The following is a 45,250-nucleotide window of genomic DNA, read 5'->3' as shown; positions in this document are numbered from 1 at the left end:
CAAGATCCTCGCCCACCTCAGGGTTCTCTTGGCCGCCATCCTCGCCAGCCTCAGCCAGGCCCACACCGCACAAGACCACTACCTGATCCTGCGCCAGCGAGCCTAAACAAGTTATTCAAGGCCGACTGAGTAAGCTGCTGCACGATCCGCAGCTCCTCGTGATCCGTCTCGGCGAGCAGGCTGGTCATCATTTCGTCGGACATCCCGTCCTCGGCGTGATGGACCAGAAGGCGCTCGCGGGCGGCGCGCAGGGCGGCAAGGCGGATCTGCAACCGGGCGCGCAGCTCGGCCTGCGGGCCGCCCGCGGCGACACCGCTGAAAATGCGTGCGATGTCCCGGAATTCGCCGACGAGGTCGCGCGCGATGGCGCCGTCCAGAGGGCTGTCCAGGCGGCCCTCAACCTCGGCCAGGGCGGCGTGGGCCATCAGGCGCCGGGCGGTCGCCTCGGCCGGGCTCATGCCCGTCCTCTCCGGTCGGGCCACGCGCAGCTGGATGATCAGCCATTCCAGCGTGGTCCCCTGCACCACCAGCGTCGCCAGAATCGCGACAAAGGCCAGAAAGATCAGCAGGTCGCGGTGCGGTACCTCCAGCGGCAGGGCCAGGGCGGTGGCGAGCGAGACGACGCCGCGCATCCCGGCCCAGCCAATGACGAGAGCCTGGCGGGGTTCCGGCAGGTCCCGGTCACGCGCGAAGGCCGGGAACAGGTAGGGCAGATAGGTCAGGGGCATCACCCAGCCGAGGCGCGAGACGATGAGCGTGCCCGACACCGCCGCTGCCGCGAGAGCCAGGAAGCCAGCGGGATACTCGCCCAGCCGCTCGACAATGCCGTTGAGCTGCAGGCCCACCAGGATGAAGACCAGGCTGGTGAGGATGAACTCCACGAAGCCCCAGGTGGCGAAGGCCTCCACCCGCGTGCGCGGGGTGAGCAGGGCGCGCTGGCGCTGGGCGATCAGGATCCCCGCCGTGACAACGGCGATGACGCCGGAGACATGCAGGTGCTCAGCGGCCATGAAGGCGCCATAGGCGGTCAGGAAGGTGAAGGCGATTTCCAGCGGTGTCTCGCCCAGCCGGGGCAGGATGCGGGCTGCGAGCCATGCCACGGCCCAGCCCACCGCCAGCCCGCCCAGGGCGACGCCGAGGAAAGTTAGCGCCGCCAAGGCCGGCGTGACGCTGCCGACAGCCAGCGCGCCGACTGCCAGGCGGAAGAGCACGAGGGCGGAGGCGTCGTTCATCAGGCTCTCGCCTTCCAGCACCGTCACGATGCGGCGGGGAAGCGGAAGGCGCTGCAGGACAGATGAGGCAGCAACGGCATCGGGCGGGGCAACCACGGCACCGAGCGCGATGGCCGCCGCCCAGGGCAGGTCGGGCAGGATCAGCTTGGCGACCACCGCAACGCAGGCCGCGGTGAAGAGCACGGCCCCGACGGCGAGCAACAGGATGGGGCGGAGATTGGCCCGGAAATCCTGCCAGTCCGTCCGCCAGGCGCTGGCCTGAAGCAGCGGTGGAAGGAAAGCGGCGAGGGCGACAGTGGGATCCATCTCCACCCGGGGCAGGCCGGGGATGAAGGCCAGCACCATGCCGCCAAGGATCAGGACCACGGCATAGGGCAGGCGGGTGCGGCGCGCCACGACGGCAAAGCCGAGGCAGACGGCCAGCAGCGCCAGTGTGATCTCGAGGAGAAGCATCGATGAAGTCTGCGGCAAGTGGGCCGCGGGCGAAAGCACGGGCGCCCTGCGAACTATCAGGGCTCCCCGCGCGACGCTTTCGAACAAGGTGAGCCGGAGATGCTGATCCCGGCCGGCGGGACCTCAGGTCCGCCCGTAAGTATCCTCGAAGCGGACGATGTCGTCCTCGCCGAGATAGGAGCCGGACTGGACCTCGATGAGGGTCAGCGGGATCATTCCGGGGTTTTCGAGGCGGTGGACGGAGCCGAGAGGCAGGTAGACGGACTCGTTCTCGCGCAGGAGAATCCGCTCGGCATCGCGCTCGACCACGGCGGTGCCGTTGACCACCACCCAGTGCTCGGCGCGGTGATAGTGCTTCTGCAGCGAGAGCTTCTCGCCGGGGCGAACCAGGATCTTCTTCACCTGGAAACGGTCGCCCTGGATGAGCCCTTCATAATGACCCCAGGGGCGATACATGCGGCGATGAGCCGCGGCCTGGGGTCGCTTGGCGGCCTTGAGCTGGTCGACCAGCTTCTTGACATCCTGGGCGCGGTCCCGGGGCAGGGCGAGCACGGCGTCCTCGGTCGAGACGACGATCACATCCTTCAGGCCAACAACCGTGGTCAGGATACCCTCGGAGCGGACATAGCAATTTTCGGTGCCAAGCAGCTCGACCGGGCCATGGGTGGCGTTGCCGGCCGCGTCCTTGGGCGAAACCTGCCAGAGCGCGTCCCAGGAGCCGACATCGGACCAGCCGAGATCCGCCGGCACGACGGCCGCATGGGCGGTCCTCTCCATCACCGCATAGTCGATGGAGATGGAGGGAGAATTGGTGAAGGCCGGCCCGAGACGGACGAAATCGAGGTCGCGGCTGGCGCCTTCAACGGCGGCGCGGACCGCGGCCACCAGATCGGGCTGAAGGCGTTCCAACTCGGCCAGCAGGGTGGCGGCGCGGGCCACGAACATGCCGGCATTCCATAGATGCCGGCCGCCCTCGACGAAGGAGCGGGCGCGGTCGAGATCGGGCTTCTCGACAAAGGAGGCGATGGCGGAGACGCCCTCCAGCCCGGGCAGAGGGTCGCCGGTTTCGATATAGCCGAAGCCGGTCTCCGGGAAGGTCGGCTTCATGCCGAAGGTCACGATATGGCCGGCGCGGGCTGCAGCCGAGGCGCGATCCAGCGCGGCGTGCAAGGCGGGCAGGTCACTGATCGCGGCATCAGCGGCCATCAGCCAGAGAAGGGCGTGCGGGTTCTCCTCGGCGGCCAGGATGGCGGCCGCGGCAATCGCCGGAGCGGAGTTGCGAGCGGCCGGCTCAAGCACGATGCGGGCCCCGGCCACTCCGGCCTCACGCATCTGCTCGGCCACCAGGAAGCGGTGCGCCTCGGCGCAGAGGATCATCGGGGGCGCAAAGCCTGGCCCGGTGGCCCGGGCCACCGTCTCCTGCAGCATGGTCGCCTCGCCGACCAGGGACCAGAACTGCTTGGGGAAGCCCTCCCGCGAAAGCGGCCACAGCCGGGTGCCAACGCCGCCAGACAGGATGACGGGGACGATACGGTCCTGGGGCATGGGTCTTCTCAAAACTCGGGAGGCCTCGAGCATGTTCCGTTCACAGGTGCTTACGCAAACGCTCTGGGCTGTTGTCAGAAGAGCAGTTCCACGTCCGGGCGCCTACGCCCGGGCAGCCTGCTCGAGTGAGCGAGGCGTGGTAATGGAGAGTGGCGCAAAAGAAAAGCCGCCCCGGAGCCCCGGGGCGGCTTCTTGTTGCTCGGGCCGAAGGAGTTACTCGGCCAGGGCCTTGTCCTTTCCGGCGCGAATGCTGGGCAGAAGCATGGCGCCCAGCGTCAGGGCGGCAACGGCCAGCAGCGTCGCGCTGATCGGCCGCTCGACGAAGACCACCGGGTCGCCACGGGAGAGCAGCATGGCGCGCCGCAGGTGCTCCTCCATCATCGGGCCAAGCACGAAGCCGATGAGAAGGGGCGCCGCCTCCATCCGGAGCTTGGAGAAGATGTAGCCCAGGATGCCGAAGAACAGGGTCTGGTAGACGTCGAAGACCGAGTTGTTCAGCGAGTACACGCCGATGGCGCAGAAGGTGAGGATCGCCGGGTAGAGGAACTTGTAGGGCACCTGCAGCAGCTTCACCCACATGCCGATCATCGGCAGGTTGATGACGAGCAGCATCAGGTTGCCGACCCACATGGAGCAGATCAGGCCCCAGAACAGGTCCGGCTGGGCCTCCACCATGCGGGGGCCGGGCTGGATGCCCTGGATGATCAGCGCGCCGACCATCAGCGCCATCACGGCATTGGCCGGGATGCCCAGCGTCAGCAGCGGGATGAAGGAGGTCTGGGCGGCCGCGTTGTTCGCGGACTCCGGACCCGCCACGCCCTCGATGGCGCCGGTGCCGAACTCATGGCCGTACTTCGAGAGCTTCCGCTCCATCATGTAGGAGCCGAAGGCCGCAAGAGAGGCGCCGCCACCGGGCAGGATGCCCAGCACCGAGCCGATCAGCGTCCCACGCAGCACGGAGGGAACCGAACGGCGGAACTCCTCACGGGTCAGCCACAGGCTGCCGACCTTGCCGGACATGACCGAGCGGGCCTCGGGGCGTTCCAGGTTGAGGATGATCTCGCCGATGCCGAAGATGCCCATCGCGATCGACACGAAGCCGAGGCCGTCCGACAGCTCCGGCACGCCGAAGGTGAAGCGCTGCTGGCCGGTCTGCACGTCCGTGCCGACGAGGCCGAGGGCGACGCCGAGCACCACCATCGCGATGGCCTTCACCACCGAGCCCTGCGCCAACACGGCCGAGATGATGAGGCCGAGCAGCATGAGCGAGAAGTAGTCCGCCGGGCCGAAGGACAGCGCCACCTGTGTCAGCAGCGGGCCGGAGGCCGCGACCACGAGGGTGGCCACGGTGCCGGCGAAGAAGGAGCCGCAGGCCGCGATGGTCAGCGCGGCACCAGCTCGGCCCTTGCGAGCCATCTTGTAGCCGTCCAGCGCGGTGACGACGGACGAGACCTCACCTGGCAGGTTCAGCAGGATGGCCGTGGTGGAGCCACCATACTGCGCGCCGTAATAGATGCCGGCGAGCATGATGATGGCGGTGGTCGCGGGCTGGCCGAAGGTGATCGGCAGCAGCAGCGAGATGGTGGCGACCGGCCCGATGCCGGGCAGCACGCCGATGGCGGTTCCGATCAGCGCGCCGAGCAGCGCGAAGAGCAGGTTGTCCAGCGACAGCGCGACGCCGAAGCCGTGCGCCAGATTTGCGAACAGATCCATGGTTCGTCTTGACCTTTCCTAACCCTGTCGCGTCAGTAGCTGTTCGGCCACAGGGGCACCCGGATGTCGAGTTCGTAGATGAAGACGAACCAGCAGAGGATGCAGAGGAACACCGTCATCGCGGCGACGCCGAGCGGGCTGCGGACATGCTCGCGATCTGCCAGGGCGCTGATGATGCAAAGCGCTGCGATGGAGAGCATCAGGCCGAGCGGCTCAAGCAGCAGGGCGAAGATCGCGAAGGACGCGAGCACCAAGCCCAATGGCCGCCAGGACGGCGACACGGACAGCGCCATCAGGGCAACGAAGCAGGCGACGCCGACCTGGATGTAGTTGTTGTTCAACGCCATCCCTTCCATCACCCGCCAGATGATGAGGCCGACGGCAACGCTGATGGCGAGTGTGACGAAGTCGAGCTTCGTCCACTTCTCGAGCGATTCGGGCCCGTTGGTGAACCCTGCGATGACCACGATGATGCCGAGAGCGAGCTGCAGCCAGAAGACCAGCATGGGCATGTAACCCGGTCCCATGCGCCGCGCCGAGCCAAGCGTGTGTTGCTCGAGCCCAAAGCCTAGCAGGCCGCCATTTATGTACAGGCCAAGCAACGCGAGGAAGATTAGCAATCCTCCGGCCCAAAGATCTTTTGCGTTGATCTTCATGAACTCTCCACCCCTAGTCCCTCATGATACCGATCCGGGGGGGCCTATCCGCCGGATCGGGCTAAAGCGGCGCCGGCCGCGTGCCCCGGTCGGGGGATCGCGGCCGGCGGGCGCGGTGCCCTGCCCCGGATCAGGACAGGCCTCCCAATACAAAGAGGTGCGGCAACCTATGGGGCCTCGCGAAAGGCCACAAGCTTGAGATTGGTCCACGGCTTGTCATGGATGCTTCTTCACCTACGATGCGGCGCAACATCCTTGCGAGATCCGATGCCATGACGAGCCCCTATGTCACGGGAATCAATGATCCAGCCCGGCGGATCGCCGAGGTGGCGGAGGCGCTGGCACCGGGTCTTTCTGCGATCCGGCGTGACATCCATGCCCACCCCGAACTGGCTTTCGAGGAGGTGCGGACTGCGGGAATCGTCTCAGCGGAGTTGTCACGTCTCGGCATACCGCACCGCACAAAAATTGGCCGCACGGGCGTTCTGGGTGTCATTGAGGGCGGGCGGCAGGGCCCGACGCTGGCGATCCGTGCCGATATGGATGCATTGCCTATCCATGAGGAAACGGGCTTGCCCTTCGCCAGCACGGTGGATGGGAAGATGCATGCCTGCGGGCACGACATCCACACGGCGACACTGCTGGGCGTGGCTGCGGTGTTGAAGGACATGGCGCCGATGCTCGCAGGGCGTGTGGCACTGGTGTTTCAGCCCGCCGAGGAGACGCTGGAGGGCGCGGCCGCGATGATCGCCGATGGCGCGGCTGAGGGCTTCGACTTGGCGCTGGGCTTTCACAACCACCCGGACATGCCGGTGGGGGAAACGGGTTTTGTGCGTGGCGGATGCCTGGCCGCGTCAGATCGGTTCGATCTGGTACTTCGCGGAAAATCGGGCCATGCGGCACATCCGGAATCAGCAGTGGACCCGATCGTGGCGGCATCGCAATTCGTCACGCAGGTTCAGACGGTGGTGAGCCGCGAGGTCGATCCGATACGGCCGGCGGTCGTAACGATCGGCGCCTTCTCGGGCGGAACCACCTACAACATCATTCCGGAGCGCGTGCATCTGAAGGGCACGGTCCGGACGCTGGACGCGGCCACGCGCGACATTGCGGAAGCGGCTATCCGCCGGCTGGTTGCCGGGCTGGAGGCTGGGTTCCGCGTTCAGGGCGCGCTGGACTACCAGCGCAAGGTGCCACCCCTGGTGAATGACGATGCGGTGCTGGACCGGATGCTGGCGGCGATCTCTGCCCAGCTCGGCCAGGCGCCGAAAGAAGGTGTGCCTAGCATGGGATCGGAGGATTTCGCGGAGTTCGCGGCGCTGGTGCCCTCCGCCCACCTCCGTATCGGCTCCGGTGCGCCGGGGCGTGCCGACAAGCTGCACAATGCCGGCTACCAGCCCGATGAGGCCTGCATCGCTATCGGTGTGCAGGCGCTGTCACGCGCGGCGCTGGACATGCTGGCATGAAGGTCTGCGTCTTCGGCGCAGGGGCGATTGGCGGGCATCTGGCGGGGCGGCTGGCCCGCGGCGGGGCAGCGGTAAGCGTGGTGGCGCGGGGCGCCTACCTGGACGCGATCCGGGAGAAGGGGCTTACGGTCGAGGCGCGGGACGCGACCTTCCACGCCGATGTGACGGCGAGCGACGACCCGGCCGCACTCGGGCCGCAGGATGCGGTGATCGTGACCGTGAAGGGCCATGCGCTGCCAAGCGTGGCGGCGGCCATCGCGCCACTGCTCGGCCCCGAAACCGCGGTGGCCTTCGTCATGAACGGCGTCCCCTGGTGGTATTTCGACCGGCATGGCGGCCCGCTGGACGGAACACCGCTGCCGGCGCTGGACCCGGGCGCCGCCATACGGCGTGCCGTTGGGGTGGAGCGGACCATTGGTGGCGTCGTCTATTCCGCCTGCACCGTGACAAAGCCCGGAACCGTCCATGTGGAGAACGCCGGCAATCGGGTGTTGCTGGGTGAGCTGGACGGACGGATCAGCGAACGAGCCCAGGTGCTGTCCGCGGCGCTGGAAGCCGGGGGCATGCCCACGCCCGTGGTGCCGGATATCCGGAAGGAAGTCTGGCAGAAGCTGATTTCCAACCTCTACAGCGGCGCGCTGTGCCTGCTGGCGCGGCAGTCGTTGGGCGCAATTGTTAATGACCCGGTGATCCGCAGCGCTGCCCGCAACTGCATGGAGGAGGGCATGGCGATCGCGAGGGGCCTGGGCATCGAGCTCTCCTTCGACCCGGAGGAGCGGCTCCGGCAGTTCGGTGCCTCGAACCACAAGCCTTCCATTTTGCAGGACTTGGAAGCGGGCAAGCCGATCGAGATGGAGGCGATGCTGATTCAGCCGCTCGCCCTCGCGCGGATGGCGGGGGTGGCGACGCCGCTGCTGGACCTGACGGTAGCCCTGGCGCGCAAGGCGGCCGAGGCATCGGGGCAGTATAGTCCGGCGGGCTGAAGGGCTGCGATCCAGATAAAGGAAAGGCCGGGCAAGCGGACTTGCCCGGCCTTTCGCATGGGAAGAAACCGCTGAAGCGGCCTCAGTAGGGGCGGTAGACCACCGCCGGCGGGGCGTAATAGGCGACGGGCGGGGGCGGCGCGTAATACACGGGCGGCGGCGCATAAGCGACCGGCGGCGCGTAGTACACGCGTGGCGGCGGCGGCGGGGCTGCGAGGGCCGCGCCAGCGATGGCCCCCAGGGCCAGACCACCGACGAGGCCGCCAACAATCGCACCGGGACCCGGGCCGCGGCGGTGCCAGCCGGCTTCTGCGGGGGCCGCGGCGGCCATCAGCGTGACCGCGGCGATGCCACCCAGGGCGAGACTGCGAAACCTGTTCATCGAGCGGGCCCCTCCCAGGGCTACTGACGAAGAGAATATGACCGCCATCTGGTGCGAGATTATGGCAGAGGCTGGGTCACTTCGTGGCCCGGATATCCCGCCATCTGGCACCGCCAAGGCACGGACATCGGCTCGGGGCCGGCCATTGGATCGGCTGTGTCCCGCTTCGACGTTCATCCAGGAATATGGGATCGGCGCGCTCTGGGGGCAAGCGCGGCGCGCGGGAGGGCGGTCTGGCCGAGAACCCAGCCTTCCCAGCGCAGGATCCAGGGATCGTCCGGAACGAAGTCCGGCCGCGCGCCGTCGAGCACCGAGATGAGGCAGAGCAGGCCGAGCAGGCTGTCGAAACGGTCCTCCCCGGCGGCATCGGCGCCGAAGCCATCCGCGATCGTGTTCCGCAGCGGCGCATCCGGGGTGACGCGCAGGCGCTCCAAAGCGGCCTCAATGGAAGGCGCGACGGCGCGGCGGGCCTCCCGGGCGCGCTTGCTGCCGGGCAGCCGGATGCCGAGTTGGCGCATCGCCTCCGCGGGATAGGTCTCGGCAAGGGTGGCGGTGCCGGGGGCGAGAAGGGCATGCAGCCCGCCTTCGAAAGGCCAGAGGCGAAGGGGCGCGTCGGCTGACAGGGAAGGGATGAGCCAGTCGCGCCAGGCCGCGATGGCCGCCTTGCCGGTCTGGTTAGCGCCCAGTGTCCAGAAAAGCGGTGCGCCAGCGGGGCGCTCGGCTGTGGCGCGGTCGCAGAGGCGGGACAGTTGCTCGGGCGCGGCGAGGCCGAGGGCGGCGGCATGGGCGGCGCGGGTCATGCCGCGCAGCCCGCGTGCCGGGTAGAAGGGGCGGCGCGGGGAGACCGTCTCCAGCGTTTCGCTGACGCGCAGGAAATCCGGATCGTCGGACAGGCTGCGAAGGAAGGTCGGGAAGTCCGGTTCCCGGCGTCCGGCAGCCCATGCGCGGGGGAGCCCGAGCGGCAGATCGAGGCCCAGGGCCAGGGGCGGACCTTCCGTCAGCAGCGAGGCGGTGAGGGCGGCAGGATCGCCGACCGGACGGGCGGCGGCAGCAGTCCAGCTATCTCCATTCCGGCGAGCGATGGTGATCCAGCGCTTTGCCGGATGGGCGGACCAGTCGGCATGGGCGGCGATCAGCCGCCCCTCGCCGTAGGCTGTCAGCGGGAGGGCTTGAGAGGCTGCTGGGCGCGCTCAAGCAGGCGGCGGAAAAGGCTGGGTTTCTTCGGGGGCGCGACCTCGGCGGCGCGACGGGCCACGTCCTGCGTGGCGGCACGGCGCTCCTCCTCGCGCTCCTTCTCCTTGGCAGCCAGCCACTTCTCCAGGCTCATGCCGGCCTTGGCGGCGCGGCGGGCCTCATAGGCGCGCTGAGCTTCGGTCATGCGGGGCGGCGTGCCCGGCTTGCTGGTCTTCTGGGCCTCGTCACGCGGCTTCTGGGCGGCCATGTCAGTGATTCCAGGGAGTGGGGTTGGCCCTTGTAACGCAGAGGCGGAACGGGGGACGGCGAGGGAATGACGCGGCCCGGGCCGGGCATCAAGCCCCCTTCGCGCGCAGGCCGCCGCATGGCACGGGGTGGGGCGGATTGCCTCGGGAGTTCAGGTCGTGGAAGCGCGGGTGAAGGCAGGGCTATGGGTGTCCATGGCCTTGCGGATGGCGGATTTGGCTGGCCGCCCGGGGGCGGTGCTGCGGAAGGGGGATGCCGACAGCGGCGGCATCCTTTGCGTGCTGCGCGGGCGGGAAGGGCTGATGGTCCTGGCCCAGACGCGGGACGCGATGGGCCGGCCGGCCTGGGTGCGCGGAACCGGCGATGCGCCCGTCGACGATGCGGGAGCCGACGCTTATGTGGCGCGTCAGGTGAAGCGCGATCCCGATCTCTGGGTCGTCGAGTTCGAGGCGCCGGACCTGAAGCCGCCCTTCGAGGCCGTGATCGTCTGAGTCTTCGCCCCCGGGCTGCTCAGCGATCCGTCAGCCGCAGCTCGATCCTCCGGTTCCGGGCGCGGGCCTGGGGCGTGTCTGCCGTATCGATCGGCTGGAACTCACCGAAGGCTGTGGCGGCGACACGGTTCGCGGGCAGGCCGTCCTGGATCATCAGCTGGGCTACCGCGATGGCACGTGCGGAGGAGAGCTCCCAGTTGCTGGCGAAGCGGGAGCCCGGGCGGATGGGCGAGTTGTCGGCATGGCCGTCGACGCGGAGAAGCCAGTTCACGCCCTCGGGGATACGCTGGGAGATGTCGAGCAGCTGGCGTGTGACATTGCCGATCTGCTCGCGGCCGGCCTCGGAAAGTTCGGCGCTGCCGACTGGGAACAGCACCTCCGACTGGAAGACGAAGCGGTCGCCGGCGATGCGGACTTCCGGGCGGTTGCCCAGCACCTCCCGCAGGCGGCCGAAGAAGTCGGAGCGGTAGCGCTGCAGCTCCTCCACCCGGGCGGCCAGGGCGGCGTTCAGGCGCTGGCCGAGGGCGGTGATCTGGCTGTCCTTCTCGCGATCCTGTGCTTCCTGCGCGTCCAGCGCAGCGGCCACACGCCGCAGCTCGGCCCGTAACGCATCGAGCTGCTGGGTCAGGAGCGCGGCCTGGGCGCGGGCGCTCTCGGCCAGGCGTCCATATTCGCCGGACTGGGCCTCGGCGGCCTGGCGGGCAGTCTGCGCCTGCTCGGCCGCGGCCTGGGCAGCGTTGCGGGCCGTGACGGCTTCCGTCGTGGCGGCCTCCGCCGTGCGGCGGCGGCGCTCCTCGTCATCCGCGCGGGCGATGGCCTCCTGCGCCTGCTTCTCCGCCTGATCGCGCAAGGCGGTCAGGGCACGAATTTCATCGTTCAGGCGGGTGATGTCGGCCAGCCGGGCCTCGAGCGTGGCCCGGTCCGCGACGGTCTGTTGGCCCAGGCGATCCGCTTCCGCACGAAGGGCCGCCAGATCACGCTGGGCGGCCTCCAGGGCCGTGCGGGTTTCGGCCAGGCTGCGCTCCGCGCTCTGCCGGGCGGCCTGTTCAGTGGCCAGCGCCCGGCGAGCTTCAGTCTGGCCGCGCACGGCATTGGCAGTGTCGGCGCCTGCGGCCTCGGCGCCGGATAGCGCCTCCGCCAGGCGTGCTTCGAGACTGGCGATGCGCTCTGCATTGCCGCGGCTGGCGAGCTCGGCATCGGCCAGACGGGCGGCGAGGCGGTCGCGCTCGTCGCGCAGGGCGTCGCGGGCGGTGGAAGCCTGGGCTGCTTCGCCACGCAGCGCCGTCAGGTCACGGCGGGCGGTATCACGGTCAGCGGCTGCGGCGCGGGCCTCCTCCTGCGCGCGGCCGAGGGCGGCGCGCTGTTCCTGTGCACTGCCGCGTTCGAGGGCGAGGAGCTCGGACAGTTCCGCCACCTGACGGTTTAGCCGGTCCAGCGCACGGTCGCGGGAGGAGAGGGTGACGGACAGGAAGCCCTGGGCCAGGACAAAAACCAGCAAGACGAAGATGATGATGATGAGCAGCGTGGCCAGGGCGTCGACATAGCCCGGCCAGGCATTCAGGCCCTCACGCTGGCCCCGGCGGGAGGAGCCTAGTGCCATGGGACGGCCCTCGGTGGCGACTGCCGGCCTGGCTTGGCGAGCACGCCGCCACCGGCGAGCATGAGCACCCCGGGCAGGCCGGCACTCGCTGCCGTGCAACGGAATTGGAGGTGTACAGAATGGCGGAAGAGCCCACCAATCGCCTTCGGGCCATCTGCCTGGCGCTGCCGGAGGCGACGGAGAAAGAGGCCTGGGGTGATCCGACCTTCCGGATCCGGGACAAGATCTTTGCGATGGAGAAGCGCGGGGATGGCCGCATCTCCCTGTGGTGCAAGGCCCCAGCGGGGGTGCAGGCGATCCTGGTTGGCGCTGACCCCGTGCGCTTCTACGTGCCGCCCTATGTCGGGCCGAAGGGCTGGATCGGCGTGCGCCTGGACCACCGCCCGGATTGGAAGGAAGTGACAATGCTGGTGCGGCGCAGCTACTGCCTGATCGCGCCGAAGCGGCTGGCCGGCCTGGTCGGCAGCGCCGATCGGGTCAATGCCTGATCCAGCCGTCGCGGCAGGGCGGCAGGGCGCGCTCATGCCTGCGGCGGCGCCTCGGCCAGGGCGGCGATGGTGCGGGCCAGGACCTTGATCTCGGAACGGATCTCCTGGGTGGACTGCGCGCGGCCTTGCGCCGACTCCTCAAGCAGGCGGGCCAGGTAGAGTTCCATGTTGCGGAGATGGCCGCGCGCGGCGGCATCGTGGTCGCCGATCTCGCCCAGGCGCTGCAGGGCGGGGGCGAGGCCGGCCTGGCTTTCGGCCACCCGCTGCATCAGCACCTGATTGGCGCGCATCTGGTCCGTCAGGACAGAAAGGCGCTCGGTGAGCGTCTCAAGCGCGCGGCTGACACCAGCACTGCGCTCCTCCCCGCGGGTGAGGATACGCTGGAGACCCTCAAGGTTCTCGGCAGTCTGCTCCAGCAGGGCCTGTACATAGGCGGGGACGGAGCCACCCTCCGTGCCACCTTCGCCGAGGATGCCCGATGAAAGGCGGGTGACGCCGGCAAGCCATTCCTCCAACTCGTTGTAGAAACGGGTCTGCGCCTGGCCGGCGGTGAGGTCGAGGAAACCCAGGACCAGGGCGCTGGCGAGGCCGAGCATGGAGGAGGAGAAGGCCACGCCCATGCCGTTCAGCGGCTGGGCCAGGCCGCTCTTGAGCTGGTTGAACAGGGTGGTCACGTCACCGCTGCCGACGGACATGTTCTGGATGACGTCGGAGACGGAACCGATGGTCATGATCAGGCCCCAGAAGGTGCCGAGCAGGCCGAGGAAGATCAGCAGCCCCGTCATGTAGCGCGACAGTTCGCGCTGTTCGTCGAGGCGGGAGGCGATGCCATCCAGCACGCTGCGCATGGCGCCGGTGGAGAGGGAGAGGCGGTCGGAGCGGCGGCTGGCGAGCATGGAAGCCATCGGCCCGAGCAGGCGTGGTGGCGCCTGCTCGGGCAGGCCCTGCTGCGGGGCACGGAAGGCTTCGAGCCAGTTCACCTCCGTCTTCAGGAGCACCACCTGGCGGATGCACCAGCCCGTGCCGAGGACGAGAACCGCCAGGATGAGCGAGTTCAGCACGGGGTTCACCGCGAAGGCGTGCTGGAGCTCGCCAAAGAGGAGCCCGGCGACCAGCGCCACGATCACGAGGAAGAGCACCATCCTGAGGAGATAGCGGGTGGGGTTCGTCATGGCGGCCTATCCGCCTCTCGGCGATGAGGAGGGGCGCGACGGCGCTGTGTTTGGCGCCGGGCTCGGGGAAGGGCTTTGGGCGGTGCCCGACGCGGCCGGGGTCGCGGCCGCCGCCTCGCGGGGGCGGGCGGCGGGCGGCGCGATGATGTCGATGGCGTCCACTTCCTCCTCCGTGCGGCCCATCGGGCGGATGTCGATCCGGGTGCCGGGAAGGCCACCGCGGACGAGCGAGGCCTTGACGCTGATGGCACGGGCTAGGCTCGCGCGGCGGGCGACCGGTGGGTCGTCGGTAGGGGCGGAGGTCTGGGCGATCACCGTGATCCGGCCCGTGGTCTGCTCGGCAAGGTAGCGGCCGATGGTCTCCATGGACTGGCGGGAGGCGGGGTCGGCCTGGCCTTCGGCCGCGCGGCCGGTGATTCGCCAGCCGCCGGCCGGGATACGGGCGAAGCCGGGGGCAAGGGAAAGGTCGGCGACATCGGCCGGCAGGGCTGGGCGAGGGGCGGCGGACAGGTCGGCGGGGGCCGGCGGATCCGGGATGCGCTCGGAAGGGGCCGCCGGGTTGAAAGCCTCGGCGGCGGGGACGTCGGTGTCCGGGGTATTGTGGGGCACGTCATCCTGGGCCGCGGCGACGCGCGCGGCAAGCAGGACGGCGAGGGCGAGGGCGGCGCCAGGGCTGCGGGTGGTCACGCGCGCAGGCTAACCCATGATGGGGCGGGCGCGAAGCGATGGCGACGCCATGAAGGTGGCGGATTCATTGCGGCGGGGTCGTGCGGAGCGGAAGGGCCTGCTCCGCACCGGTTGTTCAGCCTGCCGCGGCTTCGCCGCCGCTGCCACCGCCGCGCCGCTCCGCAACATAGGCCATGCCCTCCACCACCGCTTCACGGAGCTTGCCGTGGAGCAGGGTGTTGCCGGCAACAATGTTACCGGTGGCATAGGGGTCCTCGTCGCCGGGAGCGGTGACGTAGCCGCCAGCCTCACGCACCATGATGATGCCGGCCGCGCAATCCCAGGGCTTCAGGCCCAGTTCCCAGTAGCCCTCATACCGGCCTGCCGCGACCCAGGCGAGGTCGAGCGCGGCCGAGCCGAAGCGGCGGATGCCCGCGACCTGTGGCATCAGCCGGGCGAGGGTGGTGCTGAACTCCGCGCGGTGCGGCACCTTGGCGAAGGGGATGCCCGTCGCGAAGAGGGCGGCGTTCATATCCCGCCGGCCGGAGACGCGCAGGCGCCGGTCGTTTAGGAAGGCGCCGCGGCCCTTCTCGGCCCAGAACAGCTCATCGGTGGCGGGATTGTAGATGACCCCCGCCATGATCTCGGAGCTGGTTGGCGAGATGCGCTTCTCGATGCCGACCGAGATGCACCATTGCGGGATGCCATGCAGGAAGTTCGTGGTGCCGTCGAGCGGATCGACGACCCAGCGCCATTCCCAGTCAGCCTCGCCGCTTTCACCGCTCTCCTCCATGAGGAAGGCGAAGTTCGGGCGGGCGCGGCGCAACTCCTCGCGCAGCGTCTCCTCGGCGCGGATGTCGGCCTGGGAGACGAAGTCGCCAGGGCCCTTGCTGCTGACCTGAAGGTTCTCAACCTCGCCGAAATCGCGCAGCAGGCGCCGCCCGGCCTTGCGGGCAGCGTTCACCACAACGGTCAGGGCGGGCGAGAGACGGGCGGAGGGCTGTGCGCCGGACATGAAGCTTATCCTCTCGGGCGATCAGCCCTTGGCGCGCTCAAGATAGGAAGCGTCCTCGGTGCGGACCACGATCTTCTCGCCCGCCGTGATAAAGGGCGGGACCATGGTCTTCACGCCGTTGGAAAGGACTGCCGGCTTGTAGGAGGAGGAGGCGGTCTGGCCCTTCACCACCGGGTCGGCCTCGGTCACTTCCAGTACCACCGTGTCGGGCAGGTCCATGGAGACGGGCTCGCCCTCGATGAGGCGGACATTCACGGTCATGTTCTCGACGAGGAAGGGCAGGCGGTCGCCGAGGATGTCCTTGGAGACCGTGGTCTGCTCGAAGGTCTCCGGGTCCATCAGCACGAGATGGTCGCCCTCGGCATAGGAGAAGGTGAACTCCTTGTCCTCGGTGGTCAGGCGCTCGACCGTATCGGCGGTGCGCCAGCGCTGGTCCTTCTTGGCACCAGTCTTGATGTTGCGCATGTCCACCTGGATCACAGCGGCACCCTTGCCGGGGATCATGATGTTCTGCTTCAGGATCGTGTAGCGCTGGCCCTCGAACTCGATGACCATGCCGGCGCGCATCTGGTTGGCCTGCATTTTCGCCATTTGGGGCGTCCTGTTCGTCGTCTGGAATTAGAAAGGATCGGCGGCGGGCAATACACGCGGGGTCGTGGTGTGGCAACCGCGCGCTACGCCGGGTTGGGGTGCGTTCTCGCGGGCGCAGCATTGCTCACAGGCCTGAGAGGTGCTTTAATGGGAAAAGCTTCGAGACAAACTACGCTCGTCGCGATAAAGTATTGATATCACTGATCTTCTCTGGATCTGGGGTTGTGGATAACCCTGTGGGGATCCGGTTCGCTGGGGCGCCCTCCCTGGGGATAGCGCCCCCCCGAAATCAGTCGGCATAGGCCCCGGTAGCCTCGATGATCGGCTTCCATTTGGCGATGTCGGCGGTCCAGAAGCGCCGATGGGCCTCGGGGGTCGCGTCCTCCTGCGAAACGGGAGAGGTGCCGATATCGGCGAAGCGCTGGACGATGCGCGGGTCCCGCAATGCGGCCTGGAGCGAACGGGTCAGACGCGCGCAGACCGGCGCCGGGGTGCCCTTGGGGGCGTAGAGCCCGTGCCAGACCGTCACTTCGAATCCGGGCAGGCCGGCCTCCGCAGTGGTGGGGATCTCGGGCAGGGTCGCGATCCGGGTGCGGGAGGGGGTGGCGAAGACCTTCACATTGCCGCCGCGGATATACTCGGTCGTTTGGGTCGTCTGGTCGCAGAGGATGTCCACCCGGCCGCCCAGGATCTCCTGCATGGCTGGGCCGGTGCCGCGAAAGGGGATGACGGTGGGCTTCACCCCAATGGCGTTGGCAAAGAGCGCGCCGCAGAGCGCCGAGGAGGACCCGATGCCGGCATCCGCCAGATTGAAGCCCTCCCCTTGCTTTTTCATGTAGGCGACTAGTTCCGCCAGATTGTTCGCGGGCAGGTCTTTCCTGCCGACGATGGTCATCGGCACCTCGGTCACCAGCCCCAGGGGCTCGAAGCCATGGACGGGGTCATAGGCCAGGCGCCGGTACATGGTGGGAATGACCCCCATGCCGATATGGTGCAGCAGGACGGTGTACCCGTCCGGCCTTGCTGTCGCGACACGCTGGGCGCCGAGGGTGCCACCGGCTCCGGTCGTGTTCTCGACCACCACGGGTTGGCCGATTTCACGGCTCATCGTCTCGGCCAGCAGCCGGCCAACGGTATCGGTCGGGCCGCCTGCGGCGAAAGGAATCACCATGGTGATGGGCCGGGTCGGGAAGGCAGTACCGGAACTTCCCTGGGCCTGGGCGAAATGCGGAGCGGCGAGCGTGGCAAAGCCGGCCGCCGCGAGCCTGCGACGGGTAATCTGGGGCATGGACATTCTCCCTGCGGCGGCCTTGGGCGGCGCCGTTGCGATTGCCGAAAGTCTGGACCGGAGCGGCGCTCGTGGGGAAGAGGGAGAGGGAGGGGATGCAGCGTCCATCGCACGGTTCCGAGAGATTGAGAACCATTCTCGGATTACACCGTTCCAGGCAGGGACCCCCGGGAGACTCCCCTATGTTCATGCGCGTCGATAAGCTCCAGGCCGAGCTGCCCCCACCCAAGCGAAAGGATCCGAACGCCGCAGCCGCCCTACAGGAGTTGCTGGGCGGCAAGTATGGCGAGATGTCGACACTCGGGAACTACATGTTCCAGAGCTTCAACTTCCGCAGCAAGGACAAGCTGAAGCCGTTCTACAGCTTGGTCGCCAGCATCACGGCGGAGGAGCTGGGCCATGTCGAGCTGGTGAGCAATGGCGTCGCCATGCTGAACAACGGTCCTGACATACCCGGCGCCGACGAGAAAAACGGCGGGGATATTTCCGGCGCGCCGTTCGAGGCGATGAAGGACATCCGTTCCTTCGCCAGCTTCGCGTCAGGTGCTGGCGGCGCACTGCCGGTGAACAGTAATTCCATGTCCTGGAACGCGGACATGGTGACGACGACGGGCAATGTCGTCTTTGACCTGCTGCACAACTTCCACCTGGAATGCGGCGCGCGCCTGCACAAGCTGCGCGTTTATGAAACGCTGAGCGACCCGACGGGGCGCGAGGTCTGCGGCTATCTGCTGGTGCGCGGCTCCGTGCACGCGCATTCCTACGCGCTGGCACTGAAGAAGATCACCGGCGTGGAGCTCGAAAAGTTCCTGCCCGTGCCGAACATCCCGCTGGGCAATATTCCGGAATGCCAGAAATACCTGGATGAGGGCTCCCATCGCCGCCTCTATACTTGGAGTCCCGCAGACTACAAGGATATCGCGGGGATCTGGGGCAATGGCGAGCAGGCCCTTCCCACCGACCCGCCGGGCGAGCTGACGGTGGTGGACGGCATGCCCGAAGGCGGCAAGATCCACGCGCTGACAGGCGTGCCCTCCGCCTTCACGCCGGATTATGCACCGGAGGAGATGCTGGAGATCGCGACGAAGCTTACGAAGAAGATGTGATGCGCGGCGGGCCGGGCGTCGATCTGCCACCCGGCCCCTGCCTGCTCATATTTCCTTCGTGCCTTAATCCGCCGAGAGCACAAGAATGACGCCCTCTTCCGGGCGCAGCGAGAGCTTGGAGGCGATGGCATCCCCTTCGCGGTCAAGCGTCGTGGACAGAAGCAGGCGTGCTCCTGGCACGTCAGGCGGAAGTGTGAGCTGCACGGGCTGAGAGCCGAAGTTCAACGCCACCAGAAGCCGTGCGCCATCATTGTCCCTTCGTTCGAAGGCGAAGATGTCGCCCTCCACATGCGCGGCGATGTAGCGGCCGGTGCTCAACGCCGTCCATTCACGCCGCAGGGCGATCAGGCGTCGGTGAAGCGACAGGATGGAGTTGGGGTCGCCCGACAGAGCCGCCACATTCCGTGTCGCGAAGTCGTCGTTGAGCGGAAGCCAGGGTGTGGCCGTGGTAAAGCCAGCATTCTCCGTCGCGTCCCAGGGCATAGGCGTGCGCGAGGGATCCCGCCCCAGGCCCAGGCCGGGCTCGTTCCGCTCCCACGGGTCCTGTGCACGGTCCGGCGGGATCGCGACGTTTTCCAGCCCGAGTTCGTCGCCGTAATAAAGGGTGGGCGTGCCGCGCAGGGTTAGCAGCAGCATGGCCGCGAGGCGTGCTCCGGCCGCGCCCACGCGCGTGGCAATGCGCTTCTGGTCGTGATTGCCCAGCACCCAGTTCGGCCAGCCGCCCTCAGGCAAGGCGGCCTCGTACTCCGCTACGATGCGGGCAATCTGGGCGGCATTCCAGGCAGCGAAGATAAGCTGGAAGTTGAAGGGCAGATGCGCGCCCTTCATGTCCCGCCCGTAATAGGCCACCAGGCGCTCCACCGGCAGGTAGATTTCGCCGATCAGCACGCGCTCCGGATAGGCATCCAGCACGGCGCGCATCTCCTCCACCACTTCCAGCGTCTCCGGCCGGTCGGCGGAGTAGGTCTGTAGAAGCTGCCCGATGCTGGCGTGATGCGGTTCCCAACCGGGATTCGGCGGATTGTCGCGAAACTGGTCGTCCTTGACCAGCAGCCAGATCACGTCGACGCGGAAGCCGTCCACGCCGCGATCGAGCCAGAAGCGCAGCGCGTCATACATGGCCTGACGCACCGCGGGATTGCGCCAGTTGAGGTCGGGCTGCTCCCTCAGGAAGCCGTGGTAGTAATACTGTCCCGTGGCGGGATCGAACTCCCAGCCGCTGCCGCCGAAATTCGCCAGCCAGTTGTTGGGCGGCCCGCCATCCGGCGCGGGATCGCGCCAGATATACCAGTGGCGTTTGGGATTATCGCGGGAGGAACGGCTTTCCAGGAACCAGGGGTGCTGGTCCGAGGTGTGGTTCGGCACGAAGTCGAGGATCACCTTCAGCCCGCGCGCATGCGCTTCCGCCAGGAGGCGGTCGAAATCCTCCATCCTTCCGAAGATCGGGTCGATGCCGCGGTAGTTGCTGATGTCATAGCCGAAATCGGCCATGGGCGAGGGAAAGATGGGCGAGATCCAGATCGCATCCACCCCGAGCCAGCAGAGATAATCGAGGCGCCGGCGGATGCCCTCCAGGTCACCGATGCCATCGCCATTGCTGTCCTGAAAGGAGCGTGGATAGATCTGATAGACGATGCCGTGCTGCCACCAGAGGGTGTCGGACATGCGCGAACTCCGAGGGCCGTCCCGATTGGCCTGAATGTCGGCCGAGGATCAGATCCCCTGGGGAAACCCGATGGGGCGAGCACGGTTTCGCCCGCTGGCGGGGCGGAGGAGCGCTGCCCAGAGGACGCGCGGATGATCAACGATCTCTGGTACAAGAACGCCATCATCTATTGCCTGTCCGTCGAGTCCTACATGGACGCGAACGGAGACGGGATCGGCGACTTCGAGGGGCTGACCCGCCGCCTGGACTACATCCAGGGCCTGGGGGTGACGACCATCTGGTTGATGCCCTTCCAGCCCTCGCCGCAGCGGGACAATGGCTACGACATCACGGACTACTACGGTGTCGATCCGCGCTACGGAACGCTCGGCGACTTCGTCGAATTCACCCATGGCTGCCACCAGCGCGGAATGCGGGTGATCATGGATCTGGTGATCAATCATACCTCGAACGAGCATCCCTGGTTCCAGGACGCCCGGAGCAACCCGAAATCCAGGTATCGCGACTGGTATGTCTGGGCCGACCACAAGCCGCCCGGTGCCGAGAAGGGCGTCGTCTTTCCCGGCGTGCAGGAGACCACCTGGACGCGCGATCCGGTCGCCAAGGCCTGGTACTTCCACCGCTTCTACGAGTTCCAGCCCGATCTCAACACATCGAATCCCCATGTCCAGGCGGAGATCCTGAAAATCATGGGATTCTGGCTGGAACTCGGCGTTTCCGGTTTCCGCATGGATGCGGTGCCCTTCGTGATCGCGACCAAGGGCGCCGATATCCGCAAACCCGTCGAGCAGTACGACATGCTGCGCAGCTTCCGCGAATTCCTGCAGTGGCGGCGGGGTGATGCAATCCTGCTGGCCGAGGCGAATGTGCTGCCGAAGACGAATCTAGAGTATTTCGGCGCGGACGGCGACCGCATGCACATGATGTTCAACTTCCAGGTCAACCAGTATCTGTTCTACGCGCTTGCCAGCGCTGACAGCCGGCCCCTGGTCGAGGCGTTGCACGCAACCAGCGCGCGGCCCAGCACGGCCCAGTGGGGAATTTTCCTGCGCAACCACGACGAGCTCGATCTTGGCCGCCTGACCGCGAAACAGCGGCAGGTGGTGTTCGAGGCCTTCGGGCCGGACAAGTCCGAGCAGCTCTATGACCGCGGCATCCGGCGGCGGCTGGCGCCGATGCTGAAGGGCGACCGGCGACGCTATGAACTGGCGACCAGCCTGATGCTGACGCTGCCGGGCACGCCAGTCTTCCGCTATGGCGACGAAATCGGGATGGGCGACGACCTGAGCCTGCCCGAGCGTGAATGCGCACGTACACCGATGCAATGGTCCAACGAACCGCATGGCGGCTTCACCAAGCACGACTCATCACCCAACCCCGTGATCTCCGGCGGCCCCTATGGCTTCGAGCATGTGAATGTCGCGTCCCAGCGGCGCGATCCGTCATCGCTCCTGAACTGGACGGAGCGCGCGATCCGGATGCGGAAGGAGATCCCGGAGATTGGCTGGGGCAACTTCACCACCGTACCAACTGGCAATGACGCGGTGCTGGCCCTCCGCTACGACTGGCGCAACAACTCCGTGCTTGTACTCCACAACCTCAGCGGGGAACCTTGCGAGGTGCTGGCCGATCCCGGCACGGCCGGGTCGCATGACAGCCTGCTGATCAATCTTCTGGCCGAGGATCACAGCCAGCCGGACGAGGAGGGCCGGCACCGCATCCTGATGGAGCCTTATGGTTACCGGTGGTTCCGCGTCGGCGGGCTGGACTACCTGCTCCGCCGCAGCGAGATCTGAGAAGGGGCGTCGCCGCTACGCGCCCTGGTCCGCCTGGAAATGCGTGCCCCCCAGCGGGCCCCGCACCTGCCAGCCGTCCCCGCGCCGCTCCGCGAAGTCGGGGCCGATCGGGGCCTTGCCCTGGCCCTCCGGCAGATCCAGCGCATAGGTCGGCCATGCCAGGCCGGTCACGCGGCCGCGCAGGGATTCGAGCAGGGCGCGGCCTTCCGCGATCGGCACCTCGAAACGGGCGGTGCCGGGCGCGCGGTCGAGCTGGTGGAGGTAGTAGGGCTTCACCCGGCTGGCGAGCATGGCGCGGAGCAGGCCTTCCAGGCTTTCCACCGTGTCGTTCACCCCGCGCAGCAGGACGGATTGGCCGAGCAGGGCGACGCCGACGCGGGAGAGGCGGCGGAGGGCAGCGCGGGCCGCCTCCGTGAACTCGCGCGCATGATTGGCATGAACGCAGAGGAACAGGGCCGTATCGGTGTCCAGCGCCTCCGTCAGCGCGTTGGTCACGCGAGCGGGATCGGCGACGGGCACGCGGCTGTGCAGGCGGATGATTTCGATATGCGGCATTGCCGAGAGCCGCGCGACGATATGGCTCAGGCGCCGCGGGGAGAGCATCAGCGGATCGCCGCCGGTCAGGATGGCTTCCCGAACCTGCGGATGGGTCTCGAACCAGTCCAGCGCCCTATCCAGCTCGGCCTCAGAGAGCACGCCGCCGGCGGGGCCGACCTGCTCCCGCCGGAAGCAGAAGCGGCAATAGACGGGGCAGGCCAGGAGCGGTTTCAGGAGGGCGCGGTCAGGATAGCGGTGGACCACGCCCTTTACGGGGGTGTGGGGGTGGTCCGCGATCGGGTCCGCCAGCTCCTGCGGTGTGGTTTCCAGCTCGGCAATGCTGGGAATGTACTGGGCGGCGATGGGGTCGGCAGGATCGGCCGGGTCGATCAGCGCGGCCATGGCCGGGGTGACCGACACGGCATAGCGCGCCGCCACGTCGCGCAAGGCAGGCAGGGCTTCGGCCGGGATCAGGCCGGCCGCCGCCAGGGCGTCCGCGTCGCGAAAGGGGCGGGGGGAGGGGATGGAGCCGTCGGGCATAGCGGGGCTGGTAGCCCCATCCGGCCGGTTATGTCACGGACAGCCGCAAGATTCCGCCCGCATGGAGCCCCTTCCGATGCCGCATGAACCCATGCCGCCCTGGCACCCTGAGGCGCTGGCCACGCGCCTGCCGGCCCTGCGGCGACGCGCCCGGCTGATCCGGGAGACGCGGGCCTTCTGGGAAGCGCAGGGCTGCACGGAGGTGGAGACGCCCTGCCTGGTGCCTGCGCCTGGGATGGAGGTGCATCTCCACGGCTTCCGATCCCGTTTCGAGCCGCATCTCGGCCGGGGGGAGGCGCAGGAGCTCTGGCTCAGGACCTCGCCGGAGCTGGCCATCAAGCGCCTGCTGGTCGCCGGGGTGGGAAGCTGCTTCGAACTGGCGCGGGTCTGGCGGAATGGCGAGGTTTCGGCCCGGCACGCGCCCGAATTCACCATGCTGGAGGTCTATCTCCGCGGCGCCGGGCTTGCTGGGCTGATGGACGCGGTGGAGGCCTATCTGCGCGCGGTGCTGCCGCCGGTGGTGGCCTATGAGGGGGTGGAGACCGACCTGTCCCTGCCTTTCGAGCGGGTGACGGTGGCAGATGCCTTCCGGCGCCATGCGGGCGGGATGGATCTCCTGGCCTCGGTTGATCCGGAAACGGCGGAGGGCGATGCGGCGGCGCTGCGCGAGGCAGCCCGTGCGGCTGGCCTGGCTGTGCCGGAGGAGCTGGGCTGGGAAGACCTGTTCTTCCACCTGATGCTGGAACATGTGGAGCCGCAACTGGGCCAGCAACGCGCCACCTTCCTGACCCACTGGCCCGCCCCTCAGGCGGCGCTGGCGCGGCGGGACCCGGTGGACCCGCGGGCGGCCTTGCGCTTCGAGGTCTTCGCGGCCGGGCTGGAACTGGGCAACGCCTTCGACGAGTTGGTGGACCCCGCCGAGCAGCGGGCGCGCTTCATCCGGGACGTGGCGGAGCGGGAGGCGCTGTACGGGCCGGGCTGGCCGGTGGACGACGATTTCCTGGCGGCGCTGGAACAGGGAATGCCGCCGACCGCGGGAATCGCAATGGGGTTCGACCGGCTCGCCATGCTGGCCGCCGGGGTGCCGGATCTGGACACCGTGCGCTGGCTTGGTGGGTGGCCTTTCGCAAAACGGGATTGAGGCTTGATCGCTTGCAGCCCCTGATTGCTATTCCATCCACCCCATGCATGCTTCACGCGAAATGAAAATGTGACGGCTGGGCCAGGGCGCGGCATTCGCAGGGGTTGAGGGGTATGAACGGCGTAGCGCTGCTTCTGGCCGAAGCGGGTCTGTACTTCGGGGTCATGGCCGCGCTCTTTCGGGCGCGCGGTGCGCTGGGCACGGGCGTCTTTGTCTGCGCCCTGGGCGTGATGCACTTCCTAGAGACCTATCTGGCCGCGGTCTTCTTCATCGAGCTGCCCTTCGGGCTGATCTCGCCCGGATCGACGGTGCTGTTTTCCGGCAAGCTCGTGATGGTGCTGTTGCTCTACATCAAGGAGGACGCGGAGGCGGTGCGGCAACCCGTCTATGGGTTGCTGATCGGCAATATGCTGATCGTGGCACTGTGCCTGCTGCTGCGTTACCAGGACCCTGTGGCAGTGGGGGCCACACCGCCGGATCTCGCCTTCGTTGATCAGATGGGCGTGCTGATGGTCTGGGGCACGCTGCTGCTCTTCGTGGACAGCATCATGATCGTGCTGCTCTACGAATGGCTGGGCGGCATCCTCGCGCGGCATCAGACCCTGCGCATCTTCGCATCCGCCGTCTTGGTGCTCAGCTTCGACCAGCTCGCCTTCTTTGCCGTGCTGCATCTGGTGACCGGCGTGCCGCTGGCCGCGCTGTTCGGCGGCTGGGCCGCGAAGATGGGCGCGGCAGTGGTCTATAGCGCGATGGTCGGGGCCTATCTGCACCTCTTCGAGGCACGGGGCGGGGAGGGGGAGCCGCGACGCATGGCGGATCTTTTTGACCTGCTGACCTATCGGCACCGGCACGCGGTGCTGCTGCGCGACGCGCGGCCGGATCCGGCAACCGGCGCCCTGGCACCCCGGTATTTGGCGGTGCTGGGCGAGGCGCGCTTCCGCCGGGCCCAGTCCTCCGGGCGACCGCTCGGTGTCATGATGGTGGAGGTTTCCGGCTCGAAGGATCTGGAAGGCGATGCCGAGAGAATGCGGCGTGTGGCGGAGGCGCTGAACTTCTCCCTGCGCAGCGAGGACCTTGTCTTCCGATACGGCGCCTCGCGCTTCGTGCTGCTGCTGGATGGCGTTACGCCCGAACTGCTGGGTCGGCTGGCGGACCGGCTGCCCTCCCAAGTGCCGGATCTGGCAGCGGCGGGCTGCGCCGGCATGAGCCCGGGTAGGCCGGCGGGCTCAACCGGGGTGTCCGACTTTGCCGAGCTGCTGCGGCGGGCCGAAGCGGGGCTCTGCCAGGCCAAAGGTGGAAGCATGCTGGGCCAGGAGCATCCCAGCCCGGTCTGGCGCGCCTACCCGGCCTGAGGGACCGATTCGCCCTGGCGCATCGAAGCGGGGTCTGGGGCGTTGTGCGGGTCTGATCGGGAGAGTCGCGCATGGTCGATACAAGACAGCTGTTAGAGGGCTTCCTGGGCGGGCAGGGGACCGGGCGCTGGTCCGACTCCCGGCCGGGCGGTGGGATCGGTAGCCTGGGAAGCGGCGGATCCTTGCGGGACATCCTCGGCGGCCTCCTCGGCGGGGGCGGCGGAATCGGCAGTCTCGGCTCCGGCGGGGCGGGAGGCGGCGGGATAGGCAGCCTGGGGCGCAACGACCGCGGAAGCGGTGGCTTCTTTGGCGGACCGATCGGCAGCCTGGGCGGCGGTAGCGGCGGGCTCGGCGGGATGCTGGGCGGCGGAATCGGCTCCATGGCGGCCGGTGGAATTCTCGGATCCGTGCTGGGTGGCAGGCGGCGCGGCGGCGGCGGGCTGCTCCAGATGGGTGGGATGGCTGTGCTGGGAACGCTCGCCTACCGGGCCTACAGGCAATGGCAGGAATCCCAGGCGCAGACGCAGGGCGGCCAGGCGCCTACCGGCCCCGGCGCTGCATCCATGCCTTCCGCTCCGCCACAGGCGGGACCCTGGTCGGGGGCCGCGTCGGCGCCCAGCACACCGGCCGTCAGCCCCCCAGCCGCTGCACCCGCCGTTCCGCCCGAGACCGAGTTCGCGCGGGAGGACGTGCCGGCGGCCGACGGGCAGCCCTTCGGCCTATCGCTGATCAAGGCCATGATTTCTGCCGCCAAGGCGGATGGCCATATGGACGAGGCCGAGCGCGGGCGCATCTTCGAGGAGGTCGAGCGGCTGCAGTTGGATGCCGACGCGAAGGGCTTCGTGTTCACCGCATTGGACGCTCCGCCGGATCCTGCCGCCACGGCCGCGCTGGCTCGCACCGACGCGCAGAAGGCCGAGATCTACATGGTATCCCGCCTGGTGGCGGAACCGGACACGGCGGCGGAGCGGGCCTATCTGGACGCGCTGGCGCATCGCCTCGGGCTGGCAGCCGGGCTGCGGCAGTCCCTGGATGCCCAGGCGGTCGAGGCGAACAAGCTGGCGGCCTCCGGCGAGCTGACGGGGCCGGCGTCGTGAGCGGCGTGACGATAGTCGGGCCCCTGGTGGTCGCGGGGCTGCTGGCCGCTGCCGCGGCAGCGGCCGCCATCCGCTCTGCCTCCCCGCAGGTCAGGCGGGCAGAAGCGCGTGCGCCTCGACGGCGCGCTCCCGCGGCCAGGCGTAGAAGTTGAAGATGTAGGGATTCGAGGCCTCAAAAATCGCGGGGTTGGGGCTGGCGCGCTGCATGGTCGGGCGGTTGAGTGCCTCCATCGGCTGCCAGCGGCCCGCATGGGCGAAGGCGGTCTCATAGCCGAGTGCGTCCAGGAAGGCCGGCGCGGCCCAGGTGCAGCCTTCGGCATGCCGCTCCTCCAACTCCAGGGTGAGGATGGGGCGGCAGCGGGCCAGGGTGTTCCTTGCTCCGCGCAGGATGGCGTATTCGGCACCTTCCGCATCAATTTTGATTGCTGTGCAGTCAGGGATGCCCAGGCTGTCGAGTGTGATGACCTGCACCGGCTCGCGCCGGATCGTCACGCTCGCCGTCTCATACGCGGCGTAGCCCTTGGCCGTGCTCGCCCATTGCCATTGCGGGATGCCATCAAGGACTGGTGTCGAAAGCGGGAGGGTGCCCGGCGCCTCGCCCAGCGCCTCTGGCCGGATGGTGATATTCGGCCGGTCCGCGGCGGCCTGGGCCAGGACGGCGCGTGCCGTCGCGAGCGGCTCGAAGGCGAGGACCCGCGCGCCGGGCAGCGCGGCCAGGGGCAGGGTCAGCAGCCCCTCATGCGCGCCCACATCGACCAGCGTGCCCGGGCGGTGCAGGGCGGTGAGGAAGGTCAGCTCGTCCATGGGTGGAAGATGGCGGCCGCTGCCCGCTCGGCAACCGGCCGGAACGCAGGACGTTGGAAACGCGGCACGACACGGAGGTTCCCCATGCGCATTCTGACCTTCGCCGCGGCCGCGCTGCTCGCCGCGTCCGCTGCGCCGGCCCTGGCCAGCACGACGAATGGTATCAATGAAACCGGCCGTTCCCCGGGGGCACCGCTTGACCGCGGCCCCTATACCGACAGCAATCGCGCCTATTCCGGTGGCGGGCTGGTGCTGGAAGGCGCGCCGGGCTACGCGGCGCCCTTGCCGCAGCAGACCGCGCCGGCCGGCTCCATGCGCCCGGAGGGTGGGCGAAGCATGGCGCAGGACATGCCAAAGCCGATGCCGGCCCCGATGCCGATGCGCTGATCCCGGTTGCCCTGGAAGCAGGATCACGGATGTGGGCCGGGTTCCCTGGGGACCCGGCCCGATCTGTGTCAGGCGCCTTCCGCTGCCCGCGCAATGGCCTCGTTCATCGCGCACACGCCCGCTGCCGGTCCTTCCGGATGGTTCCAGACAGTACTGACCACCGCGAGGAAATCGGCGCCGGCGCGCACCAGCGGCGCGCAATTCGCCGCCGTGATGCCCCCGATGGCCACGCAGGGAATCTCGAACAGGCCTGACCACCACTCCAGGATCTCAGGTTCCGGATGGTGGATGGCCTCCTTGGTGGTGGTCGGGAAGAAGGCGCCGAAGGCAACATAGTCGGCCCCCATCTCGCCGGCCTCCATCGCCAGGTGCCGGCTGGCATGGCAGGTGATGCCGAGGGTGCGGTCCTTCAGCAACTCGCGGGCCCTCGCATGGTCGCCGTCCTCCTGGCCGAGATGGGCCCCGTCGCAGCCGGTCTGCACAGCCAGCTCGGCATCGTCGTTCAGCAGGAAGGCAACGTCGCGTGACTGGGCCACCGGGCGCAGCACGTCGATGGCACGGCGAAGCTCGTCCCGGGGCGTGTCCTTCAGGCGAAGCTGGAGGCAGGCAACGTCGCCGGCATCGAGGGCCCTGGCGAGTGCGCCGGGAAAACTTTCGAGATCGATGCGGGGCGGGGTGATCAGATAAAGTCGGCAGTCGGTCATGGAGGGGGCGTGGTCCGGTAAGCGGCTTCGGCACGGTCATACCATGCCTTCGCGGCCACGACGCGGTGGCCAGACGGGCGCCTCTTCCGATGCTTCGCCAAACGGCGCAGCCGGCCGCCGGAGGCGCTTAATCACCGCAGCGACCTGGCTGCGAAATCGGCCAGGAATGGCAAGGCGATTTGGCCGGCACGGTCCATGTCGCGCCACCCGGCTGGCGCGGCGCGGGATCATCGCCCGCGCCGCCCATCGTCTCAGCTCTTGTAGATCTCGACGATGTCGGACAGCAGCTTCAGCGCCTCGGCCTTGGGACGCTGGAAGGTGTTGCGGCCGATGATCGAGCCATTGCCGCCGCCCTGGTGGATGCCGCGGGCCATGTCCATGATCGACTCGGCCGTGCCGGCCTCGCCGCCGGAGAAGACGACCAGGCGGCGGCCACCGAAGCAGGACTGCACCACGTGGCGGATGCGGCCGGCCAGCGTGCCGATTTCCGACACCGGGTTCTTCTCATAGGTCTTCTTGGCGGCATCGAGGCCGATCGCCTCGGTTGGCGGCTTCACCTTGATGATATGGGCGCCGAGAAGCGCGGCCATGTGCGCGGCATAGGCGCAGATGTCGAGCGCGGTCTCGGCCGTCTTGTCCAGGTTCGGGCCACGCGGATAACTCCACACCACCACGGCCAGACCGGCGGCCTTCGCCTCCTCGGCCATCTCGCGCAGCTCTTCCATCATCTCGAACTGGTATTCGGAGCCCGGATAGATTGTGAAGCCGATCGCGGAGCAGCCGAGCCGCAGCGCGTCGGAGACGGAGCCGGTGACCGCCTGGTCCTTGGTGGTGGACAGCGAGTTGGAGCTGTTGACCTTCAGGATCGTCGGGATCGCGCCGGCAAACGTGGAAGCGCCGGCCTCAATCATACCGAGCGGTGCGGCATAGGCGTTCAGCCCGGCCTCGATCGCCAGCTCGAAATGGTAGCGCGGGTCATAGGCAGCGGGGTTGGGGGCGAAGGAGCGGGCGGGACCGTGCTCAAAGCCCTGGTCCACGGGCAGGATGACCATGCGGCCGGTTCCGCCGAGCTTTCCCTCCATCAGCATGCGGGCGAGATTCGCCTTGGTGCCGGGATTGTCGCTCTCGTACCAGCCGAGGATCTCCTTCACCTTCGGCGTCAGCTGCATGACGGAATCCTCCTTTGGCGTGTGTGGGTCGCGTTTCGGAGTTAGCCTGGGGCAAGGAACCTGTCACCGCCGGGGCACCGGAATGGACCGGATTCCGGCCTCCGTCGTGGGTTGCGGATCAACTTGGCAGGCTGCCGAGATGGCGGGCGAGAATGGCGCGGCCGCCGGGCCGGCGGAGATCCAGGCGCGATAGATCCAGCGTCGCCGGCGCGGCGGAAAGAAGTGTGGCGCCGGCTTCCGCAGCCGCAGCGGACACGGCGGGGAAAGCGGGATGGGGGGCCAGCACCAGCAAGCGCCAGCCCTGGCGGATGGCATCGAGCGCAAGGCCCGGTGCGCTGCCGCAATCCAGGGCGGCATCATGCGGCACGGCGGGATGGGCGGCCCTCGCCAGGTCCAGCATGGCGGCTACGGTGGCAGCGCCCGGCCAGGCCGCGGCACCGGGGGCGGAAAGGAGCAGCACGCCCGCCGGCCCGGCCAGGGCAAGGGCGATGGCGGCTTCTTCCGACGAACGGAAGCGAATCGCTGGGCGGGTCACGGTTGACCCTCTTGCGGGCGGATGCCTAAAGCCCTCACGCTTGTGTGCGGGATCATGGCCCGCCCGCGGGCATGGGATGATATGGCGCGCGCAGCATGGGATGCGCGCAGGGGAATTGGGGGCGGCATGGCGGACAGCCTGGCAGAAGCGGCCGCGCGGCTGGAAGCGGCGGTGGAGCGGCTCGCGGAGGCCGCCAAGGCCGTGAAAGCGCAGAGGCCGCCGGCAGGCGTGCCGTCGGAGGACGTGGCGGAACTCTCGAAGCGGCTGGTAGCGACCATCGCCCGGCTGCGCGCTGCGATGCCCGAAGGGGCGGAGTTCCCGGATACGGGCGAACTGCCCGCCGGGGATGACGAGGGATTGCCGGAACAGGGCGGCCAGCACGATGTGCCGCGCCGCGCCGAGGAGGGCTGAATTTTGGGACAGGTCACGGTTCGCGTCGGCGGCTACAGCCATCCGGTTTCCTGCGAGGACGGGCAGGAGGCGCATCTCGTCTCCCTGGCGGCGGAGGTGGACCGGCGTGTCTCCTCAGTGAAGACCATGGGTGGCTCCTATGGCGAATCCCGCCTGCTGCTGCTGGCGGCGCTGCTCCTGGCTGATGAGGTGCATGACCTGAAGGTAGAGCTAGCCCAGGCCCGCGCGGGCATCGCGCCGCCTGTGGCGCCCACCGATCCGCGTTTGGCCGAGCGGCTGGCGCGGGTGGCGGAGCGAATCGAAGGCATCGCCTCGGACCTGAACAAGGCCTGAAGCTTTTGCCCCCGCACCCTGGCGCTGGACGGCCAGCCACCCTAGATAGGGTGGGCGGGGCTGCCTTTCGCGCCAGGCATATCATCCCCAGGGCCAATAAGCATCCTCCGGGAGCTGGCTCTGTCCGGACCCTGGTCCGGGTATCTGGCGCCCACCTGCAATAGCAGGCCTTGGGAGGACGATCGCCAGCGGTCATGGCGGCTCCGCACTTACCCCCTTTTTCCGAGCATCCCGATACCGGGGATGACCCGCGGCTGCGCGCGGCGAAGATCGTCGCGCGCGAGGAAGCCATGGCGCGCCGGGCCAAGGCCCGCGCGGATGGCGCCGGGGCGGCCCTGGCCGCGCATGTGCTGCGGGAGGCGCCGCCGCCTCCGGGCGCCGTGGTGGCCGGCTTCTGGCCGATGGGCCATGAGATCGACGTGGTGCCGCTGATGCGGGCTTTGGCCATGCGCGGGCACGCGCTCTGCCTGCCGCGCACGCCGAAGCGCGGTTCGCCGCTCGATTTCCGGGTCTTCGCCTTCGGGAATAAGCTGAACAAGGGACCGTTCGGCACCTTGCAGCCCGCCGAGGACGCGCCACGCGCCATCCCGGGCTGGGTGATTGTGCCATTGCTGGCCTTCGATCGTGCCGGCCGGCGACTGGGCTATGGCGGGGGGTATTACGACAGGACCCTGGCCCTGCTACCGGGGGCCGGAACACTCGGCGTGGCCTTTGCCTGCCAGGAGATGCCGGTTGTCCCCGCCGGTCCGTTGGACGCACCGCTGGACGCGGTGGCAACGGAGACCGGGGTGATCCGCTTCAAGGAAGGATCGCGGGGTTGAGAATCCTGTTCCTCGGCGACGTGGTTGGGCGCGCCGGGCGTGACGCGGTGGTATCGCGACTGCCGGGACTGCGGGCCGAGCTGAAGGCCGATCTTGTTGTGCTGAACGGAGAGAACGCCTCCCACGGCTTCGGCCTGGCGCCTGACATGGCGCGGGCCTTCCTGGAGGCCGGGGCCGACGTGCTGACGCTCGGCAATCATGCCTGGGACCGCAAGGAGATCATTCCTTACATCGAGGGCGAGCCGCGGCTGATCCGGCCAATGAACTATCCGCCGGGCACGCCGGGGCGCGGGGCGACCGTGGTGGAGGTGCCGGGTGGGCGCCGGGCGCTGGTGATCCAGGTCATGGGGCGGCTGTTCATGGAGCCACTGGACGACCCTTTCCGCGCCGCGCAGGCTGAATTGGCGCGGCACACGCTGGGGCCCCATGGCAGCGTACAGGCCGTGGTGGTGGACATCCATGCCGAGGCGACGAGCGAGAAGCTGGGCTTCGGGCATTCCTTCGACGGCCGGGTGAGCCTCGTGGCGGGCACCCACACCCATGTGCCGACCGCCGACTACCAGGTGCTGGAGGGCGGCACGGCCTACATCACCGATGCCGGCATGTGCGGCGACTATGACAGTGTGATCGGCATGCAGAAGGCCGGGGCCGCCATCCGCTTCTGGCGCAAGGTGCCCTCGGAGCGCCTCGCGCCGGCCGAGGGCGAGGCGACGCTCTGCGGCGTGCTGGTGGAAACCGACGATGCCACCGGGCTGGCACGGCAGATCGGGCCCGTGCGGCTCGGCGGGCGCCTCTCACAGATCATGCCGGGTTTCTGACCGGGCCGCTTCGGCGGGCTTCTCCGAATCCCTCCAGGCAGGTCCCGGTGCCGCAGCCGCCCTCAGCGTTGTGGAAGCGGATCAGGCTTCCGTTACGCCCTCGCGGTTGCAACCGGACCCGGCCCGGACCGCTTCATCCCGGAGTTTCGCGCCAGGCCCCGGTATCCGGCGGGGCGTGGGCGTTGCGCTGTGTCGGAAGTTTCCGCGGGCCCGCGACAGGCTTGCGGATCGCCCAGCCTGACCGTGTGAAGGCTTTGGGCCGCTCGCCGGAAAGGGATCTGCTTCCGTCACAGGATCATTGAACTGGAACCGGGGAGCCATCCGACGCATGCAGCCAGTCTTCCGTGCCAGGAGCATATCCGGAGGCGTGTCGCGCATCCTGTTCCTGGCGGGCCTTCTCGCCATGCTGCCCCTTCTTGCCACGCCCTTGCGGGCTCAGCAGGCCGGCGGCACGACCGGGACCGAGCGACCGCTGTCGCTGACGCCGGAGCAGGCCCGCAACGCGCTGGAGGTGCTGCAGGATGGAACGCGGCGCCAGCAGGTCATCGACCTGCTGCAGGCGGTCGCGGGGGTTGCCCCAGGCGCGGAGCGTGGCGATGCCGGAGCGGCGACCTCGGCGGCCGGCGCAGCGCCCGCCCCGGCTGCAGCCGCGCCGGCAACCCCGGCCGCCGCACCCGCTGCCGCACCGCCTGATTCAGTCTCGCTCACCTCCGACAGCCTGCTGGCGGAGATCATCAAGGCCCTGTCGGACTGGGTGTCCGCGCTCTCCTCGCATCTGGCGGCGGCGGGCACCACCATTTCCAGCGTGCCGCTCGTCTGGGCCTGGTTGGTGCGGACGGCGAGCAATCCATTCGCCCAGTCGGCCATCCTGAATGTGGCCTGGCGGCTGGCCGTGGTGCTTGCCTGCGCCTGGGCGGCGCGCTGGGCGGTGCAACGGGGGTTGCGCCGGCCCATGCACGCCATCGCGCGCCGGGCAGAGAAGAAGGCGGTGCAGCGGCGGGTCGAGCGCGCCTCCGGTGCGGTGAAGGGGCCGCAGGTCGCGACCCAGGCGGAGCTGCGCCTGATCCAGCGCGCACCGCTCGCGCTGCTGCGCCTGGTGCTGGAGCTGGTGCCGATCGGCATCTTCGCGGTGGTGGGCAACCTGCTTCTGGCGACGCCGCTGGGGAATGGGGGCATCGTGCCGCTGATCATCCTCGCCGCCGTGAACGCCTTCGTCGTCCAGCACGTCATCATGGCAGTGGGCCGCGCCGTGGTGGCGCCCCAGGCCCGGCCCTTGCGGCTGATCCGCATGTCGGATGAGTCGGCGGCCTATGCCGAGGTCTGGCTGGGCCGCATCAGCGGCGTCGCGATCTATGGCATGGCGGTGCTGGAGATCGCACGGCTGCTGGGGCTCTACCCGGCAGCCTATGCCTCGGCCGCGAAGCTGGTGATCCTGCTGAACCACGTCCTGCTCATCATCGTCGTGCTGCAAAGCCGGCGGCGCGTGGGGGCCGCGATCGACGCGCCGGCGGATGCCACGGGCACCATCGCCCTGATCCGGCACTGGCTGGCACGGATCTGGCACATTGTTGCGATCTTCCTGCTCCTGGCCCTGTGGTTCATCTGGGCGCTGCAGATCCAGAACGGCTACGGCCTGCTGCTGCGCTATCTCGGTGCCACGGTGGTGGTGCTGGCAGTGGCGCGGTTGCTGGCCATGACCCTGCTGGGCGTGCTCGACCGCATGTTCAAGATCAAGGCGGAGACGGCAGAGCGGCTGCCCCTGCTGGAATGGCGGGCGAACCGCTACGTGCCGATGCTGAGGCGGGGCATCTCGGTGGTGATCGGAATCATCACCATGCTTGCCCTGCTGCAGGTCTGGGGGCTGGACGTCATGGAGTCCTTCCGGGATGGCGGCCTGGGCGAGCGGATCGCCAGCTCGGTCCTGATCTTGCTGATCGCGGGCGTTCTGGCGGTCGTCATCTGGGAGGGTACAAATGCCTGGATCGACCGGACGATCGCCGACATGTCGGCGCGGGGCGAGCGGGGGCGCGCGGCGCGGCTGCGTACGCTGCTGCCGCTGCTTCATACCACGCTGCTGGTGGTCATCGTGGTGATCATCGGGTTCACGGCGCTGTCGCAGCTCGGCGTGAATGTCGCACCGCTGCTGGCGGGCGCCGGGATCATCGGCGTCGCGGTGGGCTTCGGTTCGCAGAAGCTGGTGCAGGATGTGATCACCGGGATCTTCCTTCTGCTGGAGAACACGATGCAGGTAGGGGATTGGGTGACGGTGTCCGGACTGTCGGGATCGGTGGAGAACCTGTCGATCCGCACGATCCGGCTTCGGGCAGGTGATGGATCCGTGCATGTGATCCCGTTCAGCTCGGTCACGACGGTGACCAACACGAATCGCGGCATCGGCAATGCGGCCGTCTCGGTCACCGTCGCCTTCTCGGAGGATCCGGACCGGGTGGGAGCGGTGCTGAAGGAGATCGGGGCGGAGATGCGGCAGGATCCGGCCTTCAAGGACGACATCCTGGACGATTTCGCGCTGTGGGGAGTGGACAAGGTGGATGGCGCCACCTTCACCGTGCTCGGGCAAATGAAGTGCAAGGACACCGGACGCTGGGGCGTGCAGCGTGAATTCAACCGCCGGATCAAGCAGCGCTTCGAGGAGCTGGGAATCGCGATCGCCCTGCCCGCGCAAACCGTCGTCCTGTCGCGCGCCGTGCAGCCCCATGCGGGGCGCCAGGAAGATCCGGTAAGAATGCTGCGGGACGAGGTGCAAGGCGCGCCGGCCAGCGATGGCGCTGCGGACCGGCGATCCCCGCCGCCTGCGGCGCTCGGCAACACGCAGTAGGGTGTGGCCTCCAGCGGACGGCCGCGGCCATGACCGGCAGCACCACGGTGGGATCGAGGAAGCTGATCTGGCCGCCACGGCGGAGATAGGCGTCGTAGCTGCCGCCATGCACATCGTAGAGGCCGAAGAGGTCGGCGAAGAAGCAGGCATCGAAGCAAGCCGCTTCCAGAACCCGCGCGATGTGCTCGTAGCGGCTGGGCTTCAGAATGTCGTCCAGGGTGGATTCCGGGTGCCGCCAGCCGCCCACATGCATCGCGGCCGGGCCGGTCTTCAGACAGGCAACAAGATGCATCCGGCTTCGCGACATGACGCCGACCTTCTGTCAGGGATGCATGGCGGTCGCCAGCCTGGCCCTGCCTTGCATGGTCTCGCGCAGGTCTCGTGCGCAGAAGGCCCGCGCAGGAGAGCGCAGGCGACATGCGCTCAAGCGGCGGCCGGGAGGCAGGCCTCGCAGATTGCCGCGATATGCCGGTGGTCCGTTCCGCAGCAGCCGCCGAGGATGTGCATGCCCGGAAATCTCCGGCGAAGCACGCTGTAGCGGCGGCCGAGGTCGCCCGGATCCCCCATATCGAGTGTCTCAGACTCGTCCAGCTCCGCATGGCTCTTGGCGGAGGCATTGGCGCGGATGCCACGGATTCGGGCCAACCAGGCCTCGTTGGCCTCCAGGGCCTGCTCGAAATGGGAGGGATGGGCGCAGTTGATCATGTAGTAGGCTGGGCTTGCGCCGGTTTCCGCGTCTACCGTTTCGATCGCCTCGCGCAGGGTGGGGCCGGTCACTAGCCGGCCATCCGTTTCCACCGTGAAGGAGATGGCGCAGGGCATGTTACGTGCGGCGGCGGCGCGCGCGATGCCGATGGCCTCGTCAGTGCCGGTCAGGGTGAAAGCGGCTACCATGTCCGCCTCGGCCTCGGCGAAGGCGGCGATCTGGGCGGCGTGATAGCGCTCGGCCTCGTCGATGCCGGTCCGGCCAGGCTTGTAGCCGTCACCGCGCGGACCGATGGCGCCGCTGATCACGCAGGGGGTGGCCGGTGTCTGCCAATCCTCCCGGAGATCGTGCAGGATGCGGGTGGCGGTCATGTTGATCCGCCGCAGGCCATCGGCGTCATAGCCAAGTCGCGCCCCCCAATCGGGGTTGGCGCGCCAGGTTGCCGAATCCAGAACGAAGCCGACGCGCCGATCACGGGCGAGCGCCAGATACGCCTCGTAGTAGCGGCGGAGCCGGCCCCGGCCCTCCGGCGTCTCCAGCAGGACGAAAGATGCGAAGTGGGGCAGGTTCAGCCCTTCGTGGAAAATGAGCGTGGTCTCCATGCCCCCATCGGTCAGGAAGGTCGTTCCAGCGAGTTGCGGCAGGGCGTCGCGGTACTGGGCCATGGGGTGTCTCCGGGCGCTTTGGTCCGCCTGAAGGGCTGGCAGGAGGTGGCGGAATGGCCGGAGTTATCGGGCGCATGGCGCCGCACGGACTAGGCGGCTCGTGGTACGGTACGGGAGAGATATGAAAAACCTTGCTTCCCTAACGGGATACATGAATCTCTGAGCGGCGGCCCGGCGAGGCGACAGGCTCCCGCCGGACAGAACTGTACCGATGGTGCAGGACCGGGAGGCTGCCATGAGGAAAGGCAATGCGACCCGCGAACGGATCCTCGCGATCGCCGAAGCTGGGGTGCTGGCGAAGGGATTCGGCGCCACCTCCATCGAGGAGGTGATCGCGGAGGCCGGGATCACGAAGAGCGGCTTCTTCTACCATTTTCGTGACAAGAACGAGTTGGCCCATGAGATGCTGCGCCGTTACGTCGCGACGAATGACCAGCTCTTCGACGAGATCTTCGCGCGCGGGCGAGAGCTGTCGGACGACCCGCTTCAGGCCTTTCTCATCGGGCTCAAGCTGCTGGCGGAAATCATGGCCGATCTGCCGGGTACTCATCCGGGATGCCTGATCGCCAGCATCTGCTACCAGGAACGGCTGTTCGACCGGGAGGTAAGGGCGCTGACGGCGCGTTCGGTGGAGGCGTGGAACGCGCGTTTCCGCGGCATTCTCGAGGAGATCGCCGCCATCCACCCGCCAGGAGAGGCGCTCAATCTGGCGGATCTGGCGGATATGCTGTCCTGCGTGGTCGATGGAGCGATCATCATGTCCAAGGTGCTCCATGATCCCCGCCGGCTGGAGCGGCAGATCCTGACTTATCGGAGCTTGGTAAAGCTGCTCTTCGCGGAGAGGGCAGGCTTGGCCGGCGGGCCCCAACGCCGGCCGGACGAAAGCCTCGCGCCCGCGGCCTGAACAACACTCGGACGGCGAGCAGACGAGGGGTTCAGTCGTCCCGCACGCGGGCGCGGCCCTGCTTGATGCCGGCGCGCACTCCCTTGGCGGTGAGGCGGCGTTCCTTGCTGCCCCGGGTCGGCTTGGTGGGGCGGCGCGGTGGCGGGGGCGGGATCGCGGCCTCCCGGATCAGGTCGGAAAGGCGTTCCAGCGCGTCCTCCCGGTTCCGGAGCTGCGTGCGGTGCCGCTGGGCGGTGATGACGATCTCGCCACCCGTGGTCAGTCGGCGGCCGGCCAGGCGAAGCAGGCGGGCGCGGACCGGCTCCGGCAGGCTGGGGGAGGTTGCGGCAGGGAAGCGGAGCTGGACCGCGGATTCCACCTTCTGGACGTTCTGGCCGCCCGCGCCGGAGGCGCGGAGGAAGCTGAAATGCAGCTCGTCGTCCTGGAGGGTGATCCGCGGTGTCACCTGATGCGGCATGGAAACCGGCTTGGCACGGGGCCGCCTCGTCTTAGTAGAGATTGTCCGCGCAATAGGGCGCGGTGACGTTGTCATAGGTCTCGGCGGCATAGGCGCCCTTGGTGTGCTCGGAAATCAGCTCGCCGCCGCTGGGCACGCCTTCGGGCTTCGCGCGGCCGGACCAGAGGCCGGCACGCAGCAGGGCTCGGGGGCACTGCATATAGACCTCGGTGACTGAGATCAGCAGGACGGTGGCGGGCTGGGCGCGACCCATCACGAGGCGTGCGCGCAGTTCGGGATCCGTGGTGATGCGGGCGGTGCCGTGCACCCGAAGCGTCTCCCCCATCCCGGGTACGAGGAAGAGAAGTGCGACACGCGGGTCGTCCAGCACGTCCCGCAGCGCGTCCAGCCGGTTGTTGCCGCGGCGGTCGGGCAAGGCGACGGTCTTTTCGTCCAGCAGGGTCACGAAGCCCGGGGCGTCACCGCGCGGGGTAGCATGGGGGCCGCGCTTTCCGATGGTGCTCAGGACGCAGAAGGGCGAGGCGGCGATAAAGGCGGCGCTGCGGCCTTCGATCCGGTCCGTGGCCTTGGCCAGCACAACAGGGCTCGGCGCGGCATAGAGCGCGGCCAGGGCCTCATGGGAGGTGACGTCGAAGGGGTGGTGGGAGGGGTTAGCGTCCATGGCGGGATGCTCCAGCGGGTCCCCACCATGGTGAAGCCGTTTGGGGGGGCGAGGGCAAGGGCAGTCTCATCCCCGGGCGGGGGGAAGGGGGCCGTCCATGGGGCCGGGTGGCGTTGGGCCACCTCGCCCATTATGATCGGGGTCCCAAGCCTCGCCGCGCGGGCCGCCCCGGACGGACCGGGGCCCTGGCCCCGGCGGGCCGGCGTGCGGCCCATGGGTTCCCTCCGGAGGACCTCCGGGGCCGGTACGCCGCCGACCGAGAAGGAACAGGACGCCGACCATGGCCGGCCATTCGCACGCCAAGAACATCGCCCACCGCAAGGCAGCGCAGAGCGCCAAGCGGGCCCAGGCCTGGGGCAAGCTGATCCGGGAAGTCACCGTTGCGGCCAAAACCGGCCTGCCCGACCCTGCCCACAACCCACGCCTGCGCGCCGCCGTGAAGGCCGCGCTGGTCGCCAACATGCCGCGCGACACTGTCGATCGCGCAATCAAGCGCGTCGCCCAGGGCACCGACAACGAGAACTATGACGAGGTGCGCTACGAGGGCTACGGGCCGAACGGCGTCGCCATCATCGTCGAGGCGCTGACCGACAACCGGAACCGCACGGCTTCCGACCTGCGCTCCATCTTCTCGAAGAATGGCGGCGCGCTCGGCGAATCCAACTCGGTGGCCTTCCAGTTCGAGCGAGAGGGCGTGGTGCGCTATCTGCCTTCCGCCGGCGATGCTGACACGGTGCTGGAGGCGGCGATCGAGGCCGGTGCGCAGGATGTGGAAACCGATGAGGACGGCCACGCCATTCGCACGGCGATCGAGGACCTTTTCGCCGTGCGCGAAGCGCTGGAGGCGAAACTGGGCCCGGCCGAGAGCGCGAAGCTGGAATGGCGCCCCAATGCCACCGTGCCGTTGGATGAGGAAGCCGCACGCGGCGTGCTGAAGCTGGTGGATGCGCTCGACGACCACGACGATGTGCAGAATGTCTATGCCAATTTCGACGTGCCGGACGACGTGCTCGATCGGCTGACGGCTTGAGCCAGGCCGTTCGCATTCTCGGGCTCGATCCCGGTCTCCAGCATACAGGCTGGGGGCTGGTGGAGAGCAACGGGTCACGGCTGCGGCATCTGGGCGATGGCGTGGTGAGCACCAAGGCCGACCAGCCGCTTGCCGACCGGCTCTGCACCATTCATCGCGGGCTGACCGAGCTGATCGAGACACTGCGGCCGGATGAGGCCGCGGTCGAGCACACCTATGTCAACAAGAACCCGGGCGCGGCGCTGAAGCTGGGGCAGGCGCGCGGGGTGGTGCTGCTGGCCCCGGCACTGCTGGGCGTTCTGGTCGCCGAGTACCAGGCGATGGAGGTCAAGCGCGCCGTGGTCGGCACCGGCCATGCCGACAAGGTGCAGGTGCAGGATATGGTGCGGCGGCTGCTGCCGGGCGCGGTGATCAAGCGGGCCGATGCGGCTGATGCCCTGGCGATTGCGATCTGCCATGCGCATCACCGCGCATCCCGCGTGGCGCTCGCACGGGGCTATGTGCCGGCATGATCGGAAAGCTGACCGGACGTCTGGATTCCGTGCATGAGGGCGGCTGCATCCTGGATGTGAACGGGGTGGGCTATCTCATCTCCGCCTCGTCTCGCGCTGTCGCGGCGCTGCCGCCGGACGGGAAGGGCACGCTTTGGATCGAGACGGTGGTGCGCGAGGATGCGATCACCCTCTACGGCTTCGCGGATGCCGCTGAGCGGGACTGGTTCCGGTTGCTGACGGGCATTCAGGGCGTGGGGCCGAAGGTGGCGCTCGGCCTGCTCTCCGCGCTTTCGCCCCGCGATCTGGCGGCGGCCATCCTGGCGGGGGATCGGGGTAGCCTGACCCGGGCGCCGGGGGTCGGGCCGAAGCTGGCCGTGCGGCTGCTTTCCGAGTTGCGGGAGAAGGTCGGGGGCATGCCGACCGGCGACGCCGCCTTCGTCGTGCCCGCCGCGCCGGTGGCGGAGCGGGGTACCGCGGCCGACGCCGTCTCGGCGCTGCTCAACCTGGGATGGCGGCGGCCGGAAGCGGCCTCGGTCGTCGCGCGGGTTCAGGAGCGGCTGGGCGAAGGCGCGGACCTGAACACGCTCATCCGCGAGAGCCTCAAGGAAATGGCGCCGCGCTGAGAGGCGGGGCGCCGGTTTCCCTCAGGCCGCCTGCCGCGCCCCGAGCAGTGGCACCGGGCCGGGCAGGGCCTGGCCCTGCAGCAGCGCCTGTTCCAGTCGGGCCGAGGTCTCGGGCCCGATGGCGGGGATGGTCAGCTCGCGAAATTTGGCGGCGAGTTCGGCATCACTCAGCGGCGCGTCAGGATCGCCCTTCCGGGTGGGCTGGTAGCGCTCCAGGACGCGCCCATCGGCCAGGGTAACGGATACTCGGGCGGCGCGGCGCCCCGGATAGGCGTCGGCCAGCTCGGGGTCGAGCGAAACCGTCACCTTGGCCATGGTGGCGCGGATCGCCGGATCAGCCAGGGCTTCCGGCTCAAAGGCAGCCAGGCGCACGCCGCCGAGATGCAGCAGGGCTGCGGCACAGTACTGCATGGAGAAGCGGCAATCCTGCTCCGTCCGCGCCTGCGGCCGGTCGCAGACGGTCTTGGTGGGGCCGTAGCCGCCGACATGGATGGCCGTGACCTGCTCAGGGGTGAAGCCGTGCTCGGCGCGGAGCACATCGATGGCATCCAGCCCCGCGAAGATATGGCCGCAGCAGCCATGGTTCTTGAAGGTCATGGCGGCGATGGCGTGGTGCTTGCCCAGGCCTGCCAGCGCCTTGTCCCACTTGCCCGTGTCCTCGCTGGTGGCGGCGGCGAAGCCGGCGGGGCCGTCCAGCACGTCCAGTGCGCCGGTCACGCCCTGGGCGGCGGCCATGGCGGCCAGCGCCCCAGCCTCGGCGGCATGGCCGGGATGGAGCGGCTTGCTCATCCCCTCGCCCCGGAAAGCCTGCTGAAGCCCGCCGGCCATGGTGGCGGCGGTGGCCAGCGCATGGGCGGTGCGGGTGGCGTCCAGCCCCAGCAGCACCGAAACGGCCGCGGCGGCCCCGAAGGTGCCCACCGTGCCTGTGGTGTGCCAGTAGCGATAATGGCTGGGCTGCACGGCGACGCCGATGCGGCAGCTCACCTCATAGCCCGCGATGGTGGCGCGCAGCAGGTCCTGCATGGAGGCACCGGTGGATTGCGCGGCGGCCAGGGCGGCGCTGATGGTCGGGCAGGCCGGATGATAACCGGCGTCGCGATAGATGTCGTCGAACTCCACCGTATGGCTGGCCGTGCCGTTGAGCAGCGCGGCCTGGCGAAGCGGACCGCGCGTGCCATCCACATAGCAGACGGCCTTGCCGGGTCCGCGCTCCGCCGCCAGGGCAGCGGCCAGCAGGGTGGCGGGCGGGCGGGAGCAGCCGGGCAAGAGGCAGGCGAACCAGTCCAGCAGGGCGCGGCGGGCATGATGCTCCAGCTCAGCCGGGAGAGGCTTGCCACGCCAGCCGGCGGCATGGTCGGCAAGGCGGAGAAGCGGATTGCTCATGCGGTTCCTCCCAGGCGGGCTTTGCCCCTAGGCCAGCTTATAGCCGCTGCCCCGCCCAGCGGTAGCCGCATGGGCCATCACCCCTCCTGGCTGGGCGCACCGGATGGCCTGTGCCAGCATCCGTGGCGGGCGATGCCTCGTGCGGTCCGAGCGGGAGAGTGGGAATGCGGCTTTTGGTTGTGGGGGCCGGTTCGACCGGCGGCTATTTCGGTGGCCGCCTGGCCCAGGCGGGCCGGGATGTCACCTTCCTTGTCCGTTCCCGCCGGGCGGAGATGCTGCGGAAGGACGGGCTGCGGATCATCAGCCCCCATCACGGCGACGCCACCCTGCACCCGAAGCTCGTGACTGCCGATGCGATCGAGGGGACCTATGACGCCGTGCTGTTGGCGGTGAAGGCTTATTCGTTAGATGCCGCGCTGGACGACATGGCGCCCGCCATCGGCCCGGGCACGGCGATCGTGCCGCTGCTGAACGGCATGCGCCACATCGATGTCCTGATGGAGCGCTTCGGAGCGGAGGCGGTGGCCGGCGGCGTCTGCAAGGTCGCGGCCACCGTGGATGATGAGGGTACGATCCGGCAGCTCGCGGGTTTCCAGGATCTTGCCTATGGCGAGTTAGACGGTCGCGACACGCCACGCATGCAGGCACTGGACGCGATGATGCAGGGCGCCGGCTTCCCCGCCCGCCTCTCCCCGGAAATCGAGCAGGAGATGTGGGAGAAATGGGTGATGCTCGCGACCATGGGCGCCATTTGCTGCCTCATGCAGGGCGCCGTGGGGCAGGTCGGCGCGGCCCCGGGCGGGCAAACCTTCATGCTGCGCGTGCTGGACGAGGTCCTTGCCGCCACCAAGGCTTGCGGCCATCCGCCGCGTGAGGCCCTGGTGGAGAATATCCGCCAGCAGCTCACCACGCCCGGGTCGAACCAGACGACCTCCATGTTCCGTGACATGCAGCAGGGTGCGCCGGTGGAGGCGGAGCAGATCATCGGTGATCTCGTTGCACGCGCGGCGAAGCGGGGTGTGGACACGCCGCTGCTGGCCGCCGCCTATACGCGTCTCGGCCTTTATCAGAACGGGCGTGCGACGGCTTAGGAGGGTCCTGGCGGATCCTTCTCTGACTTCCGTCAGCGCCGCGGCTAACCTTCCGGGCTGCTCAGGGCCTGCCAGGGGCGCGCGGCGATTCCGCCCCGCGGTGATCTGCCCTAGTTTGCCGGCATGACGTTCCGGCAACCCGGCGTGACGATCGCGCAGTATGTACCTCCACCCGCAGGCCGGATCCCACGGCGGGGAAGGGGGGCGGCGCTGGGGGCTTGGCTGCTGCTCTCCCTGCTGGCCGGCATTCCCGCCGTGGAGGCGGCGCCGACAGCTTGCCCCCAGCATTATCCGGAAGGGGTGGCACCCGACATCACCCGCCCAGCGCTGGCCGCCCAGACACGCGAGCTGTGCTTCCGGGCCTTTGCGGTGCTGCACAGCGGCGTCTCGCGTACCGCGCTGGCCGCGGCCGAGCACCTGACGCGTCGCCGTATCCAGCAGGCCCGGCAGTTGCAGCGCGATGACGCCTTCCACGCGGAAGACGCGCTGCCCGAGGATGAGCGTGCCCGTCTCTCCGACTATGCCCGTTCCGGCTATGACCGCGGCCACATGGCGCCTTCCGGCGACATGCCAACCGCCGCAGCCCAGGCCGAAAGCTTTTCTCTCGCCAATATGGTGCCCCAGAGCCCCGGCTCGAATCGCTGCCTCTGGGAGGGGATCGAGAGCACGGTGCGCAACCTGGCCATGGAGGAGGGCGAGGTCTGGGTGCTGACCGGCCCCATCTTCGAGGGCCGGAACCTTCAGCGCCTGAACGGCAGGGTGCTGGTTCCAACCTCGCTCTACAAGGCGATCTACCTGCCCAGGCGCGGGGAGGCCGGCGCCTATGTCGCACCGAACGAGCCGGGCATGGCCTGGCGGGCCGTCTCACTGGACGAGTTGCGCGGCATCGCGGGACTGGACGCCTTTCCCGCCCTGCCGGCGGCCGTGAAGGCCCGCGCCATGACCTTGCCGGAGCCGCGCCCGAGCAATGTCCGCGGCAGTTGTGACGACCAGCCGGAGGTGGCCGGCAACACGCCGCAAGGGCCGCGGGCCGGGCAGGGGCGGGCCCCGCAATCCGCCCCACAGGAATCCAGCTGGGGCGGTGGCAACACAGGCCTGATCCTGGCCGGGCTCTTCGCCGTGGTGATGGTGATTGCGCTTTACCGCGTATTGGGGCGGCGCTGATGGGGAGGCAAGCTGTGACCTTCGTTCCCTATGCCAACGAAGTCGCCACGATGCGGCTGGGCCAGATGACGCTGGAGAACCGGGTGGACCGGGTTTCCCTTTATGGCAGCCTTGACCTCACCCGAGACAAAGTGGGTCTCGCCCAGGCCCGCCGGCTGCGGGCGCTGCTGGAGGCGACCGTCGCCGCGCTGGAGGCCGAGGGAGACAAGCTGCCGGACCGGGTGCGGACTGGCGAGCACACGGACCAGGTGAAAAACCCTTTCAACTGACGGCCTGCCCCGGCGCTCAGCCCGACAGGACCGGGGAGGGGGAGGCCACCCCGACTTCCTGCCCCAGCACGCGGGCTATGACGCGGTCGGCCAAAACGGCATCGGCCGCCATCCCGCGCCATGCGATATGCTGGTCCGGCCGCACCAGCATCTGATGCCGGCCATAGACGCGCATGGCGTTTGCTTCCCCGATGGTCAGCACCGCCAATGGCATGCCCCGCCGTGCCGCGGCATCGATGATCGCGCGCTCAGGCGGCATTCCGATGGATAACAGCGTGAACCACGGCCCCAGGCGATCGAAGATTGGCGTGCCTTCCTCCAGCAGGATGCTCGGCAGCCGCACGCCCGGCACCGTGCTCGGCACGTAGCGGCGCGGGGCGTTCGGCGGCGCCTGCTCTGGATCGGCGCAGATCACCGGTGAGTGCGCATAGGCATAGCCGTACTAAGGCCCGTTGACATTCAGGATTCCCATGGTGGTCTGGGTGTGATTCAAGCTCCGCTTTGGCGGAGTGGCGGCAGGGATGGATCGGGATCGGTTTGTGGTGAGCGATGCGGTCTGGGAGAAGGTC

The 45,250-nt window shown here is 68.6% G+C and carries 46 protein-coding genes and 1 other RNA gene; 23 read left to right on the top strand and 24 right to left on the bottom strand.

The window, feature by feature from the left end:
* Positions 1–50: 50 nt before the first annotated feature.
* The 4 genes from ACO1BU_RS24365 to ACO1BU_RS24350 form a co-directional block, all read right to left on the bottom strand.
* Positions 51–1,685 carry a Na+/H+ antiporter gene (locus tag ACO1BU_RS24365; protein ID WP_424138569.1) on the bottom strand — a complete coding sequence of 545 codons (1,635 nt, stop codon included), beginning with the start codon at positions 1,683–1,685 and terminating at the stop codon, positions 51–53.
* Between the two features lie 123 nt (positions 1,686–1,808).
* On the bottom strand, positions 1,809–3,230 hold the full coding sequence (locus ACO1BU_RS24360; RefSeq protein WP_424138568.1) for a mannose-1-phosphate guanylyltransferase/mannose-6-phosphate isomerase: 1,422 nt from the start codon (positions 3,228–3,230) through the stop codon (positions 1,809–1,811).
* A gap of 213 nt (positions 3,231–3,443) precedes the next feature.
* Positions 3,444–4,943 carry a tripartite tricarboxylate transporter permease gene (locus ACO1BU_RS24355; RefSeq protein WP_424138567.1) on the bottom strand — a complete coding sequence of 500 codons (1,500 nt, stop codon included), beginning with the start codon at positions 4,941–4,943 and terminating at the stop codon, positions 3,444–3,446.
* 32 nt (positions 4,944–4,975) lie between these two features.
* Positions 4,976–5,599 (bottom strand): tripartite tricarboxylate transporter TctB family protein, encoded by a 624-nt coding sequence (locus tag ACO1BU_RS24350; RefSeq protein WP_424138566.1) that lies wholly within the window; start codon positions 5,597–5,599, stop codon positions 4,976–4,978.
* 239 nt (positions 5,600–5,838) lie between these two features.
* On the opposite strand from ACO1BU_RS24350, the gene ACO1BU_RS24345 reads away from it, so the two are divergent.
* Positions 5,839–7,065, top strand: coding sequence for a M20 metallopeptidase family protein (locus ACO1BU_RS24345; RefSeq protein WP_424138565.1), 1,227 nt, complete (start codon positions 5,839–5,841; stop codon positions 7,063–7,065).
* Positions 7,062–8,048, top strand: a complete 987-nt coding sequence (locus tag ACO1BU_RS24340; protein WP_424138564.1) for a ketopantoate reductase family protein — start codon at positions 7,062–7,064, stop codon at positions 8,046–8,048. The genes ACO1BU_RS24345 and ACO1BU_RS24340 overlap by 4 nt, the downstream gene beginning before the upstream one ends.
* A gap of 82 nt (positions 8,049–8,130) precedes the next feature.
* Here the strand turns inward: ACO1BU_RS24340 and ACO1BU_RS24335 are convergent, their stop codons facing one another.
* The 3 genes from ACO1BU_RS24335 to ACO1BU_RS24325 all read right to left on the bottom strand — a co-directional run bounded on the left by ACO1BU_RS24335 (position 8,131) and on the right by ACO1BU_RS24325 (position 9,871).
* Positions 8,131–8,430 (bottom strand): hypothetical protein, encoded by a 300-nt coding sequence (locus tag ACO1BU_RS24335; RefSeq protein WP_424138563.1) that lies wholly within the window; start codon positions 8,428–8,430, stop codon positions 8,131–8,133.
* A 173-nt stretch (positions 8,431–8,603) separates the two neighbouring features.
* Positions 8,604–9,230 (bottom strand): hypothetical protein, encoded by a 627-nt coding sequence (locus tag ACO1BU_RS24330; RefSeq protein ID WP_424138562.1) that lies wholly within the window; start codon positions 9,228–9,230, stop codon positions 8,604–8,606.
* Between the two features lie 356 nt (positions 9,231–9,586).
* Positions 9,587–9,871, bottom strand: coding sequence for a hypothetical protein (locus tag ACO1BU_RS24325; protein WP_424138561.1), 285 nt, complete (start codon positions 9,869–9,871; stop codon positions 9,587–9,589).
* Positions 9,872–10,028: 157 nt separating this feature from the next.
* Between ACO1BU_RS24325 and ACO1BU_RS24320 the strand changes: the two genes are divergently transcribed.
* Positions 10,029–10,361, top strand: a complete 333-nt coding sequence (locus ACO1BU_RS24320) for a DUF1491 family protein (protein WP_424138560.1) — start codon at positions 10,029–10,031, stop codon at positions 10,359–10,361.
* A gap of 19 nt (positions 10,362–10,380) precedes the next feature.
* On the opposite strand, the gene ACO1BU_RS24315 is transcribed toward ACO1BU_RS24320, so the two are convergent.
* The gene (locus tag ACO1BU_RS24315) at positions 10,381–11,961 is read right to left on the bottom strand and encodes a peptidoglycan -binding protein (protein ID WP_424138559.1); all 1,581 of its coding nucleotides are present in this window, start codon (positions 11,959–11,961) and stop codon (positions 10,381–10,383) included.
* A 119-nt stretch (positions 11,962–12,080) separates the two neighbouring features.
* Here ACO1BU_RS24315 and ACO1BU_RS24310 point away from each other — a divergent pair, with 119 nt between their 5' ends.
* Complete coding sequence (locus tag ACO1BU_RS24310) at positions 12,081–12,449, top strand: MmcQ/YjbR family DNA-binding protein (protein ID WP_424138558.1); 369 nt, start codon at positions 12,081–12,083, stop codon at positions 12,447–12,449.
* Positions 12,450–12,481: 32 nt separating this feature from the next.
* On the opposite strand, the gene ACO1BU_RS24305 is transcribed toward ACO1BU_RS24310, so the two are convergent.
* From ACO1BU_RS24305 to ACO1BU_RS24285, 5 genes are all read right to left on the bottom strand, one after another.
* Positions 12,482–13,621, bottom strand: a complete 1,140-nt coding sequence (locus ACO1BU_RS24305; RefSeq protein WP_424138557.1) for a flagellar motor protein MotA — start codon at positions 13,619–13,621, stop codon at positions 12,482–12,484.
* A 6-nt stretch (positions 13,622–13,627) separates the two neighbouring features.
* On the bottom strand, positions 13,628–14,308 hold the full coding sequence (locus tag ACO1BU_RS24300; protein WP_424138556.1) for an OmpA family protein: 681 nt from the start codon (positions 14,306–14,308) through the stop codon (positions 13,628–13,630).
* Positions 14,309–14,423: 115 nt separating this feature from the next.
* On the bottom strand, positions 14,424–15,302 hold the full coding sequence (locus ACO1BU_RS24295; protein WP_424138555.1) for an inositol monophosphatase family protein: 879 nt from the start codon (positions 15,300–15,302) through the stop codon (positions 14,424–14,426).
* Between the two features lie 21 nt (positions 15,303–15,323).
* The gene (efp, locus tag ACO1BU_RS24290; RefSeq protein WP_424138554.1) at positions 15,324–15,893 is read right to left on the bottom strand and encodes an elongation factor P; all 570 of its coding nucleotides are present in this window, start codon (positions 15,891–15,893) and stop codon (positions 15,324–15,326) included.
* Between the two features lie 289 nt (positions 15,894–16,182).
* Positions 16,183–17,181 carry a tripartite tricarboxylate transporter substrate-binding protein gene (locus ACO1BU_RS24285; RefSeq protein WP_424138553.1) on the bottom strand — a complete coding sequence of 333 codons (999 nt, stop codon included), beginning with the start codon at positions 17,179–17,181 and terminating at the stop codon, positions 16,183–16,185.
* A gap of 188 nt (positions 17,182–17,369) precedes the next feature.
* Here ACO1BU_RS24285 and ACO1BU_RS24280 point away from each other — a divergent pair, with 188 nt between their 5' ends.
* Complete coding sequence (locus ACO1BU_RS24280) at positions 17,370–18,287, top strand: manganese catalase family protein (protein ID WP_424138552.1); 918 nt, start codon at positions 17,370–17,372, stop codon at positions 18,285–18,287.
* 63 nt (positions 18,288–18,350) lie between these two features.
* Here ACO1BU_RS24280 and ACO1BU_RS24275 read toward each other — a convergent pair whose 3' ends face one another.
* Positions 18,351–19,952 carry an alpha-amylase family glycosyl hydrolase gene (locus ACO1BU_RS24275; RefSeq protein ID WP_424138551.1) on the bottom strand — a complete coding sequence of 534 codons (1,602 nt, stop codon included), beginning with the start codon at positions 19,950–19,952 and terminating at the stop codon, positions 18,351–18,353.
* Between the two features lie 132 nt (positions 19,953–20,084).
* Between ACO1BU_RS24275 and ACO1BU_RS24270 the strand changes: the two genes are divergently transcribed.
* Positions 20,085–21,749 carry an alpha-amylase family protein gene (locus tag ACO1BU_RS24270; RefSeq protein WP_424138550.1) on the top strand — a complete coding sequence of 555 codons (1,665 nt, stop codon included), beginning with the start codon at positions 20,085–20,087 and terminating at the stop codon, positions 21,747–21,749.
* A gap of 15 nt (positions 21,750–21,764) precedes the next feature.
* Here ACO1BU_RS24270 and ACO1BU_RS24265 read toward each other — a convergent pair whose 3' ends face one another.
* Positions 21,765–22,826, bottom strand: a complete 1,062-nt coding sequence (locus ACO1BU_RS24265; protein ID WP_424138549.1) for a lysine-2,3-aminomutase-like protein — start codon at positions 22,824–22,826, stop codon at positions 21,765–21,767.
* Between the two features lie 76 nt (positions 22,827–22,902).
* On the opposite strand from ACO1BU_RS24265, the gene epmA reads away from it, so the two are divergent.
* The 3 genes from epmA to ACO1BU_RS24250 all read left to right on the top strand — a co-directional run bounded on the left by epmA (position 22,903) and on the right by ACO1BU_RS24250 (position 26,416).
* Positions 22,903–23,967: an EF-P lysine aminoacylase EpmA gene (gene epmA / locus ACO1BU_RS24260; protein WP_424138548.1), complete on the top strand. Its 1,065-nt coding sequence runs from the start codon at positions 22,903–22,905 to the stop codon at positions 23,965–23,967.
* Between the two features lie 113 nt (positions 23,968–24,080).
* A complete protein-coding gene (locus ACO1BU_RS24255) occupies positions 24,081–25,319 on the top strand; it encodes a diguanylate cyclase domain-containing protein (RefSeq protein ID WP_424138547.1) in 1,239 nt (412 codons plus the stop codon).
* Between the two features lie 71 nt (positions 25,320–25,390).
* Entirely contained in the window at positions 25,391–26,416 is a 1,026-nt protein-coding gene (locus ACO1BU_RS24250; protein ID WP_424138546.1) for a tellurite resistance TerB family protein, read from the top strand.
* A gap of 90 nt (positions 26,417–26,506) precedes the next feature.
* On the opposite strand, the gene ACO1BU_RS24245 is transcribed toward ACO1BU_RS24250, so the two are convergent.
* Positions 26,507–27,220, bottom strand: coding sequence for an FkbM family methyltransferase (locus ACO1BU_RS24245; protein ID WP_424138545.1), 714 nt, complete (start codon positions 27,218–27,220; stop codon positions 26,507–26,509).
* An 84-nt stretch (positions 27,221–27,304) separates the two neighbouring features.
* On the opposite strand from ACO1BU_RS24245, the gene ACO1BU_RS24240 reads away from it, so the two are divergent.
* Complete coding sequence (locus ACO1BU_RS24240) at positions 27,305–27,607, top strand: hypothetical protein (RefSeq protein ID WP_424138544.1); 303 nt, start codon at positions 27,305–27,307, stop codon at positions 27,605–27,607.
* A 68-nt stretch (positions 27,608–27,675) separates the two neighbouring features.
* On the opposite strand, the gene thiE is transcribed toward ACO1BU_RS24240, so the two are convergent.
* From thiE to ACO1BU_RS24225, 3 genes are all read right to left on the bottom strand, one after another.
* Entirely contained in the window at positions 27,676–28,311 is a 636-nt protein-coding gene (gene thiE, locus ACO1BU_RS24235; RefSeq protein WP_424138543.1) for a thiamine phosphate synthase, read from the bottom strand.
* A 251-nt stretch (positions 28,312–28,562) separates the two neighbouring features.
* A complete protein-coding gene (locus tag ACO1BU_RS24230) occupies positions 28,563–29,480 on the bottom strand; it encodes a class I fructose-bisphosphate aldolase (protein WP_424138542.1) in 918 nt (305 codons plus the stop codon).
* A gap of 118 nt (positions 29,481–29,598) precedes the next feature.
* Complete coding sequence (locus ACO1BU_RS24225; protein WP_424138541.1) at positions 29,599–30,015, bottom strand: hypothetical protein; 417 nt, start codon at positions 30,013–30,015, stop codon at positions 29,599–29,601.
* A gap of 81 nt (positions 30,016–30,096) precedes the next feature.
* Between ACO1BU_RS24225 and ACO1BU_RS24220 the strand changes: the two genes are divergently transcribed.
* The 6 genes from ACO1BU_RS24220 (at position 30,097) to ACO1BU_RS24195 (ending at position 35,234) form a co-directional block, all read left to right on the top strand.
* On the top strand, positions 30,097–30,426 hold the full coding sequence (locus tag ACO1BU_RS24220) for a hypothetical protein (protein WP_424138540.1): 330 nt from the start codon (positions 30,097–30,099) through the stop codon (positions 30,424–30,426).
* A 3-nt stretch (positions 30,427–30,429) separates the two neighbouring features.
* Positions 30,430–30,759: a cell division protein ZapA gene (locus tag ACO1BU_RS24215; RefSeq protein WP_424138539.1), complete on the top strand. Its 330-nt coding sequence runs from the start codon at positions 30,430–30,432 to the stop codon at positions 30,757–30,759.
* Between the two features lie 54 nt (positions 30,760–30,813).
* A non-coding RNA gene (ssrS, locus tag ACO1BU_RS24210) (6S RNA) lies at positions 30,814–30,967 on the top strand.
* Positions 30,954–31,580 carry a 5-formyltetrahydrofolate cyclo-ligase gene (locus ACO1BU_RS24205; RefSeq protein ID WP_424138538.1) on the top strand — a complete coding sequence of 209 codons (627 nt, stop codon included), beginning with the start codon at positions 30,954–30,956 and terminating at the stop codon, positions 31,578–31,580. Before ssrS ends, ACO1BU_RS24205 begins: the two co-directional genes overlap by 14 nt.
* Positions 31,577–32,398, top strand: coding sequence for a TIGR00282 family metallophosphoesterase (locus ACO1BU_RS24200; RefSeq protein WP_424138537.1), 822 nt, complete (start codon positions 31,577–31,579; stop codon positions 32,396–32,398). Before ACO1BU_RS24205 ends, ACO1BU_RS24200 begins: the two co-directional genes overlap by 4 nt.
* Positions 32,399–32,765: 367 nt before the next feature.
* Positions 32,766–35,234 (top strand): mechanosensitive ion channel domain-containing protein, encoded by a 2,469-nt coding sequence (locus ACO1BU_RS24195; RefSeq protein WP_424138536.1) that lies wholly within the window; start codon positions 32,766–32,768, stop codon positions 35,232–35,234.
* A 423-nt stretch (positions 35,235–35,657) separates the two neighbouring features.
* On the opposite strand, the gene ACO1BU_RS24190 is transcribed toward ACO1BU_RS24195, so the two are convergent.
* The gene (locus tag ACO1BU_RS24190) at positions 35,658–36,605 is read right to left on the bottom strand and encodes a homocysteine S-methyltransferase family protein (RefSeq protein ID WP_424138535.1); all 948 of its coding nucleotides are present in this window, start codon (positions 36,603–36,605) and stop codon (positions 35,658–35,660) included.
* Between the two features lie 235 nt (positions 36,606–36,840).
* Here ACO1BU_RS24190 and ACO1BU_RS24185 point away from each other — a divergent pair, with 235 nt between their 5' ends.
* On the top strand, positions 36,841–37,509 hold the full coding sequence (locus ACO1BU_RS24185) for a TetR/AcrR family transcriptional regulator (RefSeq protein WP_424138534.1): 669 nt from the start codon (positions 36,841–36,843) through the stop codon (positions 37,507–37,509).
* A gap of 31 nt (positions 37,510–37,540) precedes the next feature.
* Here the strand turns inward: ACO1BU_RS24185 and arfB are convergent, their stop codons facing one another.
* Together arfB and ACO1BU_RS24175 are read right to left on the bottom strand one after the other, a co-directional pair.
* Positions 37,541–37,966, bottom strand: a complete 426-nt coding sequence (gene arfB / locus ACO1BU_RS24180) for an alternative ribosome rescue aminoacyl-tRNA hydrolase ArfB (RefSeq protein ID WP_424138533.1) — start codon at positions 37,964–37,966, stop codon at positions 37,541–37,543.
* Positions 37,967–37,997: 31 nt separating this feature from the next.
* Complete coding sequence (locus ACO1BU_RS24175; RefSeq protein WP_424138532.1) at positions 37,998–38,627, bottom strand: MSMEG_1061 family FMN-dependent PPOX-type flavoprotein; 630 nt, start codon at positions 38,625–38,627, stop codon at positions 37,998–38,000.
* Between the two features lie 280 nt (positions 38,628–38,907).
* Between ACO1BU_RS24175 and ACO1BU_RS24170 the strand changes: the two genes are divergently transcribed.
* From ACO1BU_RS24170 to ruvA, 3 genes are read left to right on the top strand one after another with little or no spacing between them, the layout of a single operon-like run.
* Positions 38,908–39,657, top strand: a complete 750-nt coding sequence (locus ACO1BU_RS24170) for a YebC/PmpR family DNA-binding transcriptional regulator (RefSeq protein WP_424138531.1) — start codon at positions 38,908–38,910, stop codon at positions 39,655–39,657.
* Positions 39,654–40,169 (top strand): crossover junction endodeoxyribonuclease RuvC, encoded by a 516-nt coding sequence (gene ruvC / locus ACO1BU_RS24165; protein ID WP_424138530.1) that lies wholly within the window; start codon positions 39,654–39,656, stop codon positions 40,167–40,169. The genes ACO1BU_RS24170 and ruvC overlap by 4 nt, the downstream gene beginning before the upstream one ends.
* The gene (ruvA, locus tag ACO1BU_RS24160; protein WP_424138529.1) at positions 40,166–40,774 is read left to right on the top strand and encodes a Holliday junction branch migration protein RuvA; all 609 of its coding nucleotides are present in this window, start codon (positions 40,166–40,168) and stop codon (positions 40,772–40,774) included. The genes ruvC and ruvA overlap by 4 nt, the downstream gene beginning before the upstream one ends.
* Positions 40,775–40,795: 21 nt before the next feature.
* Here the strand turns inward: ruvA and ACO1BU_RS24155 are convergent, their stop codons facing one another.
* Complete coding sequence (locus ACO1BU_RS24155) at positions 40,796–42,157, bottom strand: MmgE/PrpD family protein (RefSeq protein ID WP_424138528.1); 1,362 nt, start codon at positions 42,155–42,157, stop codon at positions 40,796–40,798.
* A gap of 164 nt (positions 42,158–42,321) precedes the next feature.
* On the opposite strand from ACO1BU_RS24155, the gene panE reads away from it, so the two are divergent.
* From panE to ACO1BU_RS24140, 3 genes are all read left to right on the top strand, one after another.
* Positions 42,322–43,248: a 2-dehydropantoate 2-reductase gene (panE, locus tag ACO1BU_RS24150; RefSeq protein WP_424138527.1), complete on the top strand. Its 927-nt coding sequence runs from the start codon at positions 42,322–42,324 to the stop codon at positions 43,246–43,248.
* Between the two features lie 123 nt (positions 43,249–43,371).
* Entirely contained in the window at positions 43,372–44,412 is a 1,041-nt protein-coding gene (locus ACO1BU_RS24145; RefSeq protein ID WP_424138526.1) for a DNA/RNA non-specific endonuclease, read from the top strand.
* Between the two features lie 14 nt (positions 44,413–44,426).
* Complete coding sequence (locus tag ACO1BU_RS24140; protein WP_424138525.1) at positions 44,427–44,681, top strand: hypothetical protein; 255 nt, start codon at positions 44,427–44,429, stop codon at positions 44,679–44,681.
* Positions 44,682–44,697: 16 nt separating this feature from the next.
* Here the strand turns inward: ACO1BU_RS24140 and ACO1BU_RS24135 are convergent, their stop codons facing one another.
* Positions 44,698–45,096 (bottom strand): aromatic-ring hydroxylase C-terminal domain-containing protein, encoded by a 399-nt coding sequence (locus ACO1BU_RS24135; protein WP_424138524.1) that lies wholly within the window; start codon positions 45,094–45,096, stop codon positions 44,698–44,700.
* Positions 45,097–45,250: the final 154 nt, after the last annotated feature.

Origin of the sequence: Roseomonas chloroacetimidivorans, from assembly GCF_049629625.1 — a bacterium.
Taxonomy (GTDB): Bacteria; Pseudomonadota; Alphaproteobacteria; order Acetobacterales; family Acetobacteraceae; genus Roseomonas; species Roseomonas chloroacetimidivorans.
The sequence above is the reverse complement of the archived record's forward strand: the minus strand, read 5'-3'. Positions and strand labels throughout refer to the sequence as shown.

What these genes read in the sequence shown, in the direction of transcription:
- ACO1BU_RS24365 (WP_424138569.1), bottom strand. Translation starts at nt 1,685, where the DNA reads ATGCTTCTCCTCGAGATCACACTGGCGCTGCTGGCCGTCTGCCTCGGC.
- ACO1BU_RS24360 (WP_424138568.1), bottom strand. Translation starts at nt 3,230, where the DNA reads ATGCCCCAGGACCGTATCGTCCCCGTCATCCTGTCTGGCGGCGTTGGC.
- ACO1BU_RS24355 (WP_424138567.1), bottom strand. Translation starts at nt 4,943, where the DNA reads ATGGATCTGTTCGCAAATCTGGCGCACGGCTTCGGCGTCGCGCTGTCG.
- ACO1BU_RS24350 (WP_424138566.1), bottom strand. Translation starts at nt 5,599, where the DNA reads ATGAAGATCAACGCAAAAGATCTTTGGGCCGGAGGATTGCTAATCTTC.
- ACO1BU_RS24345 (WP_424138565.1), top strand. Translation starts at nt 5,839, where the DNA reads ATGCGGCGCAACATCCTTGCGAGATCCGATGCCATGACGAGCCCCTAT.
- ACO1BU_RS24340 (WP_424138564.1), top strand. Translation starts at nt 7,062, where the DNA reads ATGAAGGTCTGCGTCTTCGGCGCAGGGGCGATTGGCGGGCATCTGGCG.
- ACO1BU_RS24335 (WP_424138563.1), bottom strand. Translation starts at nt 8,430, where the DNA reads ATGAACAGGTTTCGCAGTCTCGCCCTGGGTGGCATCGCCGCGGTCACG.
- ACO1BU_RS24330 (WP_424138562.1), bottom strand. Translation starts at nt 9,230, where the DNA reads ATGACCCGCGCCGCCCATGCCGCCGCCCTCGGCCTCGCCGCGCCCGAG.
- ACO1BU_RS24325 (WP_424138561.1), bottom strand. Translation starts at nt 9,871, where the DNA reads ATGGCCGCCCAGAAGCCGCGTGACGAGGCCCAGAAGACCAGCAAGCCG.
- ACO1BU_RS24315 (WP_424138559.1), bottom strand. Translation starts at nt 11,961, where the DNA reads ATGGCACTAGGCTCCTCCCGCCGGGGCCAGCGTGAGGGCCTGAATGCC.
- ACO1BU_RS24310 (WP_424138558.1), top strand. Translation starts at nt 12,081, where the DNA reads ATGGCGGAAGAGCCCACCAATCGCCTTCGGGCCATCTGCCTGGCGCTG.
- ACO1BU_RS24305 (WP_424138557.1), bottom strand. Translation starts at nt 13,621, where the DNA reads ATGACGAACCCCACCCGCTATCTCCTCAGGATGGTGCTCTTCCTCGTG.
- ACO1BU_RS24295 (WP_424138555.1), bottom strand. Translation starts at nt 15,302, where the DNA reads ATGTCCGGCGCACAGCCCTCCGCCCGTCTCTCGCCCGCCCTGACCGTT.
- efp (WP_424138554.1), bottom strand. Translation starts at nt 15,893, where the DNA reads ATGGCGAAAATGCAGGCCAACCAGATGCGCGCCGGCATGGTCATCGAG.
- ACO1BU_RS24285 (WP_424138553.1), bottom strand. Translation starts at nt 17,181, where the DNA reads ATGCCCCAGATTACCCGTCGCAGGCTCGCGGCGGCCGGCTTTGCCACG.
- ACO1BU_RS24280 (WP_424138552.1), top strand. Translation starts at nt 17,370, where the DNA reads ATGCGCGTCGATAAGCTCCAGGCCGAGCTGCCCCCACCCAAGCGAAAG.
- ACO1BU_RS24275 (WP_424138551.1), bottom strand. Translation starts at nt 19,952, where the DNA reads ATGTCCGACACCCTCTGGTGGCAGCACGGCATCGTCTATCAGATCTAT.
- ACO1BU_RS24270 (WP_424138550.1), top strand. Translation starts at nt 20,085, where the DNA reads ATGATCAACGATCTCTGGTACAAGAACGCCATCATCTATTGCCTGTCC.
- ACO1BU_RS24265 (WP_424138549.1), bottom strand. Translation starts at nt 22,826, where the DNA reads ATGCCCGACGGCTCCATCCCCTCCCCCCGCCCCTTTCGCGACGCGGAC.
- epmA (WP_424138548.1), top strand. Translation starts at nt 22,903, where the DNA reads ATGCCGCATGAACCCATGCCGCCCTGGCACCCTGAGGCGCTGGCCACG.
- ACO1BU_RS24255 (WP_424138547.1), top strand. Translation starts at nt 24,081, where the DNA reads ATGAACGGCGTAGCGCTGCTTCTGGCCGAAGCGGGTCTGTACTTCGGG.
- ACO1BU_RS24250 (WP_424138546.1), top strand. Translation starts at nt 25,391, where the DNA reads ATGGTCGATACAAGACAGCTGTTAGAGGGCTTCCTGGGCGGGCAGGGG.
- ACO1BU_RS24245 (WP_424138545.1), bottom strand. Translation starts at nt 27,220, where the DNA reads ATGGACGAGCTGACCTTCCTCACCGCCCTGCACCGCCCGGGCACGCTG.
- ACO1BU_RS24240 (WP_424138544.1), top strand. Translation starts at nt 27,305, where the DNA reads ATGCGCATTCTGACCTTCGCCGCGGCCGCGCTGCTCGCCGCGTCCGCT.
- thiE (WP_424138543.1), bottom strand. Translation starts at nt 28,311, where the DNA reads ATGACCGACTGCCGACTTTATCTGATCACCCCGCCCCGCATCGATCTC.
- ACO1BU_RS24230 (WP_424138542.1), bottom strand. Translation starts at nt 29,480, where the DNA reads ATGCAGCTGACGCCGAAGGTGAAGGAGATCCTCGGCTGGTACGAGAGC.
- ACO1BU_RS24220 (WP_424138540.1), top strand. Translation starts at nt 30,097, where the DNA reads ATGGCGCGCGCAGCATGGGATGCGCGCAGGGGAATTGGGGGCGGCATG.
- ACO1BU_RS24205 (WP_424138538.1), top strand. Translation starts at nt 30,954, where the DNA reads ATGGCGGCTCCGCACTTACCCCCTTTTTCCGAGCATCCCGATACCGGG.
- ACO1BU_RS24190 (WP_424138535.1), bottom strand. Translation starts at nt 36,605, where the DNA reads ATGGCCCAGTACCGCGACGCCCTGCCGCAACTCGCTGGAACGACCTTC.
- ACO1BU_RS24185 (WP_424138534.1), top strand. Translation starts at nt 36,841, where the DNA reads ATGAGGAAAGGCAATGCGACCCGCGAACGGATCCTCGCGATCGCCGAA.
- arfB (WP_424138533.1), bottom strand. Translation starts at nt 37,966, where the DNA reads ATGCCGCATCAGGTGACACCGCGGATCACCCTCCAGGACGACGAGCTG.
- ACO1BU_RS24175 (WP_424138532.1), bottom strand. Translation starts at nt 38,627, where the DNA reads ATGGACGCTAACCCCTCCCACCACCCCTTCGACGTCACCTCCCATGAG.
- ACO1BU_RS24170 (WP_424138531.1), top strand. Translation starts at nt 38,908, where the DNA reads ATGGCCGGCCATTCGCACGCCAAGAACATCGCCCACCGCAAGGCAGCG.
- ruvA (WP_424138529.1), top strand. Translation starts at nt 40,166, where the DNA reads ATGATCGGAAAGCTGACCGGACGTCTGGATTCCGTGCATGAGGGCGGC.
- ACO1BU_RS24155 (WP_424138528.1), bottom strand. Translation starts at nt 42,157, where the DNA reads ATGAGCAATCCGCTTCTCCGCCTTGCCGACCATGCCGCCGGCTGGCGT.
- panE (WP_424138527.1), top strand. Translation starts at nt 42,322, where the DNA reads ATGCGGCTTTTGGTTGTGGGGGCCGGTTCGACCGGCGGCTATTTCGGT.
- ACO1BU_RS24145 (WP_424138526.1), top strand. Translation starts at nt 43,372, where the DNA reads ATGACGTTCCGGCAACCCGGCGTGACGATCGCGCAGTATGTACCTCCA.